Here is a 56,031-nt window from a genome sequence, read left to right as displayed (position 1 = left end):
GGCCCGGTATGGGCTCGCTCCCGTGGGCCGTCGGCGGATCGGGGATCCGCAGCGCCATCGTCTCGTCGTCCAGCGGCGGCCGATACGGTTCCTCGGGCGCCTTCTCGTACGCCCAGTCCCCGTGCGCACCGGAAGCCTCGTACGACTGATCCCCGTACGAGGCATCGGTCTCGCGCTCCGGGCGCAGCGCGGTCACGCCGTGGCCCTGCCCACCACCGGGGCGAGCCCCGCCGACCTCGCCACGGCACCCTGGTCGCCGCACTCCACCAGCCAGTTGGCCAGCATCCGGTGCCCGTGCTCGGTCAGCACCGACTCGGGGTGGAACTGGACACCCTCCACCGGGAGTTCGCGGTGGCGCAGCCCCATGATGATCCCGTCGGGCGTGCGGGCCGTCACTTCCAGCTCCGCCGGGACCGTGGCCGGCTCGGCCGCCAGGGAGTGGTAGCGGGTCGCCGTGAAGGGCGTGGGCAGGCCCGCGAAGACACCCCTGCCCTCGTGCTCCACCAGCGAGGTCTTGCCGTGCAGCAGTTCCGGCGCCCGGTCCACCACACCGCCGTACGCCACCTGCATGGACTGCATGCCGAGGCAGACGCCGAAGACGGGGACGCCGGTCGCGGCGCAGTGCCGGACCATGTCCACGCAGACGCCCGCCTCCTCCGGCGTGCCCGGACCGGGCGAGAGCAGCACACCGTCGAAGCCGTCCTGGGCGTGCGCCGTCGACACCTCGTCGTTGCGCAGCACCTCGCACTCGGCGCCCAGCTGGTAGAGGTACTGGACCAGGTTGAAGACGAAGCTGTCGTAGTTGTCGACGACGAGGATCCGCGCGCTCACTGGTTGTTCACCGTCACATCGTTGAAGGGCAGCAGCGGTTCGGCCCAGGGGAAGACGTACTGGAACAGGACATAGACCACCAGCAGGACGAGCGCGAGCGAGATCAGCGCCCGCACCCACGCGTTCCCCGGCAGATGCCGCCAGATCCAGCCGTACATGCCGTTCCTTCCGTTCCGCCACGGCACCGCACTCACGCCGTACAGCACCAGACTAACGGCGCAGAGCCCCCGGTTTGCCTGCCTCCACGGGCTGGGTGGCGTCCAGGTGCGCCCAGACGATCAGCCGGTGACTGTGACCCCATTCGGGATCGCATGTGGTCAGCGTCAGATACCGGCCCGGACGGGTGTACCCCGATGTACGTGGCACAGGGTCGATCACCTCGACGTCCGTCGGCACGGTTTTGTAAGGCCCTTTGTCGATCCGATACGTGAACCAGCTGGTGCCGTCCGTGAGGACGATCGCGTCCCCGGCGCGCAGCTCGGGGAAGTCCTTGAAGGGGTCGCCGTAGGTGCGCCGGTGCCCGGCCACCGCGAAGTTGCCGACCTGGCCGAGCCCGGCGGTGCGGGCGTAGTGGGCGAGGCCCTTTTTGAGTACGTCGGTGCCGGTGCCCTCCAGCACGGGCTTGTTCCACGTGAAACCGAGCCGCGGGATGTACATGATCGCGAAGGGCTTGCCGTAGTGGTACGACGCCGGTTGCGCGGGACCGGCCGGGGCGACGGTGGGACCCGCCGGGCGGTGTGTGCCGCTCGCCCTCGACCACTGCTGGTGCAACTGGTCGATCTGGTCGCTCATCGCGCTGTCGGCCCGGACCCCGGTCCAGAACAGTACGTACGCGACGAAGAGCACCATGAGCGCGCCTACGGTGATGCACAGTTCGCTGACGGTCCTGACGATCACGCGCACCGGCGGCTCCTGAGCGGACGGCTGGCGGCTACGGCACGGGCTTCGCGTAGTGCAGATCCACTGTGCCCGAGTAGCCGGGAAGAGTCACCGTCCCGTCGTCGGTGACTTTCCAGCCGAGCCCGTAGACATTGACGTAGACCATGTAGTTCTGGATCGCCTGGGAGTCGGCGAGCGCCTTCTGCAGGGCACCCGGGTCCCCCACTGCGGTGATCCTGTACGGCGGTGAGTAGACGCGGCCCTGGAGGATCAGGGTGTTGCCGACGCAGCGGACCGCGCTGGTGGAGATCAGCCGCTGGTCCATGACCTTGATGCCCTTGGCGCCGCCCTGCCACAGGGCGTTGACCACGGCCTGCAGGTCCTGCTGGTGGATGACCAGGTAGTCGGGCTGCGGCTCGGGGTAGCCGGGGAGCTTGGCGGTGGCGTTCGGCGGGGCGTCGTTGAGGGTGACGGTGATCGCCCTGCCCTTGAGGCCCTGGGTGCCCGCGTCCTTCTCCAGTCCGGACAGGGCGCGGTCCTGGGCCTTGCTGCTGCCGTCGTCGCTCTCCGCGAGGGACTCGACGTTGTCGCGCAGGGCCGCGTTGGACTCGTCCAGGTCCTTGTTCTTGCGGCTGCGTTCCTGGATGAGGTCGGAGAGCTTCAGCAGCGAGGAGTCCGTACGGATGTCGGTGCCCTTGGCCGTGTTGAAGCTGGTGAAGAAGATGAGGCCCGCGAGGGCGAAGACGGCCACCGTGAGGATCCGCACCGGCCGCAGACGCGGGGTACGGAAAGGCCCGGAACCCGTTGATCCCGTCCCGGGGGAGTCGGCAGAATTGCTCAACGTACCCTTATCTCCTTCGGCGCCGCGGAAGCACTACGCTAACGGACGCCCGGGGGAGCCCTCAGTGTCCCCTTGTACGCTGCCCCCGAGCCCGACCCAGTTACCTGCGCGGCCACGCAGCGCATCGACAGGAGAGACCCTCGTGCCGAAGTCACGTATCCGCAAGAAGGCCGACTACACGCCGCCGCCGGCGAAGCAGGCGACCGCCATCAAGTTGAACAGCCGTGCCTGGGTCGCGCCGGTGATGCTGGCCATGTTCCTCATCGGCCTGGCCTGGATCGTCCTCTTCTATGTGACGGGCGGCTCGCTGCCCATCGACAGCCTGAACAACTGGAACATCGTGGTCGGCTTCGGCTTCATCGCCGCCGGCTTCGGTGTCTCCACCCAGTGGAAGTAGCGGCCGGGCAGCTCTGCCCAGGGCTTGGCCGCTGAGTTATCCACAGCCCAGCGCTCGTCGTCCACATGTTGGGGAAAAAGAACGACGATCTGTGGATAACCCGTCTGGCGTTGACGCCGGTATGACTGCCCCACCGACCGCCGAAAGCCTGTTCGCCCCCTGCCTGACCTGGTGAAACACACCTGAGCGGCAGGGGGCACAGCTGTGTCCGCACGGTATGCACAAGATCCGCCACCGACTGTGGACAACGGTTCGGTATCAGGTGAGCTGAGCCGTCCTGACCAGCGTCAGGACCACCACGAGGACGAGGACCAGGGCGCAGGAGCCGTACTGGATCAGCGCCCGCCGCCGGCGCGGGGCGTGGACCATGGCGTAGCCGACGCCGACACCGGCGACCAGGCCGCCGATATGGGCCTGCCAGGCGATACCGCTCATCCCGAAGGTGATGATCAGGTTGATCACCAGCACGGCGATGATCGGCCGCATGTCGTAGTTGAGGCGGCGCATGAGCACGGCGGTGGCGCCGAGCAGGCCGAAGATCGCGCCGGAGGCGCCCAGGGAGGGCTGGGCGGCGTCGGCGAGGAGGTAGGTGAGCGCGCTGCCGGCCAGGCCCGAGGTGAAGTAGAGCGCGAGGTAGCGGGCGCGGCCGAGGGCGGCTTCCAGGGGGGCGCCGATCCACCACAGGCTGAGCATGTTGAACAGGATGTGGACGTACCCGCCGTGCAGGAACATCGCGGTGAGCAGCCGGTAGTACTGGCCCTGGGCGATGCCCTCCAGCGGCCCGCCGTACGAGAAGAACGCCTGCCCGACGAGTTCCAGGCGGTTGGTGAAGGCGTCGCCCAGCGCCATCTGCGCCAGGTAGACGGCGACGTTGACCCCGATCAGCAGCTTGGTCAGCAGCCGGGGGTCGGCGGTGAGGGTGCCTCCGGCGAGGGTGCGCGGCCGGGCGGCGGCCGGTGCGTGGCCCGTACCCGATCCGCCCCGGACGCACTCGGGGCACTGGAAACCGACGGAGGCGCTGACCATGCACTCGGGGCAGATGGGGCGCTCGCAGCGGGTGCAGCGCACACCGGTCTCCCGCTCCGGGTGCCGGTAGCACACGGGCAGGCTCTGCGCATCCTGCGCGTTGCCTGCGGCCTGGTCCTCCATGAGGTCCCCTCGCTCGTCGTGGACGTACTCCGCCCCGCCCATCCTTACGGACGAGCGGGGCGATTGGTTCCCCGGGGAAGATTCCGGCCGGGCGTCGTCGCGGCCGTCGCGCTCGGCCTTGGGCGGTCGCGCTCGGCCTTCGGCGGTCGGGCTCAGCCTTCGCGCTTCTCGATGACGACCGACTCGATGACGACGTCCTTCAGCGGCCTGTCGTTGGGGCGGCTGGTGGGGACGGCGATGATGGCGTCCACGACCTTCTGGCTGGCCGGGTCGGTGACCTCGCCGAAGATCGTGTGCTTGCGGTTCAGCCAGGCGGTCGGGGCGACCGTGATGAAGAACTGCGAGCCGTTGGTGCCCGGACCGGCGTTGGCCATGGCGAGCAGGTAGGGCTTGTTGAAGGAGAGGTCGGGGTGGAACTCGTCCTCGAACTCGTAGCCGGGGCCGCCGATGCCGGTGCCGAGCGGGTCACCGCCCTGGATCATGAAACCGCTGATCACGCGGTGGAAGATCGTGCCGTCGTAGAGCCGGTCCTTGGTCTTCGCACCGGTCTGCGGGTGCGACCACTCGCGCTCGCCCTGCGCGAGCTCCACGAAGTTCTTGACCGTCTTCGGCGCGTGGTTCGGGAACAGCCGGACCTCGATGTCGCCGTGGTTGGTCTTCAGGGTGGCGTAAAGCTGCTCGGCCACGATCTGCCTTCCGTTGTCCTCCTGTGACACCCCGATCCTCGCACGGCCCGGGCGCCACCCGGCCCGGTGGCGGCCGGTCGGCGGGCATCCTCACGAATCGCTTGCGGAAATCCGGGCGAGTCCCCCCGACCTGAGGGCACCCGGAAGCGAAAGATGGCATTGTCTGCTTTGTCGCCGGCAACCCGTATGCCCGTCCTCGCATGCCCCACAGCGCGTCGACAGGCATGATCCGTAAAAGGGTGGAAAGTCGAAATACCGTACGCCACCGAGGAGGAGGAACCCGTGACCCGCATTGACAGCGTGCGCGCCGCGACCGGTTCGGCGAAGGACAGCGTGCTGCACGCCGCGGAAGTGGTGGCGCCCTACGCCGACACGGCCAAGGAGCGTGCCGCGTTCTACGCGCAGGAGGCACGCGTGCGGCTGGCGCCCGTGGTGTCGCAGGCCGCCGAACAGGCCCGCGAGCAGTACGGCGCCCATCTCGCCCCGCGTCTGGAACAGGCCCGTGCGCATGTGCCGCCGAAGGTGGACCATGCCGCGCACGAGGCCGCCGTCCGCACCCGCAAGGCCGCCCGGCAGGCCGCCGACTATTCACGCCCCCGGCTGGAGCAGGCCGTGGCGGCGGCCGGTCCGGTACGCGACGAGGCCGCCGCCCGGGGCGTGGCCGCCCTGGCCGCACTGCGCGGCCAGGTCTCGCCCAAGGAGATCCAGAAGCTGGCCCGCAAGCACCGCCGGCGGGCGAGGGCCGGCCGGGCGGCCAAGGCGCTGGCCGTGCTGGGAGCGCTCGCGGGCGGTGCCTTCGCCGCCTGGAAGTGGTGGGACAAGCAGGCCAATCCCGACTGGCTGGTGGAGCCGCCCGCCGCGACGGAGGTGCCGGAGCCGGGCCGGCTCAGCTCGGTGGACGGCAGCCCGGATTCCTCGCTGCTCGATCCCGAGGTCCAGGCCAAGGAGGCCGAGGAGCAGGCGAAGGGCGAGGACCAGGACTGACGCGAAGCGCTGCCGCCGCTTCGGGGCCCGCCGTGCGAAGCGCACGGCGGGCCCCTTCTGTCCGAAAGAAATTAAAGGCCGGAAAATTATTAGTCGACGTCGAGGTATTCGATAGCACCGCACGGTGCATGGTCGGAATTTCAACGCACCCCAACGCCCCTTGACCAAACCATTGCCATCACCTACCGTGACTTACTGGTCACTCTCGGCAGTTAGGTGGGCGTGACGTGGACAGAAAGGTCTCCCGGTGACGTGCAATCATCTCTCCCGCGCTGGGAAGGCCTCGAAGAACCGGAGCAGATCAGCGGTTGCTCGGACCTGCTCGAGGATTTCCTCAAGACCATCAGCAGGATGGAGAGCGAATACGTGCGAGCTGCCTTGGGTGGGGAATTCTGAACCCGGCCACTGGGGAAAGAAATGAACTGGAGTCAGCAGTCGTTCGGGATGGACAACATGGTGGAGTCCCCCGATGCGACGATCACCCCGGACTCATGGGATCCGGCCGAGGAACTGGCCGAGATGCTGTCCGCGGCGGCCGGCGGAACCCCTCCTGAGCTGCTGCTGGACGAGGGCGCGGGACCACGCCACCGGGTCGATCGGCGGCGCCCGCGGCCGGGGGCCCGCTATGTCACCGGGCGGCGCAGGGCCTTTCCCGCGGCGCTCCTGATCGTCCTGATCACCGTATGCTCGGTGATCATGCTCGGATGGTCCATTTCCTATTCGTATTCCCAGCTGCGCACGGTGGCTCTGCTGGTGGAGCCGAGCAAGCCGGCCCAATGGTGGCCGCTCACCGTTTACGGCCCGTGGCTGGTGGCCGGATTATCAGTTCTGCGCGCCTCTCTGCAACGGCGCCCGGCCCGCCGTTCATGGGCCGTCATGCTGCTCTCCTCCGCCATGGCCGTGACCCTTTCCGTGGGCCATTCCCCGCATTCCGTGCTCGGCATGGTGGTATTCGGCATTCCCCCGATCACCGCCCTGGCCTGTTTCCGGGAACTGGTCGGCCAGGTGTCACCGCCGCAGGGCCCGCGGCACGCCGTCAGCAGCACGAAGGACCTCGACGGCGCGTAGGGCCGCCGTCGCGCTCGGCAGCGCACAGGCCGTACCCAGGCCGAGTTCGCGCGGGCGGGAGCGTGCCCGCAGGGCGAGCGCCGCTTCCGCCGCCACGGCGAGGAGTGCGCCGCGCACCCGGCAGGGCCGGGTGCGCGGCCGCCTGCCGGGTGGGGCGGGTTCTGCCGCGCGGGGCGGCGACGCGCGGACGGTCCCACGGCCGGTCCCGGGCGCCCTGGTGGACGTCGTACCGGCAGACGACGTAGAGACCGGGCGCGGCGTCGCGCCCGAGGGTGATGCCCCCGTCCGCTCACTCGCCGTCGTTAGTCGGTGATCGTGATGCGGCCGCCGGCCCGGAGGTCCGCACGTCCCACGGCGACCGTGGCCAGGCGGAGTCCGCGGCCCAGTACTCCTCCGGACTGGGCGCGGGCAGCCGCTACCCCCGTTCTTTCCGTCCATCGAGGGCTGTCAGCCCGTCCGCCCATCCGTCCGTCCGAACGCCGCTATTGACGTTGTGTCAGTTTCTGCCCACCAGTATGCTGGCGGCTTTCTGTCGAACTGAAGTGCGACTCTCGGGAGCCCGGTGCCACCACCGTCCGGCGGCTCCCTACAAGATGGAAAGACACCTCTTTGCGTTCCAGACACAGATGGATCCCGGCCCTCGCGCTCGGACTGAGCGTGGGCCTGCTCGGCACCGGGACGGCGTCGGCCGCGGCCGCGTCGACGGCGCACCCGGCGTCATCGACGGGCGCGGGGGCCGTCGAACCGGCCGGGTCCCCCACTCCCTCGGGCGGTCCGAGCCTTGGAGAGGAGGAGAAGTACTGGACGGCGAAGCTCATGGACAACGCGGTACCGGTCGACGCCGTCACGCGCCCCGCTCCCGGCTCCCGGCACGACCTCGCGGGCGCCGCGAAACGCCCGGCGCCCGTCGGCACACCCGCCGCCGAACGCTTCGGCGGCCACCCGACGGTGGGCACGTTCTTCTTCGACGGCACACCGCTGGGCGGCCCGAGCACCTACTGCACGGGCAGCGTCGTGGACACGGCCGCCAAGGACATCGTGCTGACCGCCGGACACTGCGGCCTGGGCCTGGCGGCCGCCACCCACCGGATCTTCGTGCCCCAGTACAGCGCCGGCAAGTCCGCCGACCAGCAGCCGTACGGCGTCTTCCCGGTCTCCCAGCTGTACATCGACCCGCGCTACGAGAGGAACACCAAGAAGCCGACCTCCGACCTGGACCTGGCCTTCGCCCAGGTCGACGCCAACAGCCGGGGCGAGGTGGAGAGCGTCACCGGCGCCCTGACGTTCACGCCGACCAGCGGGTACGCCCACCAGGTCACCGTCATCGGCTATCCCGGCTCCGCCGGCGTCAACCCCGGCCACGTGCCGGTCCGCTGCCCCGTCAGCACCTCGCAGCTGCCTGGCTTCCGGCAACTGCGCATGACCTGCAAGGGCTTCTACGGCGGCGTCTCCGGCGGCCCCTGGATCGAGGACTACGATCCCGCCACCGGCACCGGCAAGGTGATCGGCGACACGGGCGGGTACAACGGCGGCGGCAACGACGCCGACGACGACTGGGTGACGTACGCGCCGGTCTTCGGCAAGGACGCCCAGGACCTGTTCGACGACGCCGCCGCCCATCGAGCGGTGGGCGCCGAGCCGCCGTACCAGCCGTCGGGGGCCCCCTGGCTGCCCGGAGCCGCGTCCACCTGGCAGCAGGCCAGGCTGCTGGCCTCGGGGGACTTCCGGCACACCGGCCACAGCGACATGATCGTGGTCTGGACCGACGGTTCCGTCACGCTCTACCCCGGCAACGGACACGGCGGCTACGACACCGGGCGGCGACTGCTGGCCGCGAACGGCACCTGGAAGGACGCGACGACCATCACGGCGGGCGACTTCTCCGGGTCCGACCAGTTCGACCTGATGGTCCGCTGGGTCGACGGCGAGGTCACGCTCTACGGCGACGTCGGCTCCAAGGGGCTCAACTGGGCCGGAACCCAGATGATCAAGCCCAACACCACCTGGAGGAACGCGACGCAGATCGCGGCCGGCCGCTTCGCCTCCTCGAAGTACGTCACGGACCTGATGGTGCGCTGGGCCGACGGTGGACTGACGCTCTACACCAACGTCGGCGCCGGCACCTTCGGCCAGTTGCACAGGCTCAAGGGCCCCAACGCCACCTGGAAGAACGCCACACTGCTGACCAGCGGAGAGTTCTCCGGCAGCCGGAACTGGGATCTGATGGTCCGCTGGACGGACGGCGAACTCGACAACTACGCCAACACCAGCACCGCGGGCGTGGGCCCCGAGCAGCGCATCAAGAACCCCAACAAGCTCTGGACCCGCGACGCGGCCATGACGACCGGCGCCTACACCGGTAACGGTTCCACGGACGACGTCGTCATCCGCTGGTCCGACGGCGAGACCACCATGTACACCGACACCCACGCCGACCAACTGGGCACGGAACACATGCTGGTCGCACCGACCTCCTGAGCCACCGAAGACGTCCTCCGGACCGCGGGCGGAGCAGGAGGTACCGGCCGTCCTGCCCGCCCCGGGCGGACGGCCGGGCCGTCTCAGCTCGCGTTCGCCGCCGGCAGCACCGCCGTCAGGATCTCCTGGACGCGGTCCGCGACGTCCTTGCGGTCGTTGAGGACCCAGGAGATGTGCTGGGCGCCGAAGAAGGCGGAGACGAGGACGCGGGCGGTGGACTCGGGGCAGGTGGGCGCCGGGAGCCGGTCCTGCCGCTGGGCCTGGCGCAGCCAGACCGTGAGGGACTCGGTGTAACCGAGGTACGGCATCGGCATCTCGACACCGATCAGGGAACGCTCGATCTGCAGCCGGGCACCGGCCTGGACCATCGTGTCGTCGCGGAAGGCGACGGCCGTGCGCACCAGCAGCTCCGCCACCGCCTCCAGCGGCGGCAGCCCGGCCTCCTCCACCTCCTGGGCGATGACCCCGAGCACGTGGTAGAACTCCTCGGCCACCGCCTGGGCGAGCGCCTCCTTGTTGGCGAAGTGGAAGTAGACCGCGCCCTTGGTCACCCCGGCCAGTTCGGCCACGTCCTGCACGGTCACCGCGGGGAAGCCCTTCGTGGCGAAGGCCTCCGCCGCCGCGTCGAGCACCTGACTGCGGGTGCGCACGGCGCGTTCCTGCTTGAGTCCCGTGTCCCGGTGGCGCGGAGCGGTGGCCCGTTCGGGCCGGGACATGGGGGTAGTGCGTTCCGCGGCCATGGCGTCCATTCCCTCGCTGAGACTGTTCTTCCCTTGAAATATACCTTCGGGAATGTATTGTAAGTGGCGGCTCGACCAGCTCTCAAGCGTCGTGCCGGTGTTGCTGTTGTCTGCGTGAATGCATTCACTGGGGGTTCAGACCATGCATCAGCCTGTCGCCACATTCCCCGACCCGGGCACCGCCCGCGTCGAGGCCTTCCACCCGCGGCACCTCGCCCCGGCAGCGGCGGCTCCCACGCGTCCCGGACACCGGCAGCTCAGCTACCTCCACGCCGTCCCGCGGCACATGGTGCACCGCGCGGCGATCGCCGAGGTCTTCCTCACCGACGCCGTCCGCACCGGCGAGCACAGCTTCCTGGTCGCCGCGCAGTGGCCGCGCGACCACGCCCTCTACTCCCCCGGCAGCGACGGCACCAGCGACCCGCTGCTGTTCATGGAGACGATCCGGCAGGCCCTGGTCTACCTCGCGCACGCCTACCACGACGTGCCGCTCGGCCACCGTTTCATAGGCTTCGGCTCCGAGTTCGAGATCACCGACCCGGCCGCCCTGCACGTCGGCGGCGAACCCGTCCCGGTGGTCCTCGAAGCCGAGTGGGTCTGGGTCGGCAACCGTCCGCCGAATCGTTACGGCATGCGCCTGGAGGTCGTCCTCACGGTGGGCGGGCGGGCCTGCGGCCACGGTGCGCTGCAGGTCGTCGCCGTGGACGACAAGCGGTACGCCATGCTGCGCGGCCGGGGGGCCCAGCCGCGCGGTGTCGCCGTGACCGGTCCGGCGCCGCGCCCGCTGCAGCGGGCACACCCGTCGGCGGTGGGCAGGCTGCGCGCCAAGGACTGCGTGCTGGTGCGCGAACGCGCCGACGCCCCCTGGCGGTTGCTCATCGACGTCGAGCACCCCATCTTCTTCGACCATCCCAGCGACCATGTGCCCTTGATGGTCACCCTGGAAGGCTTCCGTCAGCTCGGCCATCTCCTGCTGCACCCCGGTGACACGCCCCCGGACGCCGGGCACACCCTGCTCGGCATGGAGGTCGACTGCCTCTCCTTCGGTGAACTGGACACGCCCATCGACCTGGTGGTGCGCGAGCGCGAGGTCGATCCCCGTTCCGGCACGACCCGTCTGACGCTCGACGCCGTCCAGGGCGGCGTCCGGCTCGCCCGCTGCCGGTCCCGCTGGGGAGCCGCCGGCCTGGCCGCGGGCGGCCGCGCCGCTCACTGCGCCGCCGTTCCCCGGACCGCCTGAGGACCCTCCTCCAGCGCGTCCCACAGCTCGCGCACGCGCGCGGCCAGCCCGCGCCGCTCCAGATCGGGCGCCGTGCAGTAGGCGCCCACCAGGATCACCCTGGTCAGATCGGCCAGGGCCGCGGACGGCGTCGTCTCCAGCGCCTCCCCGCCCTCCCCGCCCTCCACCACTTCGGTGGCCAGCGCGCGCAGATCCGCCAGGATCTTCGGCGGTTCGGAGTTCCCGGGCGTCTCGTCCAGCACCAGCCGCAACGCCGCGTTGAACCGCACGTCGGACTCGACGCGTTCGGCCAGCGCGCAGCACAGCGCGCGCAGCCGCTCACGCACCGGGAGGTCCGTGGCCGCGTGCCGGGCGAGGATGTCGTCCACCACCTCGTCGAGGTGCTCGGTCAGCGCGCGGGCCAGGTGCTCCTTGGAGGCGAAGTGGCCGTACAGGGCGCCCTTGGTCAGTCCGGTGCGGGCCGCCACGTGCTGGAGGTTGGCGCGCGGGTAACCGTGCCGGACGAACTCGGCCGCGGCGGCGTCGAGGACCAGTTCATGGGTGCGCAGCGAGCGCGCCTGCTTCGCCATGGTGCGTCCCTTCGATCGTGCGAGGTGGGGGCGGCCGGGTCCATAAATAATACCTTCTTGAACGCACTTTTTTGGTGCGGGATTCCGACAAGGAGCAGACAGCATGCCCTCCATCAGCGCTCTGGGCACGGTCGCCGAACACGCACCGTCCGCCGACCGGGATCGCCGGCTGGCCGAAGTGGTGGTGGCCGAACTGACCTCCGCCGGACTGGCCCGGCATTTCGTGCCGCGCCGATGGGGCGGCGCCGAAGGAGGTTTCGCACCCCTGCTCGCCGAGGTGGCGGCGGTCGGCGAGGCCTGCGCGTCGGCCGCCTGGGTCGGGATGCTCTGGGCCGCGCACGCGCGCTATGCGGCGCTGCTGCCCGAGGAGGGCCGGCGTGAGCTGTGGGGCGGCTCGCCCGACGTGCGGATCTCGGCCGCCCTGATGCCGCCCAGCGGATCGGCCCGGCCGGCCGGCGGCGGCTGGCGGCTGACCGGGTCCTGGGCATGCGTCAGCGGGATCGACAGTGCCCAGTGGCTGCTGGCGGCCGCGCCGGAGCCGGCGGAGGACGGCGGACGGGTGCGCGTGTTCGCCGTACCGGCCGGGGAAGTGGAGGTGGCCGACACCTGGGACGCCACCGGACTGCGCGGCACCGGCAGTCACACCGCCGTGGTACGGGACGTCTTCGTCCCGCACCACCGCTCCTTCTCCCAGGCCGCGTTGCTGCGCGGCGGCGACGCACCGGGCCTGGCCCGCTGCCACACCGTCCCGGCCCAGTTGGCCGGCGGCCCGCTGTTCTGCGCCCCGGCGCTGGGCGCGGCCCGCCGGGCCCTTGCCGTGTGGTCGCAATGGGCGGCCGGGAAGGCACCCGGCGGGCGCCCGCACCACGACAGCGCGACCGTGCGCGAGACCCTCGCGCTGGCCTCGGCGTACATCGACGCGGCCGGCCTGCTGCTGGAGCGGGCCGCACACCGCGCCGACACCGAACCGGTCACCCCGGCCCTCGTCACCGGCAACCAGCGGGACGCCGCCGTGGCCGCCGGGCTGCTCACCGACGCGGTGGACCGGCTCTTCCGCACCGGCGGCGCCCACGTCCGCGACGGCGGCGGCGACCTGAACCGGCTGTGGCGCGACGTCCACACGGTGGCCTCGCACGGAGTGCTGCGCCTGGAGCCGGTGGCCGCCGCCTACGCCTCGGCCGCGTTCGGCACCGACGCCCCGGCCCGCACCAGCGCCGCCTCCCGCTCCAGATAGAAACCGATCTTCCAGTCGAGGTAGCGCAGCGTGGAGCCGAATTCCCTGGACCGGACCCGCAGCGTCTCCCGGTGCGCCTCGAGGAGTTCACGGCGGGCGGCGATCGTCGAGTCGCCCGCCCGGTACAGCTCGACGTAGTGGTTCATCTCGGCCGGGGACATCCCGGTGCTCCGCAGGTGGTTGAGGAACTCGAGCCAGCGCAGGTGGACCGGGCTGTAGGCACGGCCGCCGTACGGGTCCTCCTCGGCGCCCTCGATCAGCCCCTGGTCCTCGTACCAGCGCAGCGTCCCGGCGTCGAGGCCGCTGATCCGGACCACCTCCTCCAGGGAGTAGGTCTCGGCGTGCGGGGCGGCATAGGCGGTGGGGCGGTTGTCGTGAGTCGTGGCCTGCGTGGCCTGGGTGGCGGGCATGGTGATCCTCCGGGTCAGTGGCGCCAGGACGTGGCGGCGTGGTGCGTGATCAGGGCGGGGCGGTGCCAGGTGGGTCGGGTCGGGGCGGGCGCGGGCTCCTCCGCGGCAGGCGTCCGCCGGGCCAGATCCAGCAGTACGGCGGTGGCGGCGGCCAGTTCCTCCGGGGACGGGGCGCCGCGCAGCACGCGCAGGACGGGGCTGCCCGTGTCGTCACTCATACCGGCTGGTTCCCGTGCTTGCGGGACGGCAGGTCACGGTGCTTCGCGCGGAGCATGGCCAGCGAACGGATCAGCACGGCCCGGGTGTCGCCCGGGTCGATCACGTCGTCGACGAGGCCGCGTTCGGCCGCGTAGTAGGGGTGCATCAGCTCGGACCGGTACTCCGCGATGCGCCGCGCCCGGGCCGCCTCGGGGTCGTCCGCGGCGGTGATCTCCCGGCGGAAGACGACGTTCGCCGCGCCCTCGGCACCCATCACGGCGATCTCGTTGGTGGGCCAGGCCAGCGCCAGGTCGGCACCGATGGAGCGGGAGTCCATGACGATGTAGGCGCCGCCGTACGCCTTGCGCAGCACCAGTGAGATCCGGGGCACCGTCGCGTTGCAGTACGCGTACAGCAGTTTGGCGCCGTGCCGGATGATGCCGGCGTGTTCCTGGCCGACGCCGGGCAGGAAGCCGGGCACGTCGACGAGGGTCACCAGCGGGATGTTGAAGGCGTCGCAGAACTGCACGAACCGCGCGCCCTTCTCGGACGCGGCGATGTCCAGCACCCCGGCGGTCGTGGCGGGCTGGTTGGCGACCACGCCGACGACATGGCCGTCCAGCCGGGCCAACGCGCACACCAGGTTGGCCGCCCAGGTGGGCTGCACCTCGAAGTACTCCCGGTCGTCGACGATCTCCTCGATCACCCGGTGCATGTCGTACGCCTGGTTCGGCTCGGCCGGCACCAGGTCGAGCAGGGCCTCGCAGCGTCGCTCCGGATCGTCCGACGGAGCCTCGTACGGCGGCAGTTCGCGGTTGTTGGACGGCAGCATCGACAGCAGGTGGCGTACGTCCTCCAGGCAGCTCGCCTCGTCGTCGTAGGCCGCGGCGGCCACTCCGGAGACCGAGGCGTGCACGTCGGCGCCGCCGAGCCCGTCGTGATCCACCTGCTCGCCGGTCACCGCCTGCACCACGTCCGGGCCGGTGATGAACATCTGCGAGATGCCGCGCACCATGAAGACGAAGTCGGTGAGGGCGGGCGAGTAGGCGGCGCCGCCGGCGCACGGTCCGAGCATCACGCTGATCTGCGGCACCACTCCGGAGGCCGCCACGTTCCGGGTGAAGATGCCGCCGTAGCCGGCGAGTGCCGAGACCCCCTCCTGGATCCGGGCGCCCGCCCCGTCGTTCAGGCTGACCAGCGGCGCCCCGGTGGCCAGTGCCAGGTCCATCACCTTGTGGATCTTGGTTGCGTGCGCCTCGCCGAGGGCGCCGCCGAAGATACGGAAGTCATGGGCGTAGACGAAGACGGTGCGGCCGTCGACGGTGCCCCAGCCGGTGACCACGCCGTCCGTGTACGGCCGTCTGGCCTCCAGGCCGAAGCCGGTGGCACGGTGCCGGCGCAGCGGCTCGATCTCGGTGAACGAGCCCGGATCCAAGAGGAGTTCGATGCGCTCGCGGGCGGTGAGCCTGCCGCGCGCGTGCTGCTGGGCGCTCGCGCCGGGGGCGGGTCCCTCGTGCACGAGCTCGCGTATCAGCTCCAGTTCCGCGAGCCGGGAGCGGGTGGTCTCGGGTGGCGGGTGCGGGACGGTGCGTTCCTCCATGACGGTCATGCCTCCATCATGGACCACTTAAATTCCTTCGGGAAGGTATTTTAATAGTGCTTTGCCAGAGAGCGCGGGTACGCCGAAGGCCCCGGCCCCGGGAACGATCTCCCGGGACTGGGGCCTTCGTACGTGGCCGAGCGGTAGGCGGGGGGTGGATGCACCGCCCGGCCGTCCAGGGGCGTGTCGGACGCCCCTAGGCCTTGCCACCGGCCTTCCTGGACAGGCGCGGCAGCAGCAGGGCCGTGGCCACGGCCGTCGTCAGCAGCATCGCGACGCTGATCACGAAGCTGGTGTCGAAGCCCTGCTGGAAGTGCGAGGTGTCCGCGATCAGCGCGCCGAAGGCCGCCACCGCGATGCAACTGCCCACCTGGCGGAAGGTGTTGAGCACCGCGGCCGCCGTGCCCGCCCGCTCGCCGTCGATGTTCTCCAGGATCGCCGCCGTCAGCGACGGCACCGCGAGCCCGCCGCCCAGGCCGATCGGGACCAGCAGCAGCACCGGGATCAGGTACGAGGTGTGGGAGGTGACCGTGAGCATCAGCAGCGAACCGGCGGTCATGACCAGCTGGCCGATGGTCATCGGCACCCACGCGCCCTTGCGTGCCGCCAGCTTGACGCCCGCCATGTTGACGATGGAGATCAGCGCGCACATCGGGATGAACATCGCGCCGGTGCTGACCGGAGAAGCCCCGCGCACCTGCTGGAAGTACATGCCGAGCAGGAAGATGGCGCCGTAGAAGACCGCGTTGATGGTGAAGCCGGCCGCCAGGCAGACCAGCACCGTGCGGGACTTGAAGATGCCCAGCGGCACCATCGGGTGCTCGCGCCGCGACTGGGTCACCACGAACACCGCCGTGGCCACGACCGACAGCGCCAGCGTGCCCAGCACGTCCGCGCCGCCCCAGCCCGCACGCCCGCCCTCGATCACCGCGTAGGTCAGACCGGCCAGGGACGCCACGACCGACAGCTGCCCGAGGAGGTCGACCGGGGCCGCACGGCGGGGCGAGGGGGTGATCCGGGTCAGCAGGGCGAGACCGAGCGCGCCCACCGGAATGTTCAGGTAGAACACCGCCCGCCAGCTCAGCCCGCTGGTGAGCATGCCGCCGATCACCGGGCCGACGGCGACCGCGACGGAACCGGCGGCCGTCCAGATCGCGATGGCCCGCGCCCGCTTGCCCGGGTCGGAGTAGGTCTGCCGGATCAGCGCGAGCGAGGCCGGCACCATCAGCGCGGCGGCACCGCCCTGCACCATGCGGGCGCCGATCAACGTGCCCAGGTTGGGTGCGATGCCGCAGGCCACGGAGGCCACGGTGAAGGCGGCGAGACCCCAGGCGTAGGCCCGGGTGGCGCCGATCCGGTCCGAGAAGGTGCCGGCCGACAGCATGAAGGCCGCGAACATCAGGGTGTAGCCGTCGACGATCCACTGCAGGTCGGCCATCGAGCCGCGCAGGTTGTGGGAGATGGCCGGCAGGGCCACGTTGACGACCGAGCCGTCGAGGGAGATGACGAAGAAGGCGAGCAGGGCTGCCGCGAGGACGGTGGTGGGGGAGCTGCGCCGCGGGGTGGACGGATCACCGACCGGTACGACCGGGCGCCGGTCGGTCCGCGCGGACCGGGTCAGGATGGCCATGGGAAATCTCCTTGGAAGCGGCCGAGTTGGTGGGGGGGCTGGCGGGATGCGGAGCGCGGTCAGGCGTCGGCCGGCGCGGCGCGGCGGCGGCTGAGTTCGGCGAACTCGGGGTTCGTGCCGAGCACTCCGCCCTCGCCCCAGCGGTTCTGCGGAATTTCCTGGATGTAGACGGTGATCTTGTCGAGGGGTGCGCCGATGACGCGGTGCACCGTGGCGGTCAGCTCCTCGATCAGCTCCTGGCACTTCTCGTCGGTCTGGTTCGGCCAGGTGGTCATGGAGAGGATGGGCATGACGAAGCTCCTTCGGGCGTGGGCGTGGGGCGTTCGGGGTGCGCGGGGGTGCGGGGCGTACGGCTTACGGGCGTCACGGGCTGTTCGGCACGCCGGGTGCGGGGTGCACCGGACTGCACGAGGTGCGGGCGTACGACGCCACACGGGCGAACAGGCGTACGGGCGGCGGGATCCGCGCCGGGTGGTGAGCGGCGCGCGAGCCCCGGGGGGCGGGGGCCGGGACCTAGAGTCCGGCCGAGGCACCGCCGTCGAGAGTGATCGCGGCACCCGCGACATGGCGGGCCGCGGGTGAGAGCAGGAAGGCGGCGAGCCGGGCGACATCGGCCGGGTCCGCGAGCGTGCCGAGCGGAGTCTGGGCGGCGACCTGGGCGCTGACCTCCTCGGCGGTGGCCCCGGTGCGGTCGCCGATGGCCTTGGCGATCTCGTCCCACAGCGGGGTGCGCACCGCACCCGGGTCGAGCACGTTGACCCGGACGCCACGGCGGCCGAGATCCTTGGAGACGGCCTTGGCGAAGGCGGCGAGGGCGGCGTTGACCGCGCTGTTCACCGGGAAGAGCGGGTCGGGGTCCTTCCGGAAGACCCCGCTGACCAGCACCACCGAGCCGCCTCCGGCCTCGGCCAGCGGGCCGGACAGCGCCCGGGTGAGCCGGACCGCGCCCATCAGCTTGGCGTTGAAGGTGGTCTGCCACATGTCGTCGGTCGTCTCGTCGAGCGGGGCCAGCGGGCCGTCACCGGCCGTGTGCACCAGTCCGTCGACCCGGCCCAGCTCCATGAGCAGCGCGGCGACGGTGGCGTCGACCGAGGCGCTGGAGTTGATGTCGGTCTCGTACGCGACCAGGCGGCCGGCGCCGCCGGTGCGGGTGTCCACCTCGGCGCGTGTCCGCTCCAGCCGGGCCGCGTCGCGACCGAGCAGGGCGACGGTGGCGTCGGAGCGAGCCAGCTCCTCCACCACGGCGGAGCCCATGCCGCCGGTGGCGCCGCTGACGACGATGACGGGGGCGACGGTGTCCACGGTTCCTCGATTCCCGGGGCAGCGCCCCCGATTGATTGCCTGTCAGTTCATGTCGAGTGACCCGGACCGAGCGCGTCCGGCCTGACGATGAAGAAGGTAGCGGGGTTCGAGGACGAGCGCAACCATCTAGTTGGTTTTCAGTGGGGCGGCCACCCCGGACAACAGAAAAGGGAGCCCGGGAAAACCCGAACTCCCTTGCGGATGGAGCGATACGACGGCCACTCAGGCCCGGCCGCGGGACAGACCTCTCAGACGGATCCCTGCAGCACGTTGTCGATGATCGAGTGCCCGTGCGCCACGACACTGGCCCGCAACAGCGCCCAGCCCGACTCCGTGTCGCCGCCCGGCCCCAGCATCAGCCGGCGCTGCTGCGGCACGATGAACGGCCAGGACGCGATGCCGACCAGGGCGATGAGCACCCGGGCCGCCGCGGTGGGGTCGTCGACGCCGAGGGCGAGGCTGAGCGCGGCCGTCTTGTGGACGTAGTACGCCTCGCGTTCCTTCTCGTCCGGGATCGGCTTGTCCCGGTAGTGCAGACCCTCCCAGGCCAGCAGCCGCACCAGGTCGGACCGGCGGTGGTAGTCGAAGACCTCGCCGACATAACGGCGCAGCCCCTCCTCCGTGGTGGGGATGGGGACGGCCTCGGACATGTGGGCGTACACCTTGGCCATCACGGCCGCGAAAAGGGCTTCCTTGTTGCCGAAGTAGGCGTAGATCCGCTGCTTGTTGACGCCGGAGCGCTCGGCGATGCGGTCGACGCGCGCACCCGCGAGACCGTACTCGGAGAACTCGGCCTCGGCCGCCTCCAGAAGCTTGGCGCGGGTCTGCTGTCCCTTGGGTGTCTCAGCCATGGGAAGAGCCTAGTCCACCGTGAAACCAACTGGATAGTTCAGAAAAACCAACTAGATGGTTGCGCTCAGCCCCTGGCTTCCTCTACGGTCTTCCCATCGGCGCCGCCACCCCGGAAGAACCGGGACGGAAGAGGCGGCAGGCCCTGTACGTCAGCTGTTCCTGCACGTCAGCTGTTCCTGTTCGGCACTCCTCCCGTCCTGCGGCCCTCCCTCGGGCACCGGCCGCCCCACCAAGGAGAAACGCATGTCATCCACAGCCACTCCCCGTACCCTGCTGCTCGTCGGTGACCGTTTTGCCGGATTCGCCGCTCAGCAGGACGTCCTCACCGTCTCGCAGTTCATCGAGGAGATGCGCCTCGGGGTGTACTCCTGGGACTCCCGGCCGATTCGGATCCGGGCCGGCCAGGGCGTCACCGTCGTCGAGTGGGAACGTGTCCGCGGCGAGGCCCTGCTCCTCGGCCTCACCGAGCGGCTCGACTTCGACTTCCGGGCGCCGGACCTGGCCGGCCGCGGCGAGGCCCACAAGCACCTGAGCAGCAACACCCTCATAGCCGACCTCAGGCGGGACGGCGAGGACCTGTTCTCCGCCACGCTGCGGGTCCACAACGACAACGAGCTGCTCATCGACCACCAGACCGGCGAGCACGTCCAGGGCATGGTCGCCGTCGAGGCCGCCCGGCAGATGTTCCTCGCGGTCAGCGAGCGCTATCACGCCTCCCGCTACCTGGACCGGTCGTACTACTACGTCATCGAGTCGCTCAACACCGGCTTCGAGAACTTCCTCTTCCCGGTCGACGCCACGATCGTCTACCACACGGTCCGCGCCGAACTCGACAACCCGGACCGGCTCTCCTTCGAAGCGGAGATCTCCCTCCACCAGGCCGGCCGCCGTGCCTCGATCACCACCGTGAGCTACACGGCCTTCGACTCGCCGGTCATCGAGGCCAAGGAGCACCGCAGGGCCCGGATCGCCGTCGAGCACGCGGTTCGCACGGCATCACCCGCGGCCACGGCGGCGGGGGCCGCGGCCGCCGCCCGGCAGCCGGTGCTGGTCGGCGCCTGAACCACCGACGCCGTACGTCACGCCTCACACCTCACACCCACCTGCGCCAGGTCCACGCAGACCGCCGTCACGTGCACCTTCGTCATACGCACTCCGTCCCGCAGCACGCGAATCCCGAACTCAGACACCAAGGAGACCGCCATGTCCGCTTCCGCTTCCGCCGCCCTGATCACCGCCACCGAGCTGTTCGCCAAGCCCGAGCAGATCGACGCCGTCGCCGAGGCCTGGCAGCGCCACAACGACGCGTCCGGCTTCGCTGGCCGCATCCTCTACCGCGGCCTGGAGAGCAACTCCGTGCTGGAGCTGGCCCCGCTGGACGGCTTCGAGCAGATGGAGGAGCTGCGCGCCGACTGGTGGAAGCTGTGGGAGGCCGTCGGCCCGCTCGGCGAGGGCGACTTCCGCCGCCAGTTCCTGCAGTTCGTCGAGGCCCCCAAGCCGGCCGCGGGCGCCCTGCCCGACACCCGGTACGTGCAGATGCGGCACGTCGAGGTCGTGCCGCGCGTCTACCGGCAGTACCGCGCCTGGCGCGAGGAGACCATCTTCGACGTCGTGCGCACCTCGGAGGAGGTCAAGAGCTTCCAGGCCTTCCACTCGCTGGCCAGCACCGAGCCCGGCGTGATGTTCGTGTCCGGCTTCGACGCCGACCCGGCGAAGTACATGGAGGCCTTCACCTCCCCGCGCTACCAGCAGATCGTCCGGGAAGCCGGCGACACCTACATCACCGGAGGCGACAACGGCCTGTACACCCGCATCTACGAGCGCGTCACCGCCTGACCCGACGACCACCCCACGGCCGGCCGCGCGGCCCCCCGCCACCGAGCGAGAACGTCCGCGGCCGGCCGTCGGCATACGGTCCCTGCGCCCACGGGCCTCTTCCCGACGGCCCCGTATGCCCAACGCCTCCACCCCACGGCCTCGTACCGGCTTCAGACCGGCGAAGGAGCAGAAGGAGCACCCGACATGACCCTCACACCCGTGGCCCCGGCACCCGTCGCGGCCGCCCCGAAGACCCGGACCTACGACCTGAGCGTCACCACACAGGGCCCGCTGTACCCGCCGAGCGAGATCGTGGACGAGAACGGCGACTTCGTCGTCATCGGCCGCATCAACCGCCCCGGCCCCGACGGCGCCACCGTCTCCGAGTGGGGCGGCGCCATAGTCTCCCCCGACAGCCCGCTGCCGCCGTTCGGGCAGAACCTGCCGTACGACGTCGTCCGCGATCTCGACCTCGCCGACCCCACCGGACCGGATGCCCAGGTCCAGCTCTCCACCCTGCCCCTCCCCCTGCCCTGCAACAACTACCCGATGCTCTTCGCCCCGGAGCAGCGCCCCGACGCGCACGACGTGCGCCGCCCGAGCTATCCGCTGCACGGCGCGCCCATCCCCGACCTGCGGGAGGAGGACGGCCCGAGGGTGCGGGAGCCCATCACGCTCGGCCAGTGGATCAAGGCCCGGGGTCAGCTGGAGGTGCATGTGCCGGCGCACCGGCGCAGTGCGGACTTCTCGTTCGCCTTCACCGGCCTGATCCCTGACAGCCTCTACACGGTCATGTCGCTGCGCGAGCACGACCTCGACCCGGCGGGCCCGACCCGCCCCGGCCCGCTCGGCGTGCCCAACGCGTTCATCAGCGACAGCAACGGCATGGGCCACTACCGGGCGACGCTGCCCAACCCCTTCCCGGCACCGGGCACCCCCGGCGCGAACCGGGTGATCAACGTGGTCGTTCTGTGGATGAGCTACCAGCAGAACTACGGCGGCGCCATCGGCCACTTCGGTCTCGGCGGCGACATCCACGCCCAGCTGAAGATGCAGGGGCCGAGCTTCGGCGAGTTCACGACCGAGCCCGCCAACTGACCCGACCCGCACAGCAGTTCCCGCCCCATCGCCACGACACCCGGGAGTGACCATGAACACCGCGATCGGCATCATCGCCACCGGCTCCTACCTGCCCGCCACGGTCGTCGACAACACGGAGGTCGGCGAGGCGGCCGGAGTGACCGCCGAATGGATCGAACGCAAGACCGGCATACGACGACGGCACCGCGCCGCCGCCCACGAGGCCACCTCGGACCTCGCCGCCCAGGCGGCCCGGCAGGCCCTGGAACAGGCGGGTCTGACACCCGACGAGATCGCGTACGTCGTCGTCGCGACCTCCACCCCCGACCATCCCCAGCCCGCCACGGCGGCCATCGTCACGGACCTCATAGGGGCCCGTCAGGCCGCGGCCTTCGACGTCAACTCGGTGTGCAGCGGCTTCATGTTCGCGCTGACGGCCGCGGACCGCATGCTGCGCGCGGACGCGGCCGAGGACGCGGCCGGCGGGCAGACGCCCGGGCGGGGGCCGTACGCCCTGGTGATCGGCGCGGACGTCTACTCCCGCATCCTGGACCCGGCCGACCGCAAGACCGCCATCCTGTTCGGGGACGGGGCGGGTGCCGTGGTGCTCGGCCCGGTGCCGGCCGGCACCGGCGGCATCACCACCAGCCTGACCACGCGCGGCGACCAGCACCGGCTGATCAGCGTGCCGGCCGGCGGCAGCAGGCGGCCGGCGTCGGCGGACACGCTGGCGGAGGGTGCGCACTGGTTCACCATGGACGGGCGCGGCGTCCGCGGGTTCGTGCACGAGAACCTGCCGGGCGCGATCCACACCCTGCTGGCCAAGGCGGAGGTACCCGCCCGCGCCGTCCGCCACTTCGTCCCGCACCAGGCGAACGGTGTGATGCTGGCCGAGGTCTGGCCCGCGCTCGGCCTGGACACGGCCCGGATGCATCTGGCCCTGGCCCATCACGGCAACACCGGCGCCGCCTCGGTTCCGATCACCCTCGATCTGGCGCACCGCCGCGGGCTGTTCACCGAGGGAGACGTGACCGTCCTGTCGGCCTTCGGCGGCGGCATGTCGGTGGGTTCGGCCCTGCTGCGCTGGGCCCCGACCCGGCACGCCCGCCCGGCCAGGACCAGCACCGAGGCGCTCGTCCCGGCCGTACCGGTGCGGGAGCCGGCACTGGCCGGGGCGCGGTAGCAGGGCCGGCACCCGCCGTACGGCAGCAGCGAAGTGCAGAACGAAGTGCAGAACGAAGTCCCACGAGCAAGCACCGGAGAGAAAAACGCGACCGTCACCCGCATCCGGCCCCGTACCGAGGAGAAGCAGTGATCACCATGGAAACCACCGCCCAGCGGACCACCACCGCCCCCAGTTCCCGCCTCTGTGTCCTGTCCAACGGCAGCATCGCCTCGGTCCGGCACGACGGACGCTGGTACCTGCTCAACACCGGCCCGGAGGCCAGGACACCCGTCCTGCGTCTGGCGGGCGACGCCGACGACGCGGGCCTGGAGCCGCACATCTGCCGGAGCATCGACTGATCCCGCACACGCGTCGGGGGACGGCGGGCCACAGCCCGGACCGTCCCCCGACGCCTGTTCACGGCGTCTCGCGCTCAGCCCAGCGGCAGGGCGCACTGCCCGTCGCAGTCCGCGGAGAGCTCGTCCCGGCCCATGGACCAGCAGGCGAGCGCACAACCGGACACGGCGGCCCCGGCCCGCTCCGCACGCCGGACGAGATAGTCCCGTACGGCGGGGTCGTCGCCGACGGCCCGGGCGTGGCCGACGCAGTCGAGCATGGGGAAGTCCGAGGAGTGGTCCCCGTAGGCGTAGCAGTCGAGCGGGTTGACGCCGGGGTGTTCGGCGAGCATGCGCAGCACCACGGCCCGCTTGCCCTCGCCGATCACGGGCTCGGGCACCTCGCCGGTGTAGCGGCCGTCGGCCACGTCCGGGGTGGTGCACAGGACGTGCCGGGCTCCGATGCGCTCGGCGATGGGCTCCAGGCAGGGCGGGAAGGAGCCGGAGACGAGCACGATCTCGGCACCGGCGGCACGGTGCCGCTCCAGCTCGGCCGCGGTCGACGCGATGAAGAACCCGGGGTCCGCGGCGGCGAGGGAGAACCACTCCCGGCCGAGGGCGGTCATCTCGGCCGCGCTCTCACCTGCGTAGGAGCGGTAGTAGGAGCGGTTGACGACCTCACGGGGCACTCCGGAGGCGGCCCGTCGCCTGATGTCCCCGCGGATGGACCGGTAGCGCTCCTCGCCCGCGTCGCCGTAGCGCCGTACCAGCTGGAAGCGCAGGAACTCGAACATGCTCTTGCAGTCGATCAAGGTCTCGTCGACGTCGCAGAAGACCAGATAGGCGGGCCGGTGCCCGCCGTCGGCCGACGCCTCGACGCCCATGTCTGCCACCACTGTCATGCGCAACCTCCCCCTGGATGCCCGGTGCGGCACCGGGTCCAATAAAATTCGTTCTAGAAGGTATCATTAATTGGCGTCAAGGTCCGGCGCCTCCGCGACCAGAGCTCCGAGAGGGAGCCCTCGCGCTGCTCACGGCCGGCCGGGCACCCGTCCAGACAAAAAGACCCCCCTGACCGCGCTTTCGCAGATCAGAGGGGTGTATCCAAGTGGAGCCTAGGGGAGTCGAACCCCTGACATCTGCCATGCAAAGACAGCGCTCTACCAACTGAGCTAAGGCCCCGGACGGGTAGCGCCCAGCCGGAGGAACCGCGTTCCGGTGGGTGCCGCAGACCAGAGTACCGGGTCACCCGGGGTATCCCGCAAAAGTTTGGGGGTCCCCGCGCATGACCACTCTCCGTAGGATGCTCGACGTGGTTCGCTACAGCGAACCGCGGTATCTCAGGGGAAGCGATGGGGAGACGCAATGGACGCCGCACAGCAGGAAGCCACCGCCAGAGCGCGGGAGCTGCAGCGGAACTGGTACGGGGAGCCGTTGGGGGCGCTCTTCCGTAAGCTCATCGAGGATCTCGGTCTCAACCAGGCCCGTCTCGCGGCGGTCCTGGGGCTGTCCGCTCCGATGCTGTCGCAGCTGATGAGCGGCCAGCGGGCGAAGATCGGGAACCCGGCCGTGGTCCAGCGGGTGCAGCTGCTGCAGGACCTGGCCGCACAGGTCGCGGACGGCAGCGTCAGCGCGGCCGAGGCGACCGAGCGCATGGACGAGATCAAGAAGTCACAGGGGGGTTCGGTGCTCAGCAACGCCACACAGACGACCAACAGTTCGGGGGCGCCCACGGTCAAGCGGGTGGTCCGCGAGATCCAGTCGCTGCTGCGCTCGGTGGCCGCCGCCGGCGACATCATCGAGGCCGCCGACACCCTCGCTCCGAGCCACCCCGAACTGGCCGAGTTCCTCCGGGTCTACGGCGCCGGCCGCACCTCCGACGCGGTCGCGCACTACCAGTCCCACCAGAACTGAGCCCAGGGCCCGGGGAGGGGTCGTAGCTCTCATCACGGGGGAAGCAAGTCTCACGGGGGAAACAAGCTTCACGGGGGTATCAGGGGGTACGGCGCGGTAGCAGGGGGTACGGCGCCGCAGGGGCCGCAGGGGGAGGAGCGACGGGCAGGCATGGGTGAGGTCTTCGCCGGGCGGTACGAGCTGGCCGACCCGATCGGACGCGGTGGCGTGGGTGCCGTCTGGCGGGCCTGGGACCACCGCCGGCGCCGCTACGTGGCCGCCAAGGTGCTCCAACAGCGCGACGCCCACTCGCTCCTGCGCTTCGTACGGGAACAAGCGCTGCGGATCGACCACCCCCACGTCCTCGCCCCGGCCAGCTGGGCCGCCGACGACGACAAGGTCCTGTTCACCATGGACCTGGTGGCCGGCGGCTCACTCGTGCACCTCGTCGGCGACTACGGCCCGCTGCCGCCGCTGTTCGTGTGCACCCTGCTCGACCAACTCCTGTCGGGGCTATCGGCGGTGCACGCGGAAGGCGTCGTCCACCGTGACATCAAACCCGCCAACGTCCTGCTCGAGGCCACCGGAACCGGCCGGCCGCGGCTGCGGCTGTCCGACTTCGGCATCGCCATGCGGCTGGGCGAGCCGCGCCTGACCGAGACCAACCTCGTGGTGGGGACGCCCGGTTACCTCGCACCCGAGCAACTGCTGGGCTCCGACCCGGACTTCCCGGCCGATCTGTTCGCTGTGGGCCTGGTCGCCCTGTACCTGCTCGAAGGTGCCAAACCCGATGCCAAGGCCCTGTTGCAGTACTTCGCGGAGCACGGAACACCCGGTGCGCCCCAGGGCGTACCCGAGCCGCTGTGGCAGGTCGTCGCCACGCTCCTGCAGCCGGACCCGGCAGCCCGGTTCCGCACGGCCACGGGAGCGCGCAAGGCGCTCGCCTCCGCCGTGGAACTCCTCGCGGAGCCCGGACCCGACGACGAGTTGATCGAGATATTCGACCAAATCGGCCCGCTGCCACCGGGATTCGGCCCCGACGGGCCGCTCAAGCCGGCCTCCGGCGTGGATCCGGAGAAGGCGGCGACGGAAGGGTCCGACCGGGAGATCCGTAGCGCGGACGGTACGGCATCGCACGGGGCGGAGGCGGGCGGGGCGGAGGCCGTCGACCCGACGCCCGATCCCCGCCTGGGCACCGGCACCCTGCCGCCGATCCCCGCGGCCCTGCCCGTGCCCCCTCTTCCGAAGTCCACGTCCATGTCGGACACCGGCAGCTTCCGTCTCCCGCCCCCGAGGCTCCTCGACGCGCCGCCCACCCCGACTCCGACCCCCACGCCCACACCGACCCCGGTCACCGAGGCCCGCGCGGATCCCGGCACCGCCTCGTACACCGCTCACAACACCCCACGCCCCGCGCACGCACCGTATCCCGAAGGCCCGGAACGCGCCGAAAGCCCCGAAGGCACCGGCCCCCGCCGCCATCGCAGGCGCCGCCCGGATCGCCGGCCCGGGCCTCCGGCCAAGGCGGCGATCCCGATCCTGCTCCTGGCGCTGGCCTGCTACGCCGTGGGCTTCTGGGCGCTGGCCCGGGTCTGACCCCGACGGGCCGCCACCGTCCACACCCCGAGCACCGACAGCAGCGCGGTCCCGGCGCCGATCCCGCCCACCGCGACCACCCGCATCACGGTGGCACCGCCTCCGTTGCTCCCTGTGCCACCGCCGTCGCTCCCGTTGCTCCGGTTGATCCCGTCGGTCCCGGCCGCCGCGGCCTGCCGGTCCTGGGCCGTCACCTCGAAGAGGTCGTGCGGCTGGGACTGCCCTGCGTACCCGGGCCCGGCATGCGGGGCGCCGCCGACCCGCACGCGCAGCGTCACCCCGAACGGTCCCGGCCCGAACATGTCCGCCATCTGCCCGTTGAGGTGCACGACGAGGTAGTAGTCACCGGCGAAGCGGACAGCACTCACCTCGTCCAGCACGGCGTACCGGTTGGCGTACTCGACCGGCGGCAGGGGCCGCAGCTCGGCCGACTTCTGGGTGCCGGTGTAACTGACGGACATGTCGTCGACGTGGCCGCGTACGGGGTTGTAGAGCGCCATGTCCAGGGCGCCGGTGACATAACTGCGGGCGCCGCTGAACCCGCCCAGTTCGGCGGTGGCGTGCACCTGCTGCCCCCAGTCGACCGGCACCTTGTAGAAGAGGGTCTGGCCGGGCTCGATGTCGGAACGCCAGACGCCCTGGCCGACCGTGGCGGCGGTGGCGAACCCGGCGCCGCCCGCCCGCCGGTGCGGCTCGCCGGTCAGGGGCCGGGGCGAGGAGGAGTCCCAGACCTCGGGCGCGCCGGTGGCACCGGCCTTCGCCGCACGTGGCTCGGAGACCGGGGCCAGCTCCAGGTCCCAGCTGCCCTGGCCCGCCGCCCCGGACCCGGTCGCGTCCACCCGCTCCACCTGCACGTAGTACGTCCCCGGACCCTGGCACAGCGCCTTGCCGACGTCCCGCCACCCGAGCGCCGTGACGGGCTGGGGGCTGTGTCCGGCGCCGAAGCTCGCGGCGGCGTTGGAGCAGGTGGTGCCGTGGGCGTCCCGCATCGACACCCTGATGCCATCGGTGGCGGCGACCGTGGCGGTCGACGGGGGGACGGCGGTGACGGGGACGTACGCCGTGGTGGTGGCCGTGAGGTCGAGGCGGTAGGAGAGCTTGCCGTTCCTCGGGATGGAGCTGCGGTAGATCCGCCCGGGCTCCAGCCGCTGTGCATCGGTGGTGCCGGCCGCCCCCCGGACGAACCGCGCGCCCGGCGCGAAGGCGTACGAGCCCTGGGCGGAGGCGTGCGCCCCCTGCGCCCCGGCCGCCGTCGCGCTCGTCCCGGTCAGGGCGGCCACGGCACACAGCACGGCGCCCACCACGGCCGCCGTCCCCGCTCTCGTCGCTCTCTTCGTCGCTCTCGTCGTCCGTCGTCGTCGCACTGGCCCATCCTGGCAACGCAAAACCCCGACCGCGAGAGGCGGTCGGGGTCTGATCAGATTCCGGTGTCGTTACTCACGAACCCGTGGGCACGGAGTCAGTCGCCTCCGTCCACAGATCCTGCTCGGCGCGATCCGCCTGGATCTGGCGGTACACGAGGAGCCCGCCGATGGCGGCCAGTGCGACCAGGAGAAGCTTCTTCACCGCGCGACCTCGTCTTTCCTTGACGTAGGGGACCTCTGGCGCCCGACTATACACACCGGCCGATACCGATCGGTGACCTACGTCGGGGCCCAACTCCCGCACCCCGGAGCCAAGTAGCGCGGACCGTCTCCGTTCCGATCGGAGGGTGATCACACCCGCACAGACGGTCAGATTTCGCAACTTTTGAACCCTTGAGACGCTTTTCTGCGCTGTTACGTCCATCCGAGTGGTGTTGATCTGAACTTCGACGCGACACGGGCGGCGGTCCGACGCTCCTCGGCCTCCATACACATCATGAGGGAAGTACGCAAATCGCCCAACCCGAAAGTGAGGGGCCATGACCCAGAACAAGGTCATGAAGCTGTGGACCGCCATCGTCACCGCCTTCCTCGCGCTGTGCACGGCGCTCGGACTCGTCACCGCGACCACCGCCGCGGCCGCACCGCAGACCGAGACCCCGCGCAACAGCGCCACGCAGCCGACGGTCCCGGCGGTGTCCCACTGGGCCTGGTCCCATGGCCGGGCACTGCCCCCCACGATGAAACAGCGCATCCGGGCCGAGGCCCACGGCAAGACCCCCGGCTGTCGCCACCGCTCCCTCCCGGACACGGACCCGGAATCGGAAGCGAACAGTGCGACGGAGCCGACAGCCACCCTCGAATGCTGACCCTCTGAAGGCAGGAAGACCCGACGGCGAGCTTGCGTACAGCGGCACCCCAGGGTGAGGACCCCCGACCGGCCGGTCGGGGGTCCTCGCATGTGTGGGGGCCTGCTGCGTGCTTGAGTAGGGGTGCCGAGGACGGTGAGCGAAAGGTGCGCGTGGTGGTGAGTACGGCCGGGAGCGGGCGCATCGTCGTCGTCACCGCGGTGCACGGCCCCTCGGCGCCGTTCCTGGGCGAGGCGTACAAGTCGCTGTGCGAACAGGAGCTGCCGGACGGCTGGGAATGGCGCTGGGTGATCCAGGAAGACGGCCTGACCGACCGGGTGCGTCCCCACGTACCCGACGACGAGCGGGTGGACTTCCGGCAGGGCCGGGCCGGTGGCCTCGGCGGTCCCGGGGTCGCCCGCACGATCGCCCTGGCGCACGCGGACGGCGCGTACGTCAAGGTCCTGGACGCCGACGACCAGCTCGCCCCCGGCGCCCTCGCCCGCGACCTGGCCGCCCTGGAAGCCGACCGCACACTCGGCTGGGCGACGTCCCGGGTGCTCGACCTGCTGCCCGACGGCTCCACGGCAGGCTTTCCGGGCGACCCCGAGAACGGCCCGTTGGAGCGCGGCGCGGTGCTCGACTTCTGGGCGGCGAACGGTTTCCTCGCCCAGGTCCACCCGGCGACGCTCTTCGTCCGGCGCGATCTGCTGCTGGCCCTCGGCGGCTGGATGGCGCTGCCCGCCTCCGAGGACACCGGCCTGCTGCTGGCGCTGAACGCGGTCAGTCGTGGCTGGTTCACCGGGGAGGTGGGGCTGCTCTACCGCAAGTGGGAGGGGCAGATGACCGGGCAGCGGGCCCATGTGGACCCCGACGAACGGGACGCCCGGATGGCGGTGGTGGAGGCGCGGGCGCGGGCGTTGGCGTCCTTCGGATGGAGCTGCCCCGGCATCGGGTGACACCGCACCGGGTGCCGCCGCACCGGGTGCCGCTGCCCCCTTGAGACGCCGTGACCGCCCCGCGTACGGCTCACCGAACCGGCGCGGCCGGCCCCCTGTCGCCGCCGGCCACGGCGAGCCACCGGGCGACCGTGCGCACGGACGTCTCGTCCAGCCGGTCGGCGAGGGCCTCGACGGCGGCCCAGTCGGCCGGGGAGAGGTCGTAGAGGCCCGCCTTGCCCAGACCGGCCACGAGGACCTGCCGGCGCCGGCCGCTCATGCGTTCCGTGAGCGTGCTCGGCTGCCGTTCCGGAGCGGAGGCGGGCGAACCGGACGCCTCGCGGTCGGTCGAGGGCGTCGGCGGGCTCGCCGCCACCTCGTCGAAGCGCTGCCACGCCCCGTCCTTCGGGCCCCACAGACTGACCGTGAGGTCGCCGCCCCGCGCCCGCACCGTGTGGGCCATCTCGCCGAGCGCGTACCGCACGGGCGCGCGGTGGGGCGATTCCGCGCACACCTGCCAGGAGGCCGAGGACGGCCGATAGGCCATCGCCACCCAGCGCGGGGGGCCCGGCGGCTGCGGACTCCGGGGACCTGTTTCCATTCCGATCACCCTTCCGATCGCCCTGCCGATCACCTTTCGGGCGTTGCACGGCAGAGGGACCATAACTGACGGAGCGTCAGGTATCCAGGGTGCGCTTCTTTTCTCTTCGCGGCCGGCATGGCACCCTGCCCCGGCAGCCGGACACGGTGTCGTCTCGACGGCCGGGAGGCATGAATGAGCGGATCGGCAGAGGCACGGGAAATACCGGAAGCACCAGACGCACCGGAAGCGCTCAGAACAATCCATGCCACCCGCGCCCACAGCGCGTACGAGCGCGCGGCAGCGGCCTGTCGGCAGGCCGGAATCGACCCCTCCGGGGCCGAGACCGTACCTACGACGCCTGCCGGCCGGGCCGCGAACGCCCTGCGCCTGTGCGCGCGGTCGCTCGACGCGCTCCCCTCGACCGCGCCGGACCCGGCGGCGGACGCCCGCTGCGCCCGCAACGCCGCGGCCACCGCCGCCCTCGCCGCCCAGGTAGCCACCCGCACGGACCTGAGGCCTGCTGTGAACGCTGCTGTGGAGGCCGCGGCCCTCGCCGCGTCACGGGCCGCCGCGCTGGCGGCCGGCGGGACGGCGGGCGGACGGGACACGTCCCTGAACGCCGCCGCCGACGAGGCCGAGGAACGCGCGGTCGCGGCCGCGCGCGAGGCCGGATGGCTCTGACGGTCCCGGCCCGGGGATCCCGCGTCGTTCGGTACCGGTCCCTCCCCACGTGGGGACCGGTACCGAACGACGCGGGACCACCGCGAGCAGGACCGTCGTGATCCTGCCACCCGGGTCCGAAACCGAGGAGGGACCGGAGTCCGGATCAGGGACTTCCCGCAGGTCAGCCGTATAGAGTGGATTTTCCGGTCCGGATGTCAGGTGCGGGGGAAGTTAGGGGTGGGGACCTTGAGTCTCGACTCAGGGGTACGCACAGCCTTCGCGGAACGTCTCGCGCTGCTGTACAAGGAGGCGGGGAACCCTCCCCTGAAGCGCGTCGCCGAGGCCGTCGTACGGCTTCAGCGGGTCGACGAGCGAGGGCGGCCCGTACGGGTGTCCGCCCAGCGGATCAGCGACTGGCGACGCGCCAGGAACGTACCGGCGCAGTTCGCGGCCCTCGCCGCGGTGCTGCAGGTCCTGATCCCCGAGGCGCGGCGCGTCCGGCCCAAACCCGCGGCCACCGGTCTGTACGACCTCGCCGAGTGGCAGCGCCTGTGGCAGAGCGCGGTGGCCGACCCGGTCGGCGACCGGACCGCGGCCGCCACGGACGAGGAGGAACACTCCCCGGCAGAGGCCGCGGCGGTCACCGGCGTGTGCCCCTACCGCGGGCTCGCCTCCTACCGGGAGCAGGACGCCCGGTGGTTCTTCGGCCGGGAGCGCAGCACGGACGCGCTCGTCGCCCAACTCCGCGCGGCGGAACGGACCGGCGGACTGGTCGTGCTCGTCGGCGCCTCGGGGGCCGGCAAGTCCTCCCTGCTGAACGCCGGCCTCGTGCCCGCCGTGCAGAACGGCGCGCTGGGCGGCGAGGGCGACGGGCCCAGGGACGTGGTGCAGCTCGTGCCGGGAGGCGATCCGCTCGGGGAACTGACGCGCCGGATCCCCGAACTCGCCGCCGTCACCGAGGCGTCGCAGGCCACCACGACCGACCCGACCGGTATAGCGGACACGGCGGACACGCACACCGAAACAGGCTCGGCCAACCCGGCGGACGCGGCTCACGAGCCCGGCAGCCCGCGGTTCGCGCGGGCCGTGCGGGAGGCCATGACGGCTTGGGCCGGGCGGGGGAGGGCCGGGCGCGAGAGGGCCGGAGTCGTGCCGTCCGACGGCGCGTCGGCGGCCGCCCCTCGGCCCGTGGTCGTCGTGGACCAGTTCGAGGAAACCTTCACCCTGTGCCCCAGTGAGGCGGACCGCCGCACCTTCATCCAGCTCCTGCACGCCGCGTGCACTCCCTCGGACGACGACGGGACCGCCCCCGTCCTCGTCGTCCTCGGCATGCGCGCCGACTTCTACGAGCAGTGCCTCGCCCATCCGGAACTGGCCGACGCCCTGCAGCACCGGCACATGGTCCTCGGCCCGCTCACCACCGCGGAGCTGCGCGAGGCCGTCACCGGCCCGGCCAAGGCCGTCGGCCTGGAACTCGAACCGGGGCTGGCCGAGTTGATCCTGCGTGAGGTGAGCGCCGACGGCCCCCGGGGCACCCACGACACGGGCGCCCTGCCGCTGCTCTCCCACGCCCTGCTCGCCACCTGGCAGCGCCGCAAGGCGGGCCGGCTCACGCTGGCCGGCTACCGGGCGGCGGGCGGCATCCAGGGCGCGGTGGCGGCGACCGCCGAGCGGGCCTGGTCCGGCCTGGACCCGGCCGCGCGCACGGCCGCCAGGCTGCTGCTGCTGAGGCTGGTCCGGCTGGGCGAGGACACCCAGGCCACCCGCAGGCGCGGCACCCGGCGCCAGCTGGCGGAGGAGTCGACGGACCCGCACGGTACGGAGGAGTCGCTGGAGGCCCTCGTCAGGGCGCGGCTGGTGACGCTCGACGCGGAGAGCGTGGAGATCACCCACGAGGCGCTGCTGCACGCCTGGCCACGGCTGCGCGACTGGATCGACGAGGACCGGGGCGGCAACCTGCTGCGCCAGCGCCTGGAGGAGGACGGCAGGTCCTGGGAGGGCTCGAACCGCGACTCGTCCCTCCTCTACCGGGGCTCCCGGCTCGAACAGGCCCACGCCTGGGCGAAGTCCGCCGGTGACACCTTCCTCACGCGCAGCGCGGCGGAGTTCCTCGCCGCCTCGGTCAGGCTGCGCAGGCGCACGGTGTGGATCAGCCGTGCCGCGGTGTCCGCCCTGGTCGTCCTGGCCGTCGTGGCGGTCGGTTCGGCGGTGGAGGCCTGGCAGCAGCGCAACGACGCCGTGTTCGAGCAGGTCGTCGCCGAGGCCGACCGGGTCCAGTACACGGACCCCTCGCTCTCCGCCCAACTGGACCTGGTCGCGCACCATCTGCGCCCGGGCGACGAGGGCGCGAACAACCGGCTGATCTCGATCGTCAACGCGCCCCTGGCCACCCCGCTGCTCGGCCACACCGGTGCCGTGTACCTCACCACGTTCAGCCCGGACGGCCGCCTCCTGGCCACCGCCAGCGCCGACCGCACCGTACGCCTGTGGAACGTCTCGGACCCGAACCGGCCCAAGCCGCTCGGCGGCCCCCTCACCGGTCACACCAGCTGGGTCAGCAGCGCGGTCTTCAGCCCCGACGGCCACACCCTGGCCAGCGCCTCGGACGACGGCACGGTCCGGCTGTGGGACGTACGCGACCCGGGCCGCCCGAAGCCGCTGGGCACGCCCCTGAACGGCCACGACGGCACGATCTACCTGATCGCCTTCAGCCCGGACGGCCGTACGCTGGCCACGGCGGACGAGGACCACACCGTCCGCCTGTGGGACACCGGCGTCCCGGGCCGGCCCAGGCCGCTGTCCGTCCTGACCGGGCACAGTGCCGCCGTGCGCTCCCTCGCCTTCAGCCCCGACGGCAGGAGGCTCGCCGCGGGCGGCGACGACGACACGATCATGCTGTGGAACACGGCCGACCCGCGCCACCCGGAGCGCGTCGGGCCGAAGCTGACCGGTCACACCGGCACGGTGCACTCGGTGGCCTTCAGCCCCGACGGCTCCACCCTGGCCAGCGGCAGCGCGGACGACACCATACGGCTGTGGAACGTGGCCGACCCGGCGCACGCGGGGCCCCTCGGCTCCCCTCTCACCGGCCACACCGGCCCGATCTGGTCGGTGGCCTTCAACCCCGGCGGCACCATGCTCGCCGCCGCCAGCGCGGACAGCACGGCGAGCCTGTGGAACGTCAGCGACCCGGCCTCGCCGTCCCAGGTCGGCGAACCCCTCGCGGGCGGCAGCGGGGAGATGTACGCGCTGGGCTTCAGCCCCGACGGCCGTACCCTCGCGACCGGCAGCGGCGACAGCAAGGTCCGGCTGTGGTCGGTACCGACCTCGGACATGATCGGCCGCCGCGGGGTGTTCCGCCCGGACGGCCGGGTGCTCGCCACGGCCGCCCGCGACGGACGCATCCGGCTGTGGGACGTGCGCGACGCCGGCCGGCCCGTCTCACTGGCCAGGCCCTTCATGCCCGCCGACGGCGGCGACCGGTCGCCGGCGTTCTCGCCCGACGGCCGCACCCTCGCGGTGCTGACCGGGAACCGGACGGTGGCGCTGTGGAACCTCACCGACCCGGCCCACCCGGTCCCCGCCGGACCCGACATCGCCCTGCGCACCCTGTTCATGGGCCCCTTCGCGATCGCCTACAGCCCGGACGGGCGCACCCTGGCGACCGCCTACGAGGACCGCACCATCCAGCTGTGGAACGTCACCGACCCCTCCCGTGTGACCCCGCTCGGCAAGCCGCTCACCGGTCCCAAGGGGTTCATCGACTCCCTCGCCTTCACCCCGGACGGGCGCACGCTCGCCGGCGGCAGCGAGGACGGCGTCATACGGCTGTGGAACGTCACCGACCCATCCCACGCGCTGCCGCTCGGCAGGTCGCTCACCGGCCACCTCGGCCCGGTCAACGCGCTCGCCTACAGCCCGGACGGCCGGACCCTGGCCAGCGGCAGCGACGACGACACGGTCCGCCTGTGGAACGTCAGCGCCCCCCTGGAGGCGGCGCCGCTGGGCCCAGCGCTCATCGGTCACTCCGAGGCGGTGGTGTCCCTGACCTTCAGCCAGGACGGCCGCACCCTCGCCAGCGGAGGCAACGACAACACGGTCCGCCTGTGGAACGTCAGCGATCCGGCCAGGGCCGATCCCATCGGCCAGTCGATGCGCCCCAACGCGAAGACGGGCAACTTCCTGTCCTTCAGCCCCACCAGCCACCTGCTCGGCGTCTCCAGCGGCTCCGACACGATCCGCCTGTGGAACCTGGACACGGACGCGGCGATCCGGCGCATCTGCTCGACCACCCGGGGCGTGCTGACCCCGGCGAAATGGCACGAATACCTGCCCCGGCTCTCCTACGACCCCCCGTGCGGCCGGTAACGATCACAACTCTTCGACGCCACTGCCAAGTTCTTCCCCCACGGAGCCTAGGTCCTTGTTACCCTTGGCCATAGCCCGACCGCTGGTGCATCCCCCGTCGCCAGCGGTCGGGCGTTTGCGTTGCCGCCACCGCCACTCGCCGACCGCTCTTCGGCCGCTCGCCGACCGGGCACGAAAAAGACCCCCAGGTGATCACCTGAGGGTCTTCTGTCCGGTGGGGCTAACAGGATTTGAACCTGTGGCCTCATCCTTATCAGGGATGCGCTCTAACCAACTGAGCTATAGCCCCGCCGCGCTCTGCGGTGTGTGTCCCGCGCGCTGACTCCTGAAGATTAGCGCACGACCAGCGCAGTCCCAAAATCGGTTGTCACTCGTCCTCGGCCAGCGTGAGCTCGATGCCGCCGACGAAGCCCGCGGAGAGGTTGTAGATGAACGCGCCGAGGGTCGCCAGCGCCGTCGCGAGGACGACGTCGATGACCGCGATGATCGCGGTGAACATCAGGACGTGCGGGAGGGAGAGGAATGCCTGCAGGTCGAAGCCGTTCGCCTCGTTCGAGCCGGTCGCCTCGGAGATCGTGCCGCCGACCGTGGAGAAGACGCCCATCGCGTCCATGACCATCCACAGCACGGCCGAGGCGACGACGGTGCAGATGCCGAGCGCGATGGAGAGCAGGAAGCTGACCTTCATCACCGACCACGGATCGGCCTTGGCCACCCGCAGCCGGGCCTTGCGCGTACGGGGGGCGGTGCGCGCGCCGGCGCCGGTGCGCGGACGGCGTACCGCGCCGGCCGGGGCCTGCGAGGCCGGGTAGGCCTGCGGCGGGTGGTACGGCCCGGAGGCCTGCTGCGGGCGCCGCTCGCCGGGCAGCGGGGAGGCCGGCTGCGGCTCGGCGGTGTCCGTCACGGTGCCTCCCTGGGATTCCTTCGCCGCCGGCTTGATCGCCTGCAGGTTGGTCGTGTGCGGATCTGTCGCCGGAGCGGCGTTCTTGCCCGCCGCGCTCGCGGCGGAGCCACGGCCGCCGCCGTCCGTCTCCGTACCCGTGGAGGTACCTGCCGAACCGGCGCCCGTGGCTCCGCTCACGATGACTCACTCCTCGTACTACTCGGCCGAGGGCGCCTCACCCTCGTCCGTGCCGCTGGTCGCGGCGCCCTCGGCGGTCTCGTCGACGGCCACGTCGCCGTCGACCTCCTCCGCCTCGCGCCCCGCCTCGGCGTTACGTGCGATACCGACCACGGCATCGCGCTTGCCCAGGTTGATCAGTTGGACGCCCATGGTGTCACGGCCCGTCTCCCTGACCTCGTTGACTCGCGTGCGAATCACACCGCCGGAGAGGGTGATGGCGAGGATCTCGTCGTGCTCCTCGACCACCAGCGCGCCGACGAGCGAACCACGGTCCTCCACGATCTTGGCGGCCTTGATGCCGAGGCCGCCGCGACCCTGGACGCGGTACTCGTCGACACGGGTCCGCTTCGCGTACCCGCCGTCTGTGGCAGTGAACACGAACGTACCGGGTCGAACAACATTCATCGACAGAAGTTCATCACCCTCGCGGAAACTCATGCCCTTGACACCGGAGGTGGCTCGGCCCATCGGACGCAGGGTGTCGTCCGTGGCCGTGAACCTGATCGACTGTGCCTTCTTGCTGATCAACAGCAGATCATCGTCGGACGAGACGAGTTCGGCACCGATCAGTTCGTCGTCGGAACCGTCCTCACGCTCCCGAAGGTTGATCGCGATGACACCGCCGGAACGGGGCGAATCGTAATCCTTCAGAGGCGTCTTCTTGACCAGACCCGCCTTGGTGGCCAGCACCAGGTACGGCGCCGCCTCGTAGTCGCGGATCGCCAGGATCTCGGCGATCGCCTCGTCCGGCTGGAAGGCCAGCAGGTTCGCCACGTGCTGCCCGCGCGCGTCGCGGCCGGCGTCCGGAAGCTCGTACGCCTTCGCCCGGTACACCCGGCCCTTGTTGGTGAAGAACAGCAGCCAGTGGTGCGTGGTGGAGACGAAGAAGTGGTCGACGATGTCGTCTTCCTTCAGCTTCGTGCCGCGCACGCCCTTGCCGCCGCGCTTCTGCGCCCGGTAGTCGTCCGTCTTCGTCCGCTTGACGTAACCGCCGCGCGAGACGGTGACGACGATGTCCTCCTCGGCGATGAGGTCCTCGATGGACATGTCACCGTCGTAGGGCACCAGCATGGTCTTGCGGTCGTCGCCGTACTTCTCGACGATCGCGGCGAGTTCCTCGCTGACGATTCCGCGCTGGCGGACCGGCGAGGCCAGGATCTCGTTGTACTCGGTGATCTTCGCCTGGAGCTCGTCGTGCTCCTGGACGATCTTCTGGCGCTCCAGGGCGGCCAGCCGCCGCAGCTGCATCTCCAGGATGGCGTTGGCCTGGATCTCGTCGATCTCCAGGAGACCCATCAGGCCGGTGCGCGCGATCTCGACCGTCTCACTGCGCCGGATCAGCGCGATGACCTCGTCGATGGCGTCCAGGGCCTTCAGCAGACCGCGCAGGATGTGCGCCCGCTCCTCGGCCTTGCGCAGCCTAAAGCGCGTACGCCGGACGATGACCTCGATCTGGTGCGTCACCCAGTGCCGGATGAACGCGTCCAGGGACAGCGTGCGCGGCACGCCGTCGACCAGCGCCAGCATGTTCGCACCGAAGTTCGACTGCAGGTCGGTGTGCTTGTAGAGGTTGTTCAGGACGACCTTGGCGACCGCGTCCCGCTTGAGCACGATGACCAGGCGCTGACCGGTACGGGAGCTGGTCTCGTCCCGGACGTCCGCGATGCCGCCGATCTTGCCGTCCTTCACCAGGTCGGCGATCTTCTGCGCGAGGTTGTCGGGGTTGGTCTGGTAGGGCAGCTCCGTGACCACCAGGCACTGGCGGTTCTGGATCTCCTCGACCTCGACCACCGCGCGCATGGTGATCGAGCCGCGCCCGGTGCGGTAGGCCTCCTCGATGCCCTTGCGGCCCACGACCAGCGCGCCGGTCGGGAAGTCGGGACCCTTGATGCGCTCCATGAGCGCGTCCAGCAGCTCCTCGTGCGAGGCCTCGGGGTTCTCCAGGTACCACTGGGCGCCGGCGGCGACCTCGCGCAGGTTGTGCGGCGGGATGTTGGTCGCCATACCGACCGCGATGCCGGCCGAGCCGTTGATCAGCAGGTTCGGGAAGCGGGCCGGCAGGACGGTCGGCTCCTGGGAGCGGCCGTCGTAGTTGTCCGTGAAGTCGACGGTCTCCTCGTCGATGTCCCGGACCATCTCCATCGACAGCGGCGCCATCTTGCACTCGGTGTAGCGCATGGCCGCCGCCGGGTCGTTGCCCGGAGAGCCGAAGTTGCCGTTGGAGTCCACCAGCGGCATCCGCATCGACCACGGCTGCGCGAGGCGGACCAGCGCGTCGTAGATCGAGGAGTCGCCGTGCGGGTGGTAGTTGCCCATGACGTCGCCGACGACGCGGGCGCACTTGTAGAAGCCGCGCTCGGGGCGGTAGCCGCCGTCGTACATCGCGTACAGCACGCGGCGGTGGACGGGCTTGAGACCGTCCCGGACATCGGGCAGCGCACGGGACACGATGACGGACATCGCGTAGTCCAGGTACGAGCGCTGCATCTCCGTCTCGAGCCCGACGGGCTCGACGCGCATCGCGACTTCGCCGCCCTCTTCGGGGGTGACGGGAGTGTTCTCGTCGGCCATTGCTGGTGAGGATCCTTCCTGGTGCGGTCAGCTGAGACCGACTCAGATGTCGAGGAAGCGGACGTCCTTGGCGTTGCGCTGGATGAACGCGCGGCGGGCTTCGACGTCCTCGCCCATCAGGACCGAGAACAGGTCGTCGGCCTGGGCGGCGTCGTCGAGGGTGACCTGGCCGAGGACCCGGTGCTCCTGGTCCATGGTGGTCACCCGCAGCTCCTCGGCGTTCATCTCGCCGAGACCCTTGAAGCGCTGGATCGAGTCCTCGCGGACACGCTTGCCCCGCTGACGGCCCATCTCGGTCAGGGCGTCGCGCTCGCGGTCCGAGTACGCGTACTCGATGTCGTCCCGGCCCCACTTGATCTTGTACAGCGGGGGGCGGGAGAGATACACGTGCCCGGCCTCGACCAGCGGCCGCATGAAGCGGAACAGGAAGGTCAGCAGCAGGGTGCTGATGTGCTGGCCGTCGACGTCGGCGTCCGCCATCAGGATGATCTTGTGATAGCGGAGCTTCTCGATGTCGAAGTCCTCGTGCACGCCCGTGCCGAAGGCGGAGATCAGCGCCTGGATCTCCTGGTTCTGCAGGATCTTGTCGATCCTGGCCTTCTCGACGTTGAGGATCTTGCCGCGGATCGGGAGGATCGCCTGGTACTGCGGGTTGCGGCCGGACTTGGCCGAGCCGCCGGCGGAGTCACCCTCGACGATGAAGATCTCGCACTTGGTCGGGTCGTTGGACTGGCAGTCGGAGAGCTTGCCCGGCAGGGACGCCGACTCCAGCAGACCCTTGCGCCGCGTCAGGTCGCGGGCCTTGCGGGCCGCCACGCGCGCGGTGGCCGCCTGGATGCCCTTGCGGATGATGTCCGCCGCCTCGACCGGGTTGCGGTCCAGCCAGTCGTTGAGGTGCTCGTAGACCGCCTTCTGCACGAAGGTCTTCGCCTCGGTGTTGCCGAGCTTGGTCTTCGTCTGGCCCTCGAACTGCGGCTCGCTCAGCTTGACCGAGATGATCGCCGTCAGGCCCTCGCGGATGTCGTCACCCGTGAGGTTGTCGTCCTTCTCCCGCAGCAGCTTCTTGTCGCGCGCGTACTTGTTGATGAGGCTCGTCAGGGCCGCGCGGAAGCCCTCCTCGTGCGTACCGCCCTCATGGGTGTGGATGATGTTGGCGAAGGAGTACACGCCCTCGCTGTAGCCGCTGTTCCACTGCATCGCGACCTCGAGGGACAGGCTCTTGTCCTTGTCCTCCGCCTCCAGGTCGATGACGGTGGGGTGCACCACGTCCCCCTTGCGGGAGTTGAGGTACTTCACGAAGTCGACGATGCCGCCCTCGTAGTGGTACGTGACGGTCTTGACCTCGTCCTTCTCGTCCGCACCCGCCTCGTCCGCGCCGGCCGTGGCCTTCGCCGACTCGCGCTCGTCAGTGAGTTTGATCGTCAAACCCTTGTTGAGGAACGCCATCTCCTGGAAGCGCCGCGACAGCGTCTCGAAGGAGTACTCGGTGGTTTCGAAGATGTCCGCGTCGGCCCAGAAGGTGACCGAGGTGCCGGTCTCGTCCGTGGCCTCGTGCTGGGCGAGGGGGGCCGTCGGCACGCCCATCTTGTATTCCTGCGTCCAGCGGTGGCCGTCGGTCTTGACCTGGACGGAGACCTTGGACGACAGGGCGTTCACGACGGAGACGCCGACGCCGTGCAGACCACCGGAGACCGCGTAACCGCCGCCGCCGAACTTGCCGCCCGCGTGCAGCACGGTCAGCACGACTTCGAGGGCCGGCTTGCCCTCGGAGGGGACGATGCCGACCGGGATGCCACGGCCGTTGTCGACGACCCGCACGCCGCCGTCGGCCAGGATCGTGACGTCGATCGTGTCGGCGTGACCGGCCAGCGCCTCGTCGACCGAGTTGTCGACGACCTCGTACACCAGGTGGTGCAGACCGCGCTCGCCGGTAGAGCCGATGTACATACCGGGTCGCTTGCGGACCGCGTCCAGCCCTTCGAGCACGGTGATGGCGCTGGCGTCGTACGAGGCGGTGACCTCGCCGTTGGCGCCGGCGTCGGTGGACGGAATGTTCTCGTTGGGGTTGCCGGAATCGGCCACGAAGCGCCCTTTCTGGCACTGGCACAGCACGAGCCGGGCTCCTGGGGGTGCCCCCTTTGGGGGAGGGTGCCGGAGCGGCTGCGGCATGTTGCGTTGGTCAAGCCTTGATCAGCGTTGCTCAGCTTTTCCCGACGGTCCCCACGTTGGGGCGGGATTGGCTTCCAGTCTACCGGTAGCGCCGACAGTGATGGGGGTTTGCGGGTACCTGAGTCCGCATGTGCCGCCCTCAACCGGTCTCCGCCGGGTCCCGATATACGGAAGGGGGCTACAAGAGGCTCAAGGAGGCACTCAGCGCTTCCGGCTGTCAACCCTTGGCTACTCCGGGGTCAGGTCGGGTTCCGATCGCGACGCGCCACCCCGCGCGGTGCCACGACGACACCGCCGTCCAGGCCGCAGACGTGAGGTACGTCACCCGTAGGTGTCGCCGGGACCCGTGCTGCCCGGGGCGCGCAGCGGGCCGTACCGGCGGGCCGGACCGCCGGGGCCGTGCACCTTGATCAGCCGGACCGTGCCGTGCCCGAGGTCCTCGTTGAGACGGGCCACCAGCGCCGGGGCGAGCAGCCTCAGTTGCGTCGCCCAGGCCGTGGAGTCGCACTGCACGGTCAGGACGTGCTCGTCCTCGTCGTACCTCTGCGGCACACAGTGTTTGGCGAGGTCATCGCCGACGATCTGCGGCCAGCGGCCCATCACGCCGCCCACCGCGGCCGGCGCCTCCCAGCCGCGCTCGGTGAGCAGCCGGTTGATCGCGGCACCGAGCGCCATCGGGTCGCGGCCGTCGGCGCGCGCCCCGGAGCGCAACCCGCCGCCGCGCCGGGCCTGCTTCTTCTGCCGCGTCGCGTCCCCACGCGCGCGTGCCTGCTCCTTGGCCGCGCGCAACGCCACGCGCGCGAGGTCGACACCGGAGGGCTCGGGGGGCTGCTGTCCGGCGGGCTCGTCCGTGGTCATACGCGCTCCACCGTCCCTTCGGCCACCGCGTACCGGGCTCCCGCCAGCACCTGCGGTACGTCGTCGGCCACCGCGGCCGTCACCAGCACCTGTTCACCGGGCGCGACCAGCTCGGCCAGCCGCTCCCGGCGCCGGGCGTCCAGCTCGGCGAACACGTCGTCCAGGATCAGCACGGGCTCGTTGCCCTCGGCGCGCAGCAGGTCGTACGCCGCCAGACGCAGCGCCAGCGCACAGGACCAGGACTCGCCGTGGGACGCGTAGCCCTTGGCGGGCAGCTGACCGAGTCGGAGCACCACGTCGTCCCGGTGCGGGCCCACCAGGGTCACGCCCCGCTCGATCTCCTGCTTGCGGGCCTCCGCGAGGGCGGCCGTCAGCTGTGCGTAGAGATCCTCGCGGGTGTGCGCCTCGCCGGGCGCCGACGGCTTGTACTCCAGGGCGATCGGGCCGCCGCCGGGGGCCAGTTGCTCGTACGCCTTGTCGGCCAGCGGCTGGATCGCGGCGATCAGGTCCAGGCGTCGGGCGAGCAGTTCGGCACCCGCGCGCGCGAGGTGCTGGTCCCACACGTCGAGCGTGGACAGGTCCATGGAGCGGCCACCGTGCCGCCGGGCCAGTGCCGCCGTCTTCAGCAGCGTGTTGCGCTGCTTGAGCACCCGCTCGTAGTCGGAACGCACACCGGCCATGCGCGGCGAGCGCGCGGTGATCAGCTCGTCCAGGAACCGCCGCCGCTCACCGGGGTCGCCCTTGACGAGGGCGAGGTCCTCGGGGGCGAACAGCACGGTCCGTACGATCCCCAGCACATCACGGGGTCTGACCTGCGAGGACCGGTTGATCCGCGCGCGGTTGGCCTTGCCCGGGTTCAGCTCCAGCTCGACCAGCTGTTGCCTCTCGCCCTGTCTGACCTGCGCCCGGACGACCGCGCGCTCGGCGCCCATGCGGACCAGCGGGGCGTCGGAGGCGACACGGTGGCTGCCCAGGGTCGCCAGGTAGCCGACCGCCTCGACGAGGTTGGTCTTGCCCTGCCCGTTGGGGCCGACGAAGGCGGTGACGCCCGGGTCCAGCGGGACCTCGACCCGGGCGTACGAGCGGAAGTCGGCCAGCGACAGATGCGTGACGTGCATGGTCGTTCGCCGACCTCCCCAGGGTTGTGGATCGCGGTGCGACCCTGTGGATTACTTCTTCTCCACGGCGTGACCGCCGAACTGGTTGCGCAGCGCGGCGATCATCTTCATCTGCGGCGAGTCCTCCTGACGGGAGGCGAACCGCGCGAACAGCGACGCGGTGATCGCGGGCAGCGGTACCGCGTGGTCGATGGCGGCCTCCACGGTCCACCGGCCCTCGCCGGAGTCCTGGGCGAAGCCCTTCAGCCGGTCCAGGTGCTCGTCGTCGTCGAGGGCGTCGACCGCGAGGTCCAGCAGCCAGGAGCGGATGACGGTGCCCTCCTGCCAGGAGCGGAAGACCTCGCGCACGTTGTCCACGGAGTCGACCTTCTCCAGCAGCTCCCAGCCCTCGGCGTAGGCCTGCATCATCGCGTACTCGATGCCGTTGTGGACCATCTTCGCGAAGTGGCCCGCGCCGACCCGGCCGGCGTGCACCGCGCCGAAGTCGCCCTCCGGCTTGAGCGCGTCGAAGACCGGCCGCACCTTGGCGACGTTCTCCGCGTCGCCGCCGTACATCAGCGCGTAGCCGTTCCGCAGGCCCCAGACGCCGCCGGAGACACCGCAGTCGACGAAGCCGATGCCCTTGGCCGCCAGCTCCTCGGCGTGCCGCTCGTCGTCCGTCCAGCGGGAGTTGCCGCCGTCGACGACCACGTCCCCGGGCTCCAGCAGTTCGGCGAGCCGGTCGATCGTCGACTGGGTGGCCTCACCGGCCGGGACCATCACCCACACCACGCGTGGCCCGCTGAGCTTGCCCACAAGCTCTTCCAGGCTGTGGACATCCGCGAGGTCCGCGTTGCGGTCGTACCCGAGGACGGTGTGGCCGGCGCGGCGGATCCGCTCGCGCATGTTGCCGCCCATCTTGCCGAGGCCGACGAGACCGAGCTCCATCAGTTGTTTCCTTAGGTTGCTGTGTGGCGTGTGGGGCACATTCGTACCTGCGTCCGAGCCTAAACCCGGACGCTCACGCACACCTGTGGGCATACGCGCTCATACGTACGCCGTCACCTGGGGCTTTACCGAGGGAGTGGTCGGCCGCCCAGCGAGAGAGCGGTGCTCAGCCGCTGAGGCGAACCGGCATGATCAGGTACTTGTAGGCCTCGTCCGCCTCCGCGTCCACCGCCGGCTTGCCGCTGAGCAGCGCGGGCTTGGTGGAGGTGGTGAACGACAGCTGGGCCACCGGGGAGTCGATGGCGCTCAGGCCGTCCAGCAGGAAGGTCGGGTTGAAGGCGATCGAGATGTCGTCGCCCTCCAGGTGGGCGTCCACCCTTTCCACAGCCTGTGCGTCGTCGCTGGAGCCGGCCTCCAGGATGAGCACGCCCTGCTCGAAGCTCAGTCGCACCGGGGTGTTGCGCTCGGCGACCAGGGCCACACGCTTGACGGCCTCCACGAAGGGGGCGGTCTCGATCACGGCGACGGAGTTGAACTCGGTCGGGAACAGCGTGCGGTACTTGGGGAGGTCGCCCTCCAGCAGCCGCGTGGTCGTCCGCCGGCCGGCGCCCTCGAAACCGATCAGCCCCTCGCCCTTGCCCGCGCCCGACAGCGCCAGAGTCACGCTGTCGCCGCTGGTCAGCGCCTTGGCGGTGTCCAGGAGCGTCTTGGCCGGGACCAGGGCGACCGCGGACGCGTCGGGGTTCTCCGGCTTCCACAGGAACTCACGGACCGCGAAGCGGTAGCGGTCGGTGGAGGCCAGGGTGACCGTGTCGCCCTCGATCTCGATCCGCACACCGGTGAGCACCGGCAGGGTGTCGTCACGGCCGGCCGCGATGGCCACCTGGGCGGCCGCGGAGGCGAAGACCTCACCGGGGACGGTGCCCGTGGCGTTCGGCATCTGCGGCAGCGCCGGGTACTCCTCCACAGGCAGGGTGTGGAGGGTGAACCGGGAGGAACCGCAGACCACGGTCGCCCGTACACCGTCTGTGGAAATCTCCACCGGCCGGTTGGGCAGTGCGCGGCAGATGTCGGCGAGCAGGCGCCCCGAGACGAGGACCGTGCCCTCCTCCTCGACCTCGGCCTCGACGGACACCCGCGCGGAGACCTCGTAGTCGAAGCCCGACAGGCTCAGCTGGCCGTCCTCGGCCTTCAGCAGGAGGCCGGCGAGCACAGGCGCCGGCGGACGGGCCGGGAGGCTGCGTGCCGCCCAGGCCACTGCCTCCGCGAGTACGTCGCGTTCCACCCGGATCTTCACCGTAAGCCGCCTCCTGCTTGTTGCTACTGAGTCCTCCGACTCGGTGTCACCGCCCACTGCGACGGGCAGGACACCGGGGACCAGTCTGACGCACCGCACTGACAGTAGGTGCCTGTCGGGGTCAAGTCGCTCCGAGGGGCGGCCGGGCTCGATGCCGCGAGTTGTGCACAGGCCCCGCTTCGAAACGGATTCCGCTCTCTCTCTGAGTGGGAGTAGTAGTAGGGCCTGTGGATACCGTGGATAACCTCGTTTGCCCAGCTCAGGGCAGGAATTTTATCCACCGACCCTGTGGGTGACGCCGGTGGAAAACCGGGCCCTTCTGTGGAGAACAGAAAGTTCTGCACACACCGCCCACAGGGCGAGGGCAGTTCTCCCCAGCTGCGTCCCCAGATTTACCCAGGTTTCCCACACCCCAATCCGGCACCTTGGTGTGACCGCTTTCACTCGGAGCGGTGATCGGGGCCGTCGGGTTGCCGAACAGTGGACAGCCATGTGGAGAAGTCGGTGATCCTTGGGGACAACGGCCCTCAGCCTGTGGGTCACCGGTGGAAAACCACGTCCACAGGCTGTGGATCCCCGCGTCGTCCACAGCCTGTGGAGATCCTTCGTCCACGAATCCACAGGCCGGTGAGCTGGGCTGATCGTCTTTCAACCGCACAGCCTGTGGACGGTTTCGGGACAACTTCGCAGTCCCCAGGATGTGGACGCAAGAAAGTCCCCAAATCTGTGGAGAGCGCCCGTAACCCGACGCGAAATCGAACAGCGGGCGGCGGCGGGAGGAACCAGGGACCGCACGAGGACGACCGTGACGGCTGGCCGGAGCCGGATGCGGGCGTGGCGTGGGCGGCGTCCTCAGGGCGGACGGGGGCGGGGCGAGGACGACGTCCTACGTGCCTGCGTGGCGCGCTGACGGCTTCTGCCCGCGGCCGGACGTCTGGTTGCCGGTCGGGCCGGCTGGTGGCACGGCGCTGATGCGTCCTTCTCGCGCGGTCCGGGCTGCCTCGCTCGCGTCGGCCGCGGGGCGGGCCAGAGGCCCTGGGGCCCCGAGCGGTGCGGCCGGGCGGCGAGGCCGGCTCGCAGGTCGTGACAACGACGGATCCGGCGGCCGGCCGCACCGTGCTCGTCGCCACCCCCCCGGCTCTGCCGCGCCCCGCTCTGCCGCTCGCCCACGAGAAAGGGCGCCCCCGGGATGTCCCCAGGGGCGCCCCGACGCCGCTGTCAGCCGTTCTTGATCCGGTTCGTGAGCTCGGTGACCTGGTTGTAGATGGACCGGCGCTCGGCCATCAGCGCGCGGATCTTGCGGTCGGCGTGCATGACGGTCGTATGGTCACGGCCCCCGAACTGCGCGCCGATCTTCGGCAGCGACAGGTCCGTCAGCTCCCGGCACAGGTACATGGCGATCTGCCGCGCGGTGACCAGCGCGCGCCCGCGCGAGGTGCCGCAGAGGTCCTCCACCGTCAGCCCGAAGTAGTCGGCGGTGGCCGCCATGATGGCCGGCGCCGTGATCTCCGGCGCCGAGTCCTCGCCCCCGGGGATCAGATCCTTCAGGACGATCTCCGTCAGCCCCAGGTCCACCGGCTGCCGGTTGAGCGAGGCGAACGCGGTCACCCGGATCAGCGCGCCCTCCAGCTCACGGATGTTGCGCGAGATCCGGGAGGCGATGAACTCCAGCACCTCCGGCGGCGCGTTCAGCTGCTCCTGCACCGCCTTCTTGCGCAGGATCGCGATGCGCGTCTCCAGCTCGGGCGGCTGGACGTCCGTGATCAGGCCCCACTCGAAACGGTTCCGCAGCCGGTCCTCCAGCGTGACCAGCTGCTTGGGCGGCCGGTCCGAGGACAGCACGATCTGCTTGTTGGCGTTGTGGAGCGTGTTGAAGGTGTGGAAGAACTCCTCCTGCGTCGACTCCTTGTCCGCGAGGAACTGGATGTCGTCCACCAGAAGGATGTCCATCTCCCGGTACCGCTTGCGGAAGCTGTCGCCCTTTCCGTCGCGGATGGAGTTGATGAACTCGTTGGTGAACTCCTCCGAGCTGACGTACCGCACCCGTGTCCCCGGGTAGAGACTGCGCGCGTAGTGCCCGATCGCGTGCAGCAGGTGCGTCTTGCCGAGCCCCGACTCCCCGTAGATGAACAGGGGGTTGTACGCCTTCGCGGGCGCCTCGGCGACGGCCACCGCGGCCGCGTGCGCGAACCGGTTGGACGCGCCGATGACGAACGTGTCGAAGAGGTACTTGGGGTTCAGCCGCGCCGTCGGCTCGCCCGGCCCCGTCGCCGGCGCGGGCTTCGCGGCCAGCGGACCGGGCGCCCCGGACACCGGCAGGTCCGGGCGTCCCGGACCCCCTCGGTGCGCCGGTCCGGCCCCGGCACCCGGCTCGGGCAGCTCGCGGCGGACCGGGTCCCGCTGGTCGTACTCGGTCCGGGAGGAGTCGTACTCGGCGCGCCCCCCGTCGTAATCGCCGCGCTGCTGCTCGTACGAGGACCGTTCCCTCGGCTGCTGGCGGTAGTCCCGGGACGGGGAGCGGTAGGCGTCCTGCCCCGAGGCGTACGGGTCCGGCGAGGAGCCGTACGCGTCCTGCGACGGCGGACCGTAGTTGTCCTGGGCGGGCGAGGCGTACGGATCCCGCTCGGGGAAACCGAGCCGCGGCTGCTGCCAGCTGTACTCGTCCTGCCCGGGACGCGGCCAGGCGCCGGGTTCCGGACGCTGGTACTCGGACGGGTAGGCCGGCCGGGCGGTCGGCAGCTGATCCCCGCGCGGTGGCTGGTCGGAGGCGGGCAGCTGGTCGGCGCGGTGCCGGCCGTAGCCCTCGTACTGTCCCGACGGAAGCTCCCGCTCCTCGTAACGCGGCTGCGGCTGCGGCTGCGGCTGAGCGGTGGGCGCCGGCGGGGCCGGGGGCTCGCCGGCTGAGTCGTCGACGGTGATCGCGATGCGGATCGGACGACCGCACTCGCGGCTCAGGGTCTCGCTGACGACCGGCGCGAGACGGCCCTCCAGAACGCCCTTCGCGAATTCGTTCGGTACCGCGAGCAGAGCGGTGTCCGCGACCAGCGCGAGTGGCTGACAGCGCCGGATCCAGTGCTCGTCCTTGCCCTCCACACCCTGACCGCGGCCCTCACCGAGGAGCTGCTCCAGTACTCGTGGCCACACTGCGGCAAGATCGGCAGGTACGTCAGCCACAGGGCACGCTCTCTCACAGGTCCCTCGAACGTGTGGTTCGGGGACGGCTAGGGATGTAAATCGGGTCGGTCGGGGATAAGGGAACGAATCAGAGTTCAGTCACGGTAGTCAGCGCGGCGGCTGCGGTTCAAGTTGTTGTCCCCAGCCTGTGGACAGTGTCTCTCCGTGACCCTTGGTTTGACCGGATGGCGTAGCCCCGCGTACCGTAACCAGGTCGAGTTGTCGATGGCTGCTGCCGCCTGCCTCCGATGGGCACAGGTCACTCCCAGGTGATCGGTCAGCGGTGCACTCGGGCGTTACTGCGAGCTACTCGTGGGCGCACGGTGACAGCCAGGACGGCACCCCGCAACCACCGATTTATTTCTGGAGCCCCCGAGTGAGCAAGCGCACCTTCCAGCCGAACAACCGTCGCCGCGCGAAGACCCACGGCTTCCGTCTGCGGATGCGCACCCGCGCCGGCCGCGCGATTCTCGCGAACCGCCGCAGCAAGGGTCGCGCCAGCCTGTCCGCCTGATCCGGTCAGGTCATGACGTCGTGCTGCCTACCGAGCATCGGCTGAGGCGGCGCGAAGACTTCGCGACCGCGGTACGACGGGGTCGTCGGGCAGGCCGTCCGACCCTCGTCGTCCACCTTCGTAGCGGTGCCATGGACCCGCACGCGCCTGGGGAGAGCGCTCCCCCGACGCGTGCGGGTTTCGTCGTGAGCAAGGCCGTGGGCGGCGCGGTCGTACGCAACTCGGTGAAGCGCAGACTGCGTCATCTGATGCGTGAGCGAGTCGCCCTGTTTCCCCCCGGTAGCCTGGTAGTCGTACGAGCGCTGCCCGGAGCGGGCGACGCCGACCATGCACAGCTGGCCCGAGACCTGGACGCCGCCGTTCAGCGGCTGCTGGGAGGGGGCGCGCGATGAAGTACCCGCTGCTGGCTCTGATCAAGCTGTACCAGTGGACGATCAGTCCGCTGCTCGGGCCGGTGTGCAAGTACTACCCGTCGTGTTCCCACTACGGCTACACGGCCATCGACCGGCACGGTGCCATCAAGGGAACGGCGCTCACCGTCTGGCGCATCCTGCGGTGCAATCCGTGGTCGCTCGGCGGTGTGGACCATGTCCCGCCGCGCAAGCGCCCGCGGTGGCACGAAATGCTGCGCGCTGCCTGGCGCGCACGCAAGGGCGGGCCCTCCGCCGGCGAACCGGCCACCGAAGGGAAACTCCCTCCGAGCCCGGCCGCAGAGACCTCGTCCCATGCCCAAGGAGCATGATTAGTGGACACGATTGCCAGCCTCTTCAGCTTCATCACGACACCTGTCTCCTGGGTCATCGTCCAGTTCCACAAGGTGTACGGCGCCGTGTTCGGCCCCGACACCGGGTGGGCCTGGGGCCTGTCCATCGTGTCCCTGGTGATCCTGATCCGCATCTGCCTGATCCCGCTCTTCGTGAAGCAGATCAAGGCGACCCGGGCCATGCAGACGCTCCAGCCCGAGATGAAGAAGATCCAGGAGCGCTACAAGAACGACAAGCAGCGTCAGTCCGAAGAGATGATGAAGCTGTACAAGGAGTCGGGCACCAACCCGCTCTCCTCGTGCCTTCCCATCCTGGCGCAGTCCCCGTTCTTCTTCGCCCTGTACCACGTGCTCAACGGCATCGCCTCGGGCAAGACCATCGGCGTCATCAACAACTCGCTGCTGGCCAGCGCCCGCCAGGCACACATCTTCGGTGCACCGCTCGCGGCGAAGTTCAAGGACGGCGCCGACACGATCCACGCGCTCAACGCCTCGGTCACCGACGTGCGCGTCGTGACGGTGGTCATGATCGTGATGATGTCGGCGTCGCAGTTCTACACGCAGCGCCAGCTGATGACGAAGAACGTCGACACCACGGTGAAGACGCCGTTCATGCAGCAGCAGAAGATGCTGATGTACGTCTTCCCCATCATGTTCGCCGTCTTCGGTATCAACTTCCCGGTCGGTGTCCTCATCTACTGGCTGACCACCAACGTGTGGACCATGGGTCAGCAGATGTACGTGATCCGCAACAACCCGACTCCGGGATCCAAGGCCCAGGCCGCCTACCTGGAGCGCCTCGGCAAGCACGTCACGCACCACGGCAAGGTCCGCCGCCGGAGCGAGAAGGTCATCGTCAAGGCGATCGTCACCAAGGGCCGCGACCGCAACGAGTTCGAGCGCAAGTTCATCAACGCCCTGAACAAGGCAGGCCTCGCCGCCCAGGCCGACGGATCCGTGGTGAAGAGCGACAGCCAGGCCGCCGCGCAGACGACCGAGGACGGTGACACCGTCACCGCCACCGCTACGGCCGCCAGGCGGCAGCAGCCCAAGCGCCAGAGCAAGTCGCAGCGTCAGTCCGGCCCGGCCAAGCAGGCCGGCGACACGTCGCCCACCTCGCTGGAGAAGGCGGACGAGCCCGAGGGCGCCCGGCCTGCCGACGCCGAGAAGGCCGTCCAGAAGCCCGGCAACGGCACCCGAAGCAAGGCCCAGTCCGGGCAGCGCAAGGGCGGCCCGCAGCGCCCCAAGTCCCCGTCCAAGAAGTAAGAAGGAGTCCATCCCGTGACGGAAGGCACCACCTCCGCCGCTGCCGAGGGTGCAGACACCCTGACCCGCCTTGAGCAGGAGGGCGAGATCGCGGCGGACTACCTGGAGGGTCTGCTGGACATCGCCGACCTCGACGGTGACATCGACATGGACGTGGAGGCCGACCGTGCCTCCGTCTCGATCATCAGCGACGCGGGCACCCGTGACCTGCAGAAGCTGGTCGGCCGGGACGGCGAGGTGCTGGAGGCGCTGCAGGAGCTGACGCGTCTGGCCGTGCACCGGGAGACCGGCGACCGCAGTCGGCTGATGCTGGACATCGCCGGCTACCGGGCCAAGAAGCGCGCCGAGCTGTCCGAGCTGGGCGCGAAGGCAGCCGCCGAGGTCAAGAACACCGGCGAGCCCGTGAAGCTCAAGCCGATGACCCCGTTCGAGCGCAAGGTCGTGCACGACGCGGTCAAGTCGGCGGGACTGCGCAGCGAGTCCGAGGGCGAGGAGCCGCAGCGGTTCGTCGTCGTGCTTCCCGCCTGATCGGTCCTCCCATTCCACCGGCCCCGTCTGTTGCGCAGACGGGGCCGAATTTTGTCAGCCTGGTAGTTCTGGTGGTCGGCGCGTGAAGCGTCGGCGCTGTACGGAAGGACGGTCCCCGTGACGGAGGCAGCGGAGCTTCCCCCCGCGCCCGAACAGGCGCGGGAAGTGTTTGGTGATCGCTTCGCCGATGCGGTTCGCTACGCGGAACTGCTCGCCGAGGCGGGCGTGCAGCGTGGCCTGATCGGGCCGCGAGAAGTGCCCCGCCTGTGGGAGCGGCACCTGCTGAACTGCGCGGTGCTCTCGGAAGCCGTCCCGGAGTCGGTGACGGTGTGCGACGTGGGCTCGGGCGCCGGCCTGCCGGGCATTCCGCTGGCGCTGGTCCGGGAGGACCTCAACATCACTCTGCTGGAGCCGTTGCTGCGACGCACGACCTTCCTCACGGAGGTCGTCGAGCTGCTGGGCCTGGACCACGTCACCGTGGTCCGCGGCCGCGCCGAGGAGGTCCTCGGCAAGCTGCAGCCCGTCCATGTGGTGACCGCCCGCGCCGTGGCTCCGCTGGACCGGCTGGCCGCCTGGGGCATCCCCCTGCTGCGCCCGTACGGGGAGATGCTCGCACTGAAGGGCGACACCGCCGAGGAGGAGCTGAAGGCGGCGTCCACCGCCCTCAGCAAGCTCGGAGCGGTATCGACGTCCGTCCTGCATGTGGGCGAGGGCGTGGTGGATCCCCTGTCCACAGTCGTCCGGGTCGAGGTCGGCGAGAGCCCCGGCGGTGTGCGCTTCGCGGCCAAGCGGGCCAAGGCAGCCAGGACGGGACGGACCCGCCGTCGCCGCTGACGAAGACTGGACAAGAGGATGAAAAGCCGGAGGCGCTCTCCCCGCGGGGAGAGCGCCTCTGTGCTGTGACCCGCCGGGCGTCGGCGGTCGCTGCTTACGGGGTCTTGGTGAAGCAGACGTCCGGGCGCAGGGAGATGGAACGGCACACCTTCTTGATCGTCACGGTGCCGCCCTTGCCGCTGTACGCGGTCGTGCCGCTTCCCTTCTTGTTCCACAGAGTGTAGATCTCGTCTCCGTGGCCCGCCCGGGTGTACTGCACGTACACCGCGTTGTTGTCGTCAGCGAGGTCCTTGACGGCGGCCACGCCGTGATCGCTGTTGACGCGGTAGCCGTGGCCCCAGATCACGTTGATGTCCTGGTCGGCAAAGGCGGGCGTGGCCGTGGCCAGCACACCCACCCCCAGCGCCGCCGCCATGAAACGGCCAATGATCTTCGAAGTCATCGTGTTGCTTCCTGCGTTGGTCGAATCGGCCCGCCGGGCGGATGTGCCCGGCGCGCCGGCGAAGGAAGTGGTTCGTGCCGCTGGTCTGCAGCACGTAAGTCCCCCGCCCCGTTGTTTTTTGATCTTAACAAAACCCAATCTTGGGTCTGGAGGGGGGTGGTAAAGAGATGCGGGGCGGAGTGTCGCTCACATAAGGGACAAATTGTTGTCATCGTGTTTCACGTGAAACGTCGCTCACTGTTGCACGGCATCATCAGCCGCGGTCGCGCTGCGGCCGAACCCCGTGACCGTAAGCCCCTCGGCTCACTCGGAGGGGCAGCGGAGTTGTCCACAGAGGTGGATTTCTCCACAGAACACCAGGCCTCACTGGTTCGCGACCCCGAAGACATGGGAGGCTCTGTTCATTGCGAGCCTGAAGTCGAGGAGAGTGAATCCTTGCGGTCCGACGCCAACATCGCGGGACCGATGACCGATCCGGTCCCCGGTCCCCGTACCGAGTCGATGGGGGCGGATGTTTCACGTGAAACACCGCCTCCGATGGACGACACTCCCATCGGTCGTGCTGCCCAACTGGCGGTAGAAGCTCTCGGCCGCGCCGGTGAAGGTCTGCCGCGTCCCGAGCAGACCCGGATCATCGTGGTGGCCAACCAGAAAGGTGGCGTGGGCAAGACGACGACGACCGTCAACCTCGCCGCTTCGCTGGCTCTGCACGGTGGCCGTGTCCTGGTGATCGACCTCGACCCACAGGGCAACGCATCCACGGCTCTGGGGATCGATCACCACGCCGAAGTTCCGTCGATCTATGACGTGTTGGTCGAGAGCCGGCCTCTGGCCGAAGTCGTGCAGCCCGTCCCTGATGTAGAAGGTCTCTTCTGTGCCCCCGCCACCATCGATCTCGCCGGTGCGGAGATCGAGTTGGTGTCCTTGGTGGCCCGCGAGAGCCGGCTGCAGCGGGCGATCCAGGCGTATGAGCAGCCGCTGGACTACATCCTCATCGACTGCCCGCCGTCCCTCGGCCTGCTGACGGTCAACGCCCTCGTCGCCGGCGCCGAGGTCCTCATCCCGATCCAGTGCGAGTACTACGCGCTGGAAGGTCTGGGACAGCTCCTGCGCAATGTCGACCTGGTACGGGGTCACCTCAACCCCACCCTGCATGTGTCGACGATCCTGCTCACCATGTACGACGGCCGGACGCGTCTCGCCTCCCAGGTCGCGGACGAGGTGCGCAGCCACTTCGGCGAGGAGGTGCTGCGGACGAGCATCCCCCGATCCGTCCGTATCTCGGAGGCGCCGAGCTATGGGCAGACGGTGCTGACCTACGATCCAGGATCGAGCGGTGCCCTCTCCTATCTTGAGGCGGCACGAGAAGTCGCGCTGAGGGGCGTCGGTGTCAGCTACGACCCGACCCACGCCCACATCGGCGCCCAGAGCGACCCGAGCATGGTGGAGGGCATTCAGTGAGCGAGCGACGGAGGGGACTGGGCCGTGGTCTCGGCGCACTGATTCCTGCGGCACCGACCGAGAAGAACCCGGCTGCGGCTGGGCTGGGGGGCGGGGCTTCCACGTCCCCCACGGCAGTCCCGGTACTGACGACCGACCGTGGGGTGGCCGCGGCGAAGGTGGCCACCCTGCCGCCTGTTTCCCAGAAAACCGAGGAGCCCTCGGAGAGTGTGGTCACGGAGGCGCCGGCGCCTCCGATGGGCGCCCACTTCGCCGAGCTGCCTCTCGACTCCATCACACCGAACCCGCGTCAGCCGCGTGAGGTCTTCGACGAGGACGCGCTCCACGAGCTGGTCACCTCCATCAGGGAAGTCGGCCTCCTGCAGCCCGTCGTCGTACGGCAACTGGGGCCCGCCCGCTACGAACTGATCATGGGCGAGCGGCGCTGGCGTGCCTGCCGGGAAGCGGGCCTCGAAGCCATCCCGGCGATCGTCCGGGCCACGGACGACGAGAAGCTCCTCCTGGACGCGCTCCTGGAGAACCTGCACCGTGCTCAGCTGAACCCGCTGGAAGAGGCTGCCGCCTACGACCAGTTGCTGAAGGACTTCAACTGCACGCACGACCAGCTGGCGGACCGCATCGGGCGCTCCCGTCCCCAGGTCTCCAACACCCTGCGCCTGCTCAAGCTCTCACCGGCCGTGCAGCGCCGGGTCGCCGCCGGAGTCCTCTCCGCCGGCCACGCCCGGGCGCTCCTCTCCGTCGACGACTCCGAGGAGCAGGACCGGCTGGCCCACCGGATCGTGGCCGAGGGCCTCTCGGTGCGGGCTGTCGAGGAGATCGTGACCCTGATGGGCTCGCGTCCCCAGGCGGCCCAGCGTTCCAAGGGGCCACGGGCCGGCACCCGGCTCTCCCCGGCCCTGTCCGATCTCGCGTCCCGGCTCTCGGACCGCTTCGAGACGCGGGTGAAGGTCGACCTGGGGCAGAAGAAGGGAAAGATCACCGTCGAGTTCGCCTCCATGGAGGACCTGGAGAGGATTCTCGGAAGCCTCGCCCCGGGCGAGGGGCCGGTCCTCCAGAAGGGTCTCCACGACGGCGACACCGAGGAGTCCGACGGCTGATCCCGGATGGCTCGATCCACCGCAGTGGGAGGGCGGGGGGGGGGGGGGGGGGGGGGGGGGGGGGGCGGCCGGCCGGGGGGGGGGGGGGGGGGGGTGGGGGGGGGGGGGGGGGGGGGGGGGGGGGGGGGGGGGGGGGGGGGCGGCGGGGCG

Annotated in this window: 54 protein-coding genes and 2 tRNA genes (1 of these 56 cut by a window edge); 25 read left to right on the top strand and 31 right to left on the bottom strand. The window is 70.5% G+C overall.

From position 1 onward, the window contains the following. The 5 genes in view from ACFYMM_RS10580 to ACFYMM_RS10560 are tightly spaced (at most 52 nt apart) and all read right to left on the bottom strand, a layout consistent with a single transcriptional unit that may run on beyond the window. Positions 1-196, bottom strand: partial view of a class E sortase gene (locus ACFYMM_RS10580; RefSeq protein WP_388385456.1) — the 5' portion only. The gene continues 905 nt to the left of window position 1, outside the view; the window shows 196 of its 1,101 coding nt (coding positions 1-196); the start codon lies at positions 194-196; the stop codon falls past the left edge of the window. Beyond that, the gene (locus ACFYMM_RS10575) at positions 193-831 is read right to left on the bottom strand and encodes an aminodeoxychorismate/anthranilate synthase component II (protein WP_388385455.1); all 639 of its coding nucleotides are present in this window, start codon (positions 829-831) and stop codon (positions 193-195) included. Before ACFYMM_RS10575 ends, ACFYMM_RS10580 begins: the two co-directional genes overlap by 4 nt. After that, entirely contained in the window at positions 828-989 is a 162-nt protein-coding gene (locus tag ACFYMM_RS10570; protein ID WP_388385454.1) for a hypothetical protein, read from the bottom strand. Before ACFYMM_RS10570 ends, ACFYMM_RS10575 begins: the two co-directional genes overlap by 4 nt. Before the next feature lie 52 nt (positions 990-1,041). Continuing rightward, on the bottom strand, positions 1,042-1,734 hold the full coding sequence (locus ACFYMM_RS10565; protein ID WP_388385453.1) for a class E sortase: 693 nt from the start codon (positions 1,732-1,734) through the stop codon (positions 1,042-1,044). Between the two features lie 28 nt (positions 1,735-1,762). Beyond that, entirely contained in the window at positions 1,763-2,551 is a 789-nt protein-coding gene (locus ACFYMM_RS10560) for a DUF881 domain-containing protein (RefSeq protein WP_388385452.1), read from the bottom strand. A 142-nt stretch (positions 2,552-2,693) separates the two neighbouring features. On the opposite strand from ACFYMM_RS10560, the gene crgA reads away from it, so the two are divergent. After that, positions 2,694-2,948 (top strand): cell division protein CrgA, encoded by a 255-nt coding sequence (gene crgA / locus ACFYMM_RS10555; RefSeq protein WP_388385451.1) that lies wholly within the window; start codon positions 2,694-2,696, stop codon positions 2,946-2,948. Between the two features lie 258 nt (positions 2,949-3,206). On the opposite strand, the gene ACFYMM_RS10550 is transcribed toward crgA, so the two are convergent. Then, the gene (locus ACFYMM_RS10550; protein WP_388385450.1) at positions 3,207-4,097 is read right to left on the bottom strand and encodes a rhomboid family intramembrane serine protease; all 891 of its coding nucleotides are present in this window, start codon (positions 4,095-4,097) and stop codon (positions 3,207-3,209) included. Positions 4,098-4,249: 152 nt separating this feature from the next. Continuing rightward, entirely contained in the window at positions 4,250-4,783 is a 534-nt protein-coding gene (locus ACFYMM_RS10545; RefSeq protein ID WP_388385449.1) for a peptidylprolyl isomerase, read from the bottom strand. 282 nt (positions 4,784-5,065) lie between these two features. Here ACFYMM_RS10545 and ACFYMM_RS10540 point away from each other — a divergent pair, with 282 nt between their 5' ends. The 3 genes from ACFYMM_RS10540 (at position 5,066) to ACFYMM_RS10530 (ending at position 9,313) form a co-directional block, all read left to right on the top strand. Then, positions 5,066-5,767, top strand: coding sequence for a DUF5324 family protein (locus tag ACFYMM_RS10540; protein ID WP_388385448.1), 702 nt, complete (start codon positions 5,066-5,068; stop codon positions 5,765-5,767). A gap of 444 nt (positions 5,768-6,211) precedes the next feature. Then, positions 6,212-6,835: a DUF2637 domain-containing protein gene (locus ACFYMM_RS10535; RefSeq protein ID WP_388385447.1), complete on the top strand. Its 624-nt coding sequence runs from the start codon at positions 6,212-6,214 to the stop codon at positions 6,833-6,835. A 609-nt stretch (positions 6,836-7,444) separates the two neighbouring features. Next, positions 7,445-9,313: a trypsin-like serine peptidase gene (locus tag ACFYMM_RS10530; RefSeq protein WP_388385446.1), complete on the top strand. Its 1,869-nt coding sequence runs from the start codon at positions 7,445-7,447 to the stop codon at positions 9,311-9,313. 83 nt (positions 9,314-9,396) lie between these two features. Here ACFYMM_RS10530 and ACFYMM_RS10525 read toward each other — a convergent pair whose 3' ends face one another. Beyond that, entirely contained in the window at positions 9,397-10,053 is a 657-nt protein-coding gene (locus ACFYMM_RS10525) for a ScbR family autoregulator-binding transcription factor (protein ID WP_388385445.1), read from the bottom strand. A 142-nt stretch (positions 10,054-10,195) separates the two neighbouring features. Between ACFYMM_RS10525 and ACFYMM_RS10520 the strand changes: the two genes are divergently transcribed. Further along, the gene (locus ACFYMM_RS10520; protein ID WP_388385444.1) at positions 10,196-11,293 is read left to right on the top strand and encodes a ScbA/BarX family gamma-butyrolactone biosynthesis protein; all 1,098 of its coding nucleotides are present in this window, start codon (positions 10,196-10,198) and stop codon (positions 11,291-11,293) included. Here ACFYMM_RS10520 and ACFYMM_RS10515 read toward each other — a convergent pair. Continuing rightward, complete coding sequence (locus ACFYMM_RS10515) at positions 11,263-11,862, bottom strand: TetR family transcriptional regulator (RefSeq protein ID WP_388385443.1); 600 nt, start codon at positions 11,860-11,862, stop codon at positions 11,263-11,265. The genes ACFYMM_RS10520 and ACFYMM_RS10515 overlap by 31 nt on opposite strands. 103 nt (positions 11,863-11,965) lie before the next feature. Between ACFYMM_RS10515 and ACFYMM_RS10510 the strand changes: the two genes are divergently transcribed. Further along, the gene (locus tag ACFYMM_RS10510; RefSeq protein ID WP_388385442.1) at positions 11,966-13,096 is read left to right on the top strand and encodes an acyl-CoA dehydrogenase family protein; all 1,131 of its coding nucleotides are present in this window, start codon (positions 11,966-11,968) and stop codon (positions 13,094-13,096) included. Here ACFYMM_RS10510 and ACFYMM_RS10505 read toward each other — a convergent pair. The 7 genes from ACFYMM_RS10505 to ACFYMM_RS10475 form a co-directional block, all read right to left on the bottom strand. Next, complete coding sequence (locus ACFYMM_RS10505; protein WP_388385441.1) at positions 13,030-13,506, bottom strand: MerR family transcriptional regulator; 477 nt, start codon at positions 13,504-13,506, stop codon at positions 13,030-13,032. The genes ACFYMM_RS10510 and ACFYMM_RS10505 overlap by 67 nt on opposite strands. Before the next feature lie 14 nt (positions 13,507-13,520). Then, entirely contained in the window at positions 13,521-13,724 is a 204-nt protein-coding gene (locus ACFYMM_RS10500) for an acyl-CoA carboxylase subunit epsilon (protein WP_388385440.1), read from the bottom strand. Further along, complete coding sequence (locus ACFYMM_RS10495; protein ID WP_388385439.1) at positions 13,721-15,313, bottom strand: acyl-CoA carboxylase subunit beta; 1,593 nt, start codon at positions 15,311-15,313, stop codon at positions 13,721-13,723. Before ACFYMM_RS10495 ends, ACFYMM_RS10500 begins: the two co-directional genes overlap by 4 nt. Positions 15,314-15,500: 187 nt before the next feature. Beyond that, positions 15,501-16,934 carry an MFS transporter gene (locus ACFYMM_RS10490; RefSeq protein WP_388385438.1) on the bottom strand — a complete coding sequence of 478 codons (1,434 nt, stop codon included), beginning with the start codon at positions 16,932-16,934 and terminating at the stop codon, positions 15,501-15,503. A gap of 59 nt (positions 16,935-16,993) precedes the next feature. After that, positions 16,994-17,224 carry a tautomerase family protein gene (locus ACFYMM_RS10485; RefSeq protein ID WP_361250961.1) on the bottom strand — a complete coding sequence of 77 codons (231 nt, stop codon included), beginning with the start codon at positions 17,222-17,224 and terminating at the stop codon, positions 16,994-16,996. A 223-nt stretch (positions 17,225-17,447) separates the two neighbouring features. Continuing rightward, the gene (locus tag ACFYMM_RS10480; RefSeq protein ID WP_388385437.1) at positions 17,448-18,236 is read right to left on the bottom strand and encodes an SDR family NAD(P)-dependent oxidoreductase; all 789 of its coding nucleotides are present in this window, start codon (positions 18,234-18,236) and stop codon (positions 17,448-17,450) included. 248 nt (positions 18,237-18,484) lie between these two features. Further along, positions 18,485-19,087, bottom strand: a complete 603-nt coding sequence (locus ACFYMM_RS10475; RefSeq protein ID WP_388385436.1) for a TetR/AcrR family transcriptional regulator — start codon at positions 19,085-19,087, stop codon at positions 18,485-18,487. 244 nt (positions 19,088-19,331) lie between these two features. On the opposite strand from ACFYMM_RS10475, the gene ACFYMM_RS10470 reads away from it, so the two are divergent. The 5 genes from ACFYMM_RS10470 to ACFYMM_RS10450 all read left to right on the top strand — a co-directional run bounded on the left by ACFYMM_RS10470 (position 19,332) and on the right by ACFYMM_RS10450 (position 23,510). Next, a complete protein-coding gene (locus ACFYMM_RS10470; protein ID WP_388385435.1) occupies positions 19,332-20,150 on the top strand; it encodes an AfsA-related hotdog domain-containing protein in 819 nt (272 codons plus the stop codon). Between the two features lie 141 nt (positions 20,151-20,291). Continuing rightward, the gene (locus ACFYMM_RS10465; protein ID WP_388385434.1) at positions 20,292-20,924 is read left to right on the top strand and encodes a hypothetical protein; all 633 of its coding nucleotides are present in this window, start codon (positions 20,292-20,294) and stop codon (positions 20,922-20,924) included. Positions 20,925-21,110: 186 nt separating this feature from the next. Next, entirely contained in the window at positions 21,111-22,004 is an 894-nt protein-coding gene (locus ACFYMM_RS10460) for a hypothetical protein (protein ID WP_388385433.1), read from the top strand. A gap of 52 nt (positions 22,005-22,056) precedes the next feature. Continuing rightward, a complete protein-coding gene (locus tag ACFYMM_RS10455) occupies positions 22,057-23,169 on the top strand; it encodes a 3-oxoacyl-ACP synthase III family protein (RefSeq protein ID WP_388385432.1) in 1,113 nt (370 codons plus the stop codon). A gap of 128 nt (positions 23,170-23,297) precedes the next feature. Next, on the top strand, positions 23,298-23,510 hold the full coding sequence (locus tag ACFYMM_RS10450) for a hypothetical protein (RefSeq protein WP_388385431.1): 213 nt from the start codon (positions 23,298-23,300) through the stop codon (positions 23,508-23,510). A gap of 74 nt (positions 23,511-23,584) precedes the next feature. Here ACFYMM_RS10450 and ACFYMM_RS10445 read toward each other — a convergent pair whose 3' ends face one another. Further along, positions 23,585-24,388 carry an HAD family hydrolase gene (locus ACFYMM_RS10445; protein WP_388385430.1) on the bottom strand — a complete coding sequence of 268 codons (804 nt, stop codon included), beginning with the start codon at positions 24,386-24,388 and terminating at the stop codon, positions 23,585-23,587. Positions 24,389-24,595: 207 nt separating this feature from the next. Then, positions 24,596-24,668, bottom strand: a tRNA-Ala gene (locus ACFYMM_RS10440). A 183-nt stretch (positions 24,669-24,851) separates the two neighbouring features. Here ACFYMM_RS10440 and ACFYMM_RS10435 point away from each other — a divergent pair. Together ACFYMM_RS10435 and ACFYMM_RS10430 are read left to right on the top strand one after the other, a co-directional pair. Next, entirely contained in the window at positions 24,852-25,400 is a 549-nt protein-coding gene (locus ACFYMM_RS10435) for a helix-turn-helix domain-containing protein (protein WP_388385429.1), read from the top strand. Between the two features lie 150 nt (positions 25,401-25,550). Further along, positions 25,551-26,975: a serine/threonine-protein kinase gene (locus tag ACFYMM_RS10430; RefSeq protein ID WP_388385428.1), complete on the top strand. Its 1,425-nt coding sequence runs from the start codon at positions 25,551-25,553 to the stop codon at positions 26,973-26,975. On the opposite strand, the gene ACFYMM_RS10425 is transcribed toward ACFYMM_RS10430, so the two are convergent. Beyond that, positions 26,939-28,267, bottom strand: a complete 1,329-nt coding sequence (locus tag ACFYMM_RS10425) for a hypothetical protein (RefSeq protein ID WP_388385427.1) — start codon at positions 28,265-28,267, stop codon at positions 26,939-26,941. The genes ACFYMM_RS10430 and ACFYMM_RS10425 overlap by 37 nt on opposite strands. Before the next feature lie 145 nt (positions 28,268-28,412). Then, a complete protein-coding gene (locus tag ACFYMM_RS10420) occupies positions 28,413-28,541 on the bottom strand; it encodes a DLW-39 family protein (protein ID WP_003999697.1) in 129 nt (42 codons plus the stop codon). 337 nt (positions 28,542-28,878) lie between these two features. On the opposite strand from ACFYMM_RS10420, the gene ACFYMM_RS10415 reads away from it, so the two are divergent. Together ACFYMM_RS10415 and ACFYMM_RS10410 are read left to right on the top strand one after the other, a co-directional pair. Then, positions 28,879-29,208, top strand: a complete 330-nt coding sequence (locus ACFYMM_RS10415; RefSeq protein ID WP_388385426.1) for a DUF6344 domain-containing protein — start codon at positions 28,879-28,881, stop codon at positions 29,206-29,208. Between the two features lie 158 nt (positions 29,209-29,366). Then, positions 29,367-30,146: a glycosyltransferase family 2 protein gene (locus tag ACFYMM_RS10410; protein ID WP_388385425.1), complete on the top strand. Its 780-nt coding sequence runs from the start codon at positions 29,367-29,369 to the stop codon at positions 30,144-30,146. 70 nt (positions 30,147-30,216) lie between these two features. Here ACFYMM_RS10410 and ACFYMM_RS10405 read toward each other — a convergent pair whose 3' ends face one another. After that, on the bottom strand, positions 30,217-30,672 hold the full coding sequence (locus tag ACFYMM_RS10405) for a hypothetical protein (RefSeq protein WP_388385424.1): 456 nt from the start codon (positions 30,670-30,672) through the stop codon (positions 30,217-30,219). A 228-nt stretch (positions 30,673-30,900) separates the two neighbouring features. Here ACFYMM_RS10405 and ACFYMM_RS10400 point away from each other — a divergent pair, with 228 nt between their 5' ends. After that, positions 30,901-31,389, top strand: coding sequence for a hypothetical protein (locus ACFYMM_RS10400; RefSeq protein WP_388385423.1), 489 nt, complete (start codon positions 30,901-30,903; stop codon positions 31,387-31,389). A gap of 219 nt (positions 31,390-31,608) precedes the next feature. Next, positions 31,609-35,739 (top strand): AAA family ATPase, encoded by a 4,131-nt coding sequence (locus ACFYMM_RS10395; protein ID WP_388385422.1) that lies wholly within the window; start codon positions 31,609-31,611, stop codon positions 35,737-35,739. A gap of 215 nt (positions 35,740-35,954) precedes the next feature. On the opposite strand, the gene ACFYMM_RS10390 is transcribed toward ACFYMM_RS10395, so the two are convergent. From ACFYMM_RS10390 to dnaA, 9 genes are all read right to left on the bottom strand, one after another. Next, positions 35,955-36,028: transfer RNA gene (locus tag ACFYMM_RS10390), tRNA-Ile, on the bottom strand. 78 nt (positions 36,029-36,106) lie between these two features. After that, complete coding sequence (locus tag ACFYMM_RS10385; RefSeq protein WP_388385421.1) at positions 36,107-36,820, bottom strand: DUF3566 domain-containing protein; 714 nt, start codon at positions 36,818-36,820, stop codon at positions 36,107-36,109. Positions 36,821-36,838: 18 nt separating this feature from the next. After that, positions 36,839-39,433 carry a DNA gyrase subunit A gene (gene gyrA, locus ACFYMM_RS10380; protein WP_388385420.1) on the bottom strand — a complete coding sequence of 865 codons (2,595 nt, stop codon included), beginning with the start codon at positions 39,431-39,433 and terminating at the stop codon, positions 36,839-36,841. Between the two features lie 42 nt (positions 39,434-39,475). Beyond that, positions 39,476-41,515, bottom strand: coding sequence for a DNA topoisomerase (ATP-hydrolyzing) subunit B (gene gyrB, locus ACFYMM_RS10375; RefSeq protein ID WP_388385419.1), 2,040 nt, complete (start codon positions 41,513-41,515; stop codon positions 39,476-39,478). Positions 41,516-41,923: 408 nt separating this feature from the next. Beyond that, the gene (locus ACFYMM_RS10370; protein WP_388385418.1) at positions 41,924-42,460 is read right to left on the bottom strand and encodes a DUF721 domain-containing protein; all 537 of its coding nucleotides are present in this window, start codon (positions 42,458-42,460) and stop codon (positions 41,924-41,926) included. Then, positions 42,457-43,578 (bottom strand): DNA replication/repair protein RecF, encoded by a 1,122-nt coding sequence (recF, locus tag ACFYMM_RS10365; RefSeq protein WP_388385417.1) that lies wholly within the window; start codon positions 43,576-43,578, stop codon positions 42,457-42,459. Before recF ends, ACFYMM_RS10370 begins: the two co-directional genes overlap by 4 nt. A 51-nt stretch (positions 43,579-43,629) precedes the next feature. Next, on the bottom strand, positions 43,630-44,505 hold the full coding sequence (gnd, locus tag ACFYMM_RS10360; RefSeq protein ID WP_388385416.1) for a phosphogluconate dehydrogenase (NAD(+)-dependent, decarboxylating): 876 nt from the start codon (positions 44,503-44,505) through the stop codon (positions 43,630-43,632). Positions 44,506-44,671: 166 nt separating this feature from the next. Further along, on the bottom strand, positions 44,672-45,802 hold the full coding sequence (gene dnaN, locus ACFYMM_RS10355) for a DNA polymerase III subunit beta (protein ID WP_388385415.1): 1,131 nt from the start codon (positions 45,800-45,802) through the stop codon (positions 44,672-44,674). Between the two features lie 1,218 nt (positions 45,803-47,020). After that, complete coding sequence (gene dnaA, locus ACFYMM_RS10350; RefSeq protein WP_388385414.1) at positions 47,021-48,976, bottom strand: chromosomal replication initiator protein DnaA; 1,956 nt, start codon at positions 48,974-48,976, stop codon at positions 47,021-47,023. 376 nt (positions 48,977-49,352) lie between these two features. Here dnaA and rpmH point away from each other — a divergent pair, with 376 nt between their 5' ends. The 6 genes from rpmH to rsmG all read left to right on the top strand — a co-directional run bounded on the left by rpmH (position 49,353) and on the right by rsmG (position 52,881). After that, a complete protein-coding gene (gene rpmH, locus ACFYMM_RS10345; RefSeq protein WP_005482975.1) occupies positions 49,353-49,490 on the top strand; it encodes a 50S ribosomal protein L34 in 138 nt (45 codons plus the stop codon). Between the two features lie 20 nt (positions 49,491-49,510). After that, on the top strand, positions 49,511-49,882 hold the full coding sequence (gene rnpA / locus ACFYMM_RS10340; protein WP_388385413.1) for a ribonuclease P protein component: 372 nt from the start codon (positions 49,511-49,513) through the stop codon (positions 49,880-49,882). Further along, the gene (gene yidD / locus ACFYMM_RS10335; RefSeq protein ID WP_388385412.1) at positions 49,879-50,232 is read left to right on the top strand and encodes a membrane protein insertion efficiency factor YidD; all 354 of its coding nucleotides are present in this window, start codon (positions 49,879-49,881) and stop codon (positions 50,230-50,232) included. The genes rnpA and yidD overlap by 4 nt, the downstream gene beginning before the upstream one ends. Positions 50,233-50,235: 3 nt before the next feature. Further along, a complete protein-coding gene (gene yidC, locus ACFYMM_RS10330) occupies positions 50,236-51,519 on the top strand; it encodes a membrane protein insertase YidC (protein WP_388385411.1) in 1,284 nt (427 codons plus the stop codon). 15 nt (positions 51,520-51,534) lie between these two features. Next, on the top strand, positions 51,535-52,047 hold the full coding sequence (locus ACFYMM_RS10325) for a protein jag (RefSeq protein WP_388385410.1): 513 nt from the start codon (positions 51,535-51,537) through the stop codon (positions 52,045-52,047). 117 nt (positions 52,048-52,164) lie between these two features. Next, positions 52,165-52,881: a 16S rRNA (guanine(527)-N(7))-methyltransferase RsmG gene (gene rsmG, locus ACFYMM_RS10320; protein ID WP_388385409.1), complete on the top strand. Its 717-nt coding sequence runs from the start codon at positions 52,165-52,167 to the stop codon at positions 52,879-52,881. A 94-nt stretch (positions 52,882-52,975) separates the two neighbouring features. Here rsmG and ACFYMM_RS10315 read toward each other — a convergent pair whose 3' ends face one another. Further along, positions 52,976-53,323 carry a hypothetical protein gene (locus tag ACFYMM_RS10315; RefSeq protein ID WP_388385408.1) on the bottom strand — a complete coding sequence of 116 codons (348 nt, stop codon included), beginning with the start codon at positions 53,321-53,323 and terminating at the stop codon, positions 52,976-52,978. A gap of 387 nt (positions 53,324-53,710) precedes the next feature. Between ACFYMM_RS10315 and ACFYMM_RS10310 the strand changes: the two genes are divergently transcribed. Further along, a complete protein-coding gene (locus tag ACFYMM_RS10310; RefSeq protein ID WP_388385782.1) occupies positions 53,711-54,784 on the top strand; it encodes a ParA family protein in 1,074 nt (357 codons plus the stop codon). Next, positions 54,781-55,881 carry a ParB/RepB/Spo0J family partition protein gene (locus tag ACFYMM_RS10305; protein WP_388385407.1) on the top strand — a complete coding sequence of 367 codons (1,101 nt, stop codon included), beginning with the start codon at positions 54,781-54,783 and terminating at the stop codon, positions 55,879-55,881. The genes ACFYMM_RS10310 and ACFYMM_RS10305 overlap by 4 nt, the downstream gene beginning before the upstream one ends. The last annotated feature ends 150 nt before the right edge of the window (positions 55,882-56,031 follow it).

Origin of the sequence: Streptomyces sp. NPDC006739, assembly GCF_042869815.1 — a bacterium.
GTDB lineage: Bacteria > Actinomycetota > Actinomycetes > Streptomycetales > Streptomycetaceae > Streptomyces.
Note: the sequence above shows the minus strand (reverse complement) of the source record. Positions and strands in the feature narration are given on the sequence as shown.

What these genes read in the sequence shown, in the direction of transcription:
- ACFYMM_RS10570 (WP_388385454.1), bottom strand. Translation starts at nt 989, where the DNA reads ATGTACGGCTGGATCTGGCGGCATCTGCCGGGGAACGCGTGGGTGCGG.
- ACFYMM_RS10415 (WP_388385426.1), top strand. Translation starts at nt 28,879, where the DNA reads ATGACCCAGAACAAGGTCATGAAGCTGTGGACCGCCATCGTCACCGCC.
- ACFYMM_RS10520 (WP_388385444.1), top strand. Translation starts at nt 10,196, where the DNA reads ATGCATCAGCCTGTCGCCACATTCCCCGACCCGGGCACCGCCCGCGTC.
- ACFYMM_RS10465 (WP_388385434.1), top strand. Translation starts at nt 20,292, where the DNA reads ATGTCCGCTTCCGCTTCCGCCGCCCTGATCACCGCCACCGAGCTGTTC.
- ACFYMM_RS10495 (WP_388385439.1), bottom strand. Translation starts at nt 15,313, where the DNA reads ATGACCGTCATGGAGGAACGCACCGTCCCGCACCCGCCACCCGAGACC.
- ACFYMM_RS10400 (WP_388385423.1), top strand. Translation starts at nt 30,901, where the DNA reads ATGAGCGGATCGGCAGAGGCACGGGAAATACCGGAAGCACCAGACGCA.
- ACFYMM_RS10490 (WP_388385438.1), bottom strand. Translation starts at nt 16,934, where the DNA reads ATGGCCATCCTGACCCGGTCCGCGCGGACCGACCGGCGCCCGGTCGTA.
- recF (WP_388385417.1), bottom strand. Translation starts at nt 43,578, where the DNA reads ATGCACGTCACGCATCTGTCGCTGGCCGACTTCCGCTCGTACGCCCGG.
- yidD (WP_388385412.1), top strand. Translation starts at nt 49,879, where the DNA reads ATGAAGTACCCGCTGCTGGCTCTGATCAAGCTGTACCAGTGGACGATC.
- gyrA (WP_388385420.1), bottom strand. Translation starts at nt 39,433, where the DNA reads ATGGCCGACGAGAACACTCCCGTCACCCCCGAAGAGGGCGGCGAAGTC.
- ACFYMM_RS10515 (WP_388385443.1), bottom strand. Translation starts at nt 11,862, where the DNA reads ATGGCGAAGCAGGCGCGCTCGCTGCGCACCCATGAACTGGTCCTCGAC.
- ACFYMM_RS10455 (WP_388385432.1), top strand. Translation starts at nt 22,057, where the DNA reads ATGAACACCGCGATCGGCATCATCGCCACCGGCTCCTACCTGCCCGCC.
- ACFYMM_RS10430 (WP_388385428.1), top strand. Translation starts at nt 25,551, where the DNA reads ATGGGTGAGGTCTTCGCCGGGCGGTACGAGCTGGCCGACCCGATCGGA.
- ACFYMM_RS10485 (WP_361250961.1), bottom strand. Translation starts at nt 17,224, where the DNA reads ATGCCCATCCTCTCCATGACCACCTGGCCGAACCAGACCGACGAGAAG.
- ACFYMM_RS10460 (WP_388385433.1), top strand. Translation starts at nt 21,111, where the DNA reads ATGACCCTCACACCCGTGGCCCCGGCACCCGTCGCGGCCGCCCCGAAG.
- ACFYMM_RS10405 (WP_388385424.1), bottom strand. Translation starts at nt 30,672, where the DNA reads ATGGCCTATCGGCCGTCCTCGGCCTCCTGGCAGGTGTGCGCGGAATCG.
- ACFYMM_RS10500 (WP_388385440.1), bottom strand. Translation starts at nt 13,724, where the DNA reads ATGAGTGACGACACGGGCAGCCCCGTCCTGCGCGTGCTGCGCGGCGCC.
- ACFYMM_RS10435 (WP_388385429.1), top strand. Translation starts at nt 24,852, where the DNA reads ATGGACGCCGCACAGCAGGAAGCCACCGCCAGAGCGCGGGAGCTGCAG.
- ACFYMM_RS10315 (WP_388385408.1), bottom strand. Translation starts at nt 53,323, where the DNA reads ATGACTTCGAAGATCATTGGCCGTTTCATGGCGGCGGCGCTGGGGGTG.
- ACFYMM_RS10535 (WP_388385447.1), top strand. Translation starts at nt 6,212, where the DNA reads ATGGACAACATGGTGGAGTCCCCCGATGCGACGATCACCCCGGACTCA.
- ACFYMM_RS10510 (WP_388385442.1), top strand. Translation starts at nt 11,966, where the DNA reads ATGCCCTCCATCAGCGCTCTGGGCACGGTCGCCGAACACGCACCGTCC.
- ACFYMM_RS10475 (WP_388385436.1), bottom strand. Translation starts at nt 19,087, where the DNA reads ATGGCTGAGACACCCAAGGGACAGCAGACCCGCGCCAAGCTTCTGGAG.
- ACFYMM_RS10525 (WP_388385445.1), bottom strand. Translation starts at nt 10,053, where the DNA reads ATGGCCGCGGAACGCACTACCCCCATGTCCCGGCCCGAACGGGCCACC.
- ACFYMM_RS10505 (WP_388385441.1), bottom strand. Translation starts at nt 13,506, where the DNA reads ATGCCCGCCACCCAGGCCACGCAGGCCACGACTCACGACAACCGCCCC.
- gnd (WP_388385416.1), bottom strand. Translation starts at nt 44,505, where the DNA reads ATGGAGCTCGGTCTCGTCGGCCTCGGCAAGATGGGCGGCAACATGCGC.
- ACFYMM_RS10370 (WP_388385418.1), bottom strand. Translation starts at nt 42,460, where the DNA reads ATGACCACGGACGAGCCCGCCGGACAGCAGCCCCCCGAGCCCTCCGGT.
- ACFYMM_RS10470 (WP_388385435.1), top strand. Translation starts at nt 19,332, where the DNA reads ATGTCATCCACAGCCACTCCCCGTACCCTGCTGCTCGTCGGTGACCGT.
- ACFYMM_RS10310 (WP_388385782.1), top strand. Translation starts at nt 53,711, where the DNA reads ATGGGAGGCTCTGTTCATTGCGAGCCTGAAGTCGAGGAGAGTGAATCC.
- ACFYMM_RS10445 (WP_388385430.1), bottom strand. Translation starts at nt 24,388, where the DNA reads ATGACAGTGGTGGCAGACATGGGCGTCGAGGCGTCGGCCGACGGCGGG.
- ACFYMM_RS10550 (WP_388385450.1), bottom strand. Translation starts at nt 4,097, where the DNA reads ATGGAGGACCAGGCCGCAGGCAACGCGCAGGATGCGCAGAGCCTGCCC.